Genomic DNA, 46,778 nt, shown 5'->3' on the forward strand with positions numbered 1-46,778 from the left:
AGCTTTGACGACATCTTTCCCGGTCATCAACTTACCATCTGTCTCAACGACTACTTTATCACGTAGATTGTTTAGTACGAGTGTCTGATGTGCCTCAGCCAGACCGAGTTCCCAGGGAAGTCCCGCATGGCGTATACTCGTTTTTGGAGAAGCGCCTGTTCCTCCTTCGTAACCACTAATGAGGATGACGTCTGCTTTTCCTTTTGCGACTCCTGCAGCTATTGTACCTACCCCTGACTTCGCGACCAATTTAACACTGATCCGTGCATTTGGGTTAGCGTGCTTCAGGTCATAAATCAATTGGGACAAGTCCTCAATCGAGTAGATATCATGATGTGGAGGTGGTGAAATCAAACCTACACCAGGCGTCGACTTACGAACTTCGGCAATCCACGGATGGACTTTTTTGCCTGGAAGGTGTCCCCCTTCCCCAGGCTTCGCTCCCTGTGCCATCTTGATTTGGATTTCATCCGCACTTGAGAGATAATGACTGTTTACTCCGAAACGTCCAGATGCAACCTGTTTGATTGCACTCTTTCGGATATCCCCATTCTTATCAGGGATGAACCGGTCAGGGTCTTCGCCACCTTCTCCCGAGTTACTTTTTCCTCCAATGCGGTTCATAGCGACCGCTAAGATTTCATGGGCTTCTTTACTTAGTGAACCATATGACATTGCACCTGTTTTGAAACGTTTGAAAATCGCTTCAGCCGGCTCAACTTGTTCAAGCGGTATCGGTTCACTTTTTGTTTTTATATCCAATAGATCACGCAGGTACGTGATGCTTTCATTAGAAGCCAACTCAGAAAACCGTTCATAAAGCTCTTTATTGTTGGTCCTGCAGGCATGCTGGAGTGTATGGATCGTTTCCGGATTGAAGGAATGATATTCTCCATTCTTTCTCCATTGCATCGCACCGCCTGATTCCAATAGAAAATCTTTTTCAACGAATGCTTTTCTGTGCCGTTTCAAAGATTCTTCCGCAATCGTTTCCAAACCGATGCCGCTTAACTTCGAAGCAGTCCCCGCAAAATACTTGGCGATGACTCCTTCATCGATTCCGATCGCTTCAAAAGTTTGTGCTCCTCGATAACTTTGAATCGTTGAAATCCCCATTTTTGACATCACTTTGACAATTCCAGAAGTAGCAGCTTCTCTGTATCGTTCAACTGCTTCCTCGTAGTCATGATCAGTGATGTGTTCTTGACTGATCAAGTCTTCGATTGTGCGATAAGCAAGGTATGGATAGATCATGTCTGCACCGAATCCAATGAGCATTGAGAATTGATGGACATCTCGGGCTTCTGCTGTTTCTACAATAATGCTTGCTTTCGTACGTAACCCTTTACGGACAAGGAAATGGTGTAACCCACTCACCATGAGCAACGACGGAATCGGAACTTTATTTTCGTTCATGTCTCGATCCGTAAGTACAATCAATGGAGTGCCTTGAGCAATCGTGGCTTCGACTTTTTCGAAGATCTCTTCCAATCGCGACTCTAAGGAAGCTGCTCCTTTGTCTGCGGAGAAACAATAGGAAATTTTCTTCGAAAGGAAATCATTTCGTCCATTATGAATGATTTCTTCGTATTCTTGTTTACGTAGGATTGGTGTATAAAGTCTGATCCGTTTACAATGTTGTGGGCCTTCCTCCAATACATTACTCTTCGGTCCAAGGTAAGATGTAGTTGATGTAACACCTTTTTCCCGGATCGCATCAATCGGTGGATTGGTTACTTGTGCGAATAATTGCTTGAAATAATTGAATAACAGTTGAGGCTTCTCGGACAATACAGCAAGAGGTGTATCATTCCCCATCGAACCGATCGGATCTTTCTGTTCATTGACCATCGGGACGATGTTTTTGGTAATCTCCTCATTCGTAAACCCGTGTGTAATCTGATAGGTTAATAGCTGATCATCTGACAACCCTTCAAAACTCTGGTCATCGATGCGACCATTCAGTTGGACCAATGATTCATTCAGCCATTTTCTGTATGGGTGCTCAGTTGCGATTGAACGTTTTATATCGTCATTCAATAATACTTCATGCTTTTCAAGGTCGATCAGAATCATTTCACCAGGGGCAAGACGCCCTTTCTGAGCAACTCTATCCTGTTCGACATCCAGTACGCCTACTTCTGATGAGAAGATGATCGTATTGTCATCTGTCAAATAATAACGGGCTGGACGTAGGCCATTTCGGTCGATAGAAGCACCGATCTGCCTGCCGTTCGTATAGGCAAGTGCTGTAGGACCATCCCATGGTTCCATGATACAGCTTAAATATTCAAAACAAGCCCGCTCAGGATCTTTCATCTGTTCATTGAAATCCCATGCTTCAGGCACCATCAACATAGCCGTATGGGAAATCGACCTTCCATTCATCACCAGGTACTCGAAAGCCTGGTCGAGCATACCTGAATCGCTGCCCTCAGTTGAAATGACAGGAAGAAGCTCTTTGTGTCTTTCTCCGAACACATTGGATACAGCAGTGCTTTCCCTTGCTTTCATCCAATTCACATTGCCGGTGATGGTATTGATTTCACCGTTATGCATGATCATTCTGTTCGGATGTGCTCTTTCCCACGAAGGAAACGTATTCGTACTATATCTTGAATGGACCATGCCGAACATCGACGTACAAGCTGGGTCATCAAGATCAAGGTAGAATTGATCCAATTGGTAGGATGTGAGCATACCTTTATAAACAATGGTACTTGGTGACAGGCTAGCAATGTAAAATGGGCCCTCTTGTACATCTGTTTCATCAACGACACGTTTTTCAATAATCCTACGAATTAGATATAGACGTTGTTCGAACTTTTGAACCGAGCGGATATCATCTGGTCGTTTAATGAAGATTTGACGAATAAAAGGCATCGTTTGTCTAGAGGTTGACGTAACGATTTCTTCATTTACAGGGACCGTCCTCCAACCGATCAATTGGAGGTTTTCTTCTTCTGCAATTTCTTCAATAAGACTTTCAATCTGGCTCCGTACCTTCTGCTCTTGCGGAAGGAACAACATACCGACAGCATATTCTCCTTGTTTCGGCAGGAAATTGTTCCATTTTTTTCTGAATAGCTGATCTGGTATTTGTACCATGATTCCAGCTCCGTCCCCAGAGTCTGGGTCTGACCCCTGGCCACCTCTATGCTCAAGTCGACAAAGCATTGTAATAGCATCTTTAATTGTTTGATGTGTAGCTACCCCATCAACTTTTGCGACAAATCCGATTCCACAAGCATCACTCTCAAAATCAGGATCATATAATCCTTGTTTTTGTGGAAGACCAGTTCGAATCATAGTATCACCCCATCTGCATTTATTTTAATGTTAGGTATCTATACCCGATAATTCATTGTTTTTCCACTATTCATTTCGAAAATTTCTGACAAAAAGGTTTGTTTTCATATTAGGGGTTTTCTGTTATGCTTTCAATATATAAATTCGATAGAATTGATCTCATTTTGAGATCAAGCGCTTACAAGGGTTGATATGATGGAACTTAGACAAATCAAATATTTTATAAAAGTTGCAGAAATGGAGCATGTCAGCGACGCGGCTGCAGAGTTACACGTTGCACAATCTGCAGTCAGTCGTCAAATTGCGAATCTTGAAGAAGAATTGGGTGTGAAGCTCTTCTTCAGAGAAGGCAGGAACATCCGGTTGACCCCAGTCGGAAGGATCTTTTTGGATCATGTCAAGATAGCTATCGTCGAGTTAGATAAAGCAAAACAAGAGGTCTATGAATTCTTGAATCCAGAAACGGGGACAATCCGGCTCGGTTTTCCGACCAGCCTTGCTGCAAAAACGTTGCCACAGGTCATTTCTGCATTCCGGAAAGAGCATCCACAGATCGGGTTCCAATTACGTCAGGGTACGGTACCAGAATTGACGACTGCGGTCATCCAGGGGCATATCGATCTCGCCTTTGTTTCCCCAGTACCTAAGAAACAAATGGATGTTAAGGGACAAATCTTTTTTACAGAGAAGGTAATGGCTCTACTTCCACTCAATCACCCATTAGCGGATGAGCCCTATCTCCGGTTGGTTCAATTACGACATGATTCCTTCGTACTCTTTCGTCAAGGATACAATTTGAGGGATACTGTAATGCGCGCCTGCCAACAGGTTGGATTCAACCCACGGATTGCTTTTGAAGGTGAGGATGTCGATACGATAAAAGGGCTCGTATCTGCGGGACTTGGTGTCAGCCTGTTACCTGAAATTACACTCCATGGACCGAGGGAACAGGAATGGAAGGCGGTAGAAATCGTGGAACCGAATGTAACAAGGACGGTCGGCATCGTCATTCCACAAAACCGTGAACTTGCACCATCTGAAAAAATCTTTTTCGAGTTCCTTAAACAATTCTATGAAAAACTGAACCGGTTCGGTGAATAATAGGAAAAGAGGCTGATATTTGCTCAGCCTCTTTTAATATGTCTTTTCTTAAAGATTGTTACTTTTGGGCCAATTTTGGTAATGAACCACATTGTGCAAATTGATTGGAGAGTCAGGTGCGAGACTCCTGCGGAATCAGCGTGCCTACTACCTGAATAATCTCCTCGCAAGGCATGCGACGAGGAAGCTCGCTTCGACAGGACATTCTTGTAGACGCAGGAGCACAAATGCTTCCTTGAAAAGGAGACTCCTGAGGTCGCTAAGCGACGAGTGGGCTCACCGCACGCCCCGCGGAAAGCGAGCATCCTGGAGCGGAAATCAACGACTTTCAAGAGCCACAGCGTATGCAAAACAGTCTTTAATAACTATAGTTCTATTCACAATCATTACTCTCTATGGCATTAAACTGAATTGCATCGTCACCCATTCATTACTCTTTTTCGTGTCAATCAGTTGATAGCCATTCGTTATAAAATAATCCACTAGTTTATCCATGCTCCACTCGACGATTCCGGAGATAAGGAAATGATTCACTTTACGATCAAAGAGATCCTGTTTCTCCATGATACGTATCGTTTCATCTGAACCAATATTAATGAAAACCCAATCAATCGACATCGGGGTTTTAAATTTTTCATGGATCAAATCCTTCTGAGCGGGCTGGATTCCTTTTATATTATTTAATCCAGCGTTAAGTCGTACTTCCCGTTCACAAGGTTCGATGTCAAGTGCAATTACTGTCTCTGCACCTTTCATTGCTGCCGCGATACTTAGAACACCTGAACCCGTTCCGACATCAATAATAGTTGTATTTGAAAAATCTTTATCCAGAATGACTTTGAGGCAATCTCTGGTTGTTTCATGCGAGCCTGTTCCGAAGCCTCCCATCGAATCAAGAATGATGGAATATTTGGCAGATGGGTCATTTTCAGGTGAAATGATCTCCCATTCATCATTGATGGAAATGGCGGGAATCGGCTGTTGCCAATCCTGGGGTATGTATTTCTCATATGTAATCGCATCACATTCAATGTTGAACAGCCTGGTTATTACGTCGATCGTTTCACTCGGTGACGTTGATTCACTGATGATATGCAGACGAACATTTTGAGTTTCTTCTATTTGATATTGGTACCCGTTTTCGTTACGTGAAACTGCAATAGGTTGATTGTAATATATATTGAAAAAACCTGCAGCAGCCAGTTTCTCCATTACTTCATCAGCCTTTACGTATGGTATATCAAACATAAATTGGTATTCCATGACACACTCCTTATTCATTTTTTCAGATACCGGTATAGTCGATTGAAGGGGTATGCACTTTAGAAAAATTGGCGATGATGGTAACTAAAAAGGTGATTTCATATGGAATTATATCGTATTTTCTATACCTTTCGCACAAAAGAATTGAATTTCCTAACCATTACCGGGATGGATATGGTACAACACAAGTTATTTTCGGTATTAGTATATTCTCCAAACGATTCGATCGACTTGGATCATCCTTTGTCACCAGACATTCCTTCTTCTTTAAAAACTCTATTACTTGAACGAAAGTATAAGATTGATACGGGGTATTATGATTTAGCATCATGGGAAACAAATGTCATCCATTAATTTATTGGTCCAGATCGAGTGGTAACCTCGACTTCTTTTGTAACTTTTTAATGATATAAGAAATCAGAGCGATGAATACAATGACGACTAAAATAGCGACGATTCGATCCGTATTACCAGTAGCAAGGCTGCTTCCAAAAAAATTCAATAAAAATACACCAGGAATCATCCCACATAAAGTCCCAGCAACGTATGGCCGGAAACCAACATTAGAAAGACCAGAGGCGATACTAACCAAATCATAATTCAAAAATGGGACTACCCTTAAGAATAATACGTAATAGAACCCTCTCTCATCAATGCTTTTCTGAAGCTTTTGTGTTCTGTTCCATTGCTGCGCCTGAAACTGATGCCCGAATGTCCGTACTATGATAAACGTCAATGAAGCACCAATTAATGTTCCAGTAATCGTCAATAATGTCCCGAGCAGAACCCCGAATGCAAGTCCACCGGCTATCGAGAGAATCATCATCGGAAAGAAAATGAACGGACGAAGGGAACACAACACTAGATAAATGACAGGTGAAAAGATTCCGAAAGAGACAATCCAGTCTCTTACGTTTTTCGTGTCATATCCTACATAATTCCGCCCTATCCATACTAAAAGAATGAAAAATAAGATGATCGATCTGTATTTCAGTATTTTCATAATGATAGTCATAAACAAAGCCCTTCCTCCTGAAGAGTCAATATATGTACTCTTTAATAAAAGTGCTACAAGCCTAAACGGGTCACTTCCACTCTTCGTTTGCCCGTGGGAAGAGAGTGAATTTCACGAAAACCAACTAAAAACAGAGCCTGCTTAAGATAAGCTTGCTCTGTAATATATGTCATGTCAACTGATTGTGTACGTTCGAACATGACGTTAATTTACATAATATTTTTATGTTATCCTTCGTCTTTTGATAATTTGACTAAAGATTTGATTTTCTTATGGATTTTCGCTTCACTATATTGTTTTTCAGCATATTTTTTTTCGAATTTATCCATTTCCATGAAGATTTTTTTATCGGGAGAGACAGTAACATCCATTTCAGGGTACTTCTTCTCTACTTTCTTCTTCACTTTTTTCGTAATTTCCTTCAATTGAAAACGATCTACAGTTGTAATCTTGATAGCAATCAATAAATCGTCCTGTGCTTGCATGATTTTAACATCCTCTACCCCTTTCATCTGTTTTATGTTCTTTTCTAATGAGGTTCCTTCCTCAGTCGCCATTTCCTGTGTTGTAATCGTATTTTGTTTTTCTGTCTTCTGTTCAAAATTACATCCTGCCAGAAAAGAAATCAACACAATAACCGTCCAAAGCATCTTCATTCGGAATTGAAATTGTAACATCCTGCTATCTCACCTTTCACCTTATGATAATTTTAAATGTCCAAATTTACGATTTTGTTCAATCAGTTCTGTGAATAAAGTTGGGTAATCGACTGTTTCAATCCTTTGATGATATAGCTGTATTTGTTCCTGTAACTCTTTGGAATAGATTGGGTCATCCAGATTGTTTAAAATTTGATTCTCAACGTTCATTTCAACGTTAATGCAATAGCCTAATCCCCGCTTTTTCAAGTAATTCAAGTTATATTCTTCCTGGCCAGGCAGGCAGTCATTGATAAAAATCGGAATCCTCTTCATAAGGGATTCCGCCAACGTCACACCTCCAGGCTTAGTGATGATGGCATCGCTGTGTTCATACATATCATTCATTTCAACTTTTGAATCAATATATGGATAGGTGGTGATGTATTTATTATCAAGCCCTTTAACCTGGCTCAATAGCCGATAGTTTTTACCGCATAAAACTGTATAATGTAACCTTCCAGAAGGAGGGATTTCTTTTATGAAGTCTAAAATATGCCCAGCCCCTTGATTACCACCTGTAAGCAATACACGATATTGCTTCTTTACCTGATGAGTCTTCCTTGCAACAGGAGTAATATGTCGATTTACTGGAATCCCGCTTGTTAAAATCTTTTGGGGGGCTACCCCGTCTTGGATAAGTTCTTCCCTGAAATCTTCATCTGGGACTAAATGTAAATCAACAGCTGTTCTCCCCCAGAGGTTATTGATGAAGTAATCCGTATATATATTGACGATAGGAATGTTTAATTCTCCGGCAGCTTTTAAATGGTTGACCAGGTATGACGGTAAAGCATGAGTACAGATGATAAGATCAGGTTGTTTCCTTGCAATAATTTCACGTGTACTCTTCAAGAACAGTTTTTGATAAAACTTATGAGAAAAATTATTCTCCTTCTGAGAGTTGGCTAACCTTTTGTATACGTTGCTATAGAACGCCGGCCCGTTTTTGATCCAGCTTAAATAAACCTGCGAAACGGCCAATTCACCTTTCCCATATATAGAGGAAAGGAGCTCTATTTTTTCACAAGCGAATAGATCATCCAATTCAGAACGAATGGTATCGGCTACATGATGATGCCCTGATGAAATTGTTAACAATGGCATGATTAGGACCTTTTTCATGGGATAGAACCTTCTCATTTTTACTCTTAGTGTTTGGAAACAATCCGAAATAATTCCTGTGGTTTTCTAACCTGTTATTTCCATCATTACAATACAAATTTAGGCTAAAAATAATGGGGAGAAAATGTATGTAAGGAGTTTAAGATATGGAATTTATAAGGAGCTCTGCAATTTCCATTTGGAGTATATTAGATCCATTGTATTATTCACTTACCCGATTGACGTATATTGAAAAAGACTCGCCTGCAAAGTGCATTTTCAGAGTCAGACTGACGAAATACAAAGGATATCCTACCTTGTTGGAAGATGGAACACAAATCAATAAGAACGATCTGATGATCAAGATCCATCTTCACAATGTCAGGCTGATCAAAGAGATGCGTAACGCGAAGAATGATTTTCAAAAAGTAATCCAAATATACCGATGCGTCCAACAGTCCATGCCATACTTAGCTGCTTATGTGGAAAAACACGAACAGCTTGGCGAAATTAAAGGGATCATTGGGATCACCCTCATCAATAAAGGAACAAATAAGCTCGGATTTGAATCCTTCGAATTGAAAAGTAAGCTTTACCGAGTATTTAAATTGACCTCACTATTACCGATCTATTTATTGTCGAATCAGAATAAAAATGGCATTTTTGGAACAGAACCGAGGTATTTGATGATGTCCAAAGATAGGCTGATTGGTCGGTATAACTTGAAATAACAACAATTTACATCATTTACCGGTTCCAATCCCCTCTGAATTTCCTATAATTGTATATGGGAGGGGATTGGATGTTTATTTTGTTATCGGCTATTTTGATTTCAGCTTTCGCCATATATAGAGCTTATATCAATACTAAGGATGTAACTTTAAAAAGAATCAAAGTTTTGAGTAATGATAAAGGACCTCAGACGAACTTACGAATCCTGCAAATTTCGGACATGCATTTAGAGAACATTTCGGTTACTCCTGAAGAAATTCATGAGAAACTGAAAAACGAAAAGATTGATTTGATTGCACTTACTGGCGATTATCTTGATCGTAAAAAAACGCTTACGAAGCTCCCTGCTTATCTAGAGGTTTTTCAAAAGCTTGATCCAACCTATGGAATCTATGCTGTTTTCGGCAACCATGATTATGTATTGAATGATAAGTCATTTGATAAACTAGAAAAAATATTGAATATGTATGATTGTAAGACGTTACGTAATGAGCACGAGATGATTACGATAAACGGTCATACTGTCAATCTTATTGGGATCGATGATTTTGGCACAGGAAAGAGTGATCTTGAGAAATCTTATAAAGGGCTGCCAGTATCTGATTATAATCTGGTCCTTACTCATGACCCGAATATTGTATTGGATCTCAATCAACAACACTTCGATTATTTATTATCTGGTCATTTCCATAATGGTCAGATTCATTGGCCGAAGCCATACCACCTTGCGAAAATGGGAAAATTGGCTCGTCAAAAAATTGTCCAGGGACTTCATCATATGTATGAGAAACCATTTTATATCAGTGAAGGGTTAGGACAAACGGGCATCAACATACGTGTAGGTTCACGCCCTGAGATTACAATACATGAAGTAGGAATTACAAAAGCCGAAGCTTCCGGGAATGCCGCTTCATGAAACAAAGCTGATTCAAGTCTAGAACTCATCAGAGATAGGCTTCAATCAGCTTTTTTTAATCGAAAATGGGAAATAAAAACGTTTTTTTATTTCGATGGAATAAAGGATCATATCCTAAGGCCTTTAGTTGATCAGCTATGAGTTTATACCCATACCCATTAGGATGCACGCCATCAATAGAGAGTGCGTTACCCCCATTTGCTTTAAACGGTTCATAGATCCTGGCAACCTTCAGATTTTTACATTCGAACTTCTCCAGTTGCTTGTTGAATGTTTTAATCCATAATTCGCTGAAGGAGAGATAAGGGAACGGATTATACAAACCAACCATTCTTATGATATAGGGTTCTTTCCTTTTTTCTTTAATTTTACGGGTTTCATGAAGCATCATTGAAAGATTTTTCATGCTTTCATTAATGGCAGTTTTAAAAATAGTTGTGTCATTCATAAAAAAGTATTTCTTTGCTGCTTTCCTTAAATCATTACCTCCAGCAGTGATTGTAATCACGTCCGCCTCTGCAATCGCCTGCTTCACATTTTCATTAGTAAGAAACTCCAATACCTGTGCTGTCGTTGCACCGTTTTTTGCAAATACATGACGTTCTACTTTTCGATTGGCAGCAGTTTCGATAGACTCGGTGTACCGTGATACAAATCCTGGAGCAAAGATTGAACCGACACCTACTGTCAAAGAATCCCCTAACGCTGTATATCTGATAATATTCTCGTCCATATACATTCACCTGTTGATATATTTAAAACACTTATAATAAGTTATGTTCCTTGAAAATACGTGATATGGACAACCGTTTAGGTGATGAAAATTGTGCAATAGCACTAAAGGATATGACTTTATTTCTAGATCGATATTTACGGGATTTCCTTATTTATAGAATTTCAGTTATTATGGTAGGAGGCAGAAGTTTTTTAGGAGGTTCAAACAGATGAAACAAGAATCACAACAATTTTTACATGAGTTGCTCTCAACTCCTTCTCCATCAGGGTTTGAAATGAAAATCCAAAGGAAATGGATTGATTATGTTCAATCATTCGCAGATAAAATTGAAACTGATCATATCGGAAATGCCTATGGTGTCATCAATCCAGATGCTCCATTCAAAGTATTGATCGCCGGACATTGTGATGAGATCGGCTTTATGATCAATCGGATTGATGAAAGCGGTTTCTTGCATTTCACTAAACTCGGAGGTATCAGCCACAAACCTGCAATCGGAATGAAGGTCGAGATCCTGGGCAATCAGCAGACCATTACTGGTGTCGTGGGTGTAAATGCTGAACATCACGGTGGAATTAAAGATGAGTATGGCTTTGAAGATCTATACATAGATTGTGGTGCACGAAGTAAAGAAGAAATTGAAAAATTCGTGCAAATTGGTGATTTGGCAATTTATAAACGAGAAACGGAGTTCCTTTTAAATAACAGGATCAGCGGTCGTGGTCTTGATAACCGCACTGGTGCGTTCATCGTAGCAGAAGTTTTGAAGAGACTATCCAAAAAGAAACCTGAAGTCGGTGTCTATGCGGTCAGTACAGTAAATGAAGAAACGAACCTGGGGGGTGCCTATTTTGCAGCATCACAGGTTCTGCCAGACTTTGCCCTTGCTGTTGATGTAACCTTTGCAACTGATTATCCAGGTGTGAACAAGAATAAGCATGGTGACATCCGCCTTGATCATGGCCCTGTTCTTGCTAAGGGAGCGCCTATCCATTACAAATTGAACAGCATGCTTGAGGAAACCGCACGCAAAAACAAAATCGATGTTCAATATGAACTTACACCGCGGGTGACAGGTACAGATGCCGATCGGATGAGATTGACTGGTAAAGGAGTTCCGGTTGCACTCGTCTCCCTCCCCCTCCGTTATATGCATTCGCCAGTTGAAACCGCAAGTCTTCAAGATATTGAAGATGAAATCACATTGATCACAGAAATGATCGCTTCGCTCAGTACAAACGAAAACTTGAACCCGCTTGATTGATAAAGAAAACTTGGGCTTTGCCAAGCCTTAGCCCAGGCCGATCTATAGTTGCCCTTGAAGAAAGTATTTAAATGGAATGAAAAAAAGGAGATATGCCGGTATACGGTACATCTCCTTTTTTTAAATCATTTGTATAATAATTTTCGGATTTTTTCAGAAACCTGTTCATAATACGGTCCGTCATTTGGGACAAAATGGGTCTGGTCTACCGTCATATTCACTGGAACTTTCATACCAGAAGGATCTAATTTATATCCATCAACTTGTAACGATTGACCTTTCCCTGAACAAAACTCGTGGAATGCATTGAATTCGGCCTTTACAATCCCGGACACTTCTTCTTCTTGGAGAGTGAAATCATCTAAGTTCATTAGCTTATCATATAAAAATACGTGTGCAATTTCTTTGTCAATCATCCCTTCAGTAGTAATACATGATTCAATTTCCCCGACTGTTTTCAACTCATCCAGGGTAACGTCTATCCCGATTTCTTCATTTACTTCACGAATGCCGTCTTCGATCGTTTCGTCGGCTAATATATGACCAGCTGCTGTTATATCAAGCAAATTCGGATAATCTTTCTTCTGATTGCTACGTATTTGTAAAAAGATATAATACTGGCTACTGATTAAGCTGGTGATCCAGCAATGGAAGGTTTCATGCCAAAACCCAACCCGATGAACTTCTTCTCTGGTTGCGACACCTAAAGGATTTCTCTGATCATCATATATTTTCAACAGTTCTGATTCCAATACATCCCCTCCACTTCTCTTTCATATAACTTTAAAGGGAACAGCTGAATGATTTTTCGTTCTATATCCATAGTTTGACAAAGTTATCCGATAACCCTCTTTTGTAGAGAATAAACGTTTAAATGGGCTGTAAGAAAGGAATGGTAGTGGTAACAAGCCAAACAAGAGGGGTGATAAAAATGAAAGAACGAAAAACCTACTATGTGTCGCCTAAAGGTGATATTCTCCCGATCAAGACAGATCAAAGTCTTCAACTATTCGAGATAGAAGCTACTGAAAATGAACTGAACCAATTCAAGGTTGCTGTAGAAGAATTCAATGCTTCAGAAGATGTTGAAAAAGAAGATTTTTGGAACCTCACCCATTTTAAAGAGAAGGAAGTAGATGAAGACAGAAATGTAACCTATGGTAAAATACTTGAAGTTTATAAGTGGATCTATACACTTGGAACTTCTAAAACGAAGCTGGAAATTGAAAGGATGAACATACTCCCGTCTTTAGACCAAAAACCTAGCTTTAAATGACAGGAGTTGTGTATTTTAACCCACAGTGGCAAATGAAAAAGGGACAGTCCTAAAGTGCCGAAGCCTCCCCAAACATTGATCCAAAATGTTATGTTAGAGGTGAATGGCACTTTTCTTTTAGGACAGGCCCTTGATCGTTCTTCATAATTTCTCCCATGGTTTCTCTGTTCCGAATTTCATGGCTAGCTGTTTGCTTTCATCTCTCCTCTTTCTTCGTCTTTCCGCACGTTCTGGCGCCCCTTCGAACAACCATTTTTCCTCTTCTGATTCAGGTATGACATTCGCTATTGGCGTTGGATTCCCCTTTTCATCGATTGCAACGAATGTAAGAAAAGATAAAGCACATAGCTTCCTTTCACCCGTCAACAGGTTCTCCGAAATGACTTTCACGAATACTTCCATCGAGGTCCTGTGAGTCCATGAAACGAAAGCTTCAAGACAAACAGAATAACCTTCCTTGATCGGATGTAAAAAATCGACGGAATCGCTTGATGCTGTGACAACGTTTTTTCTTGCATGTCGAGTTGCTGCAATTGCGGCGACATCATCAATATACGCCATCAATTTACCACCGAACAAGGTTCCGTGGGTATTCGTATCTGGAGGAAGCACATGACTACTTTTAACTGTTCTGGATTCGCTGACTTTCTTAGCTTCTACGGTCATAATACATGCTCCTTATGATTTGAATTCATATGACTATCATTTACGCGGTTATCATATCTCATACATGATACACCATGCAACAAAATAAACTATTGCTACTAATTCAAGCCAACCATCATCAAGATACTAGAAATAAACATGAACATATTCCCTCTCAATTTCAGTGTTTATTCTTGTATTCTTTTTCGAGACTCTTTAAGATTTCTTTTATTACTAGCTTTTGATTTTTTTTATTATTAGTACGGTACGTGAAATTTTATTTATATGTCACTTTGATTTTCACACCTTGCAATGATCTTTCCTTAGCTACTTCATTATGTTTCTTTGTTGATGCTGAACGTTCACTGAGTGGTATACTATGTGCTCCATCATAATAATCAGGATCGATGAGCCGTACTTTTTTCCGTACATGTAGACTGTAGTCTTCTCTATCTTCCGAGACGTTTAATACTTGAGCCAGTTTATTCAACTCTTTTTTCACTTCACTATCTCCACTTTTCTTCAAAAAACTTAATAGCTCTTCATCAGTATTGAGAAAATCATCTTTAACTATAATTGCTTTTTCAAGTGCGATTTTTAGAATGTTGGCCATTTGGTGGTTGCCGTAAACATTTAGGGGATGCAGGAAAAAATCGAGGACCTCTTTATAATAGGTCTGGACAAACCACTCACCGGCACGAATCGTTGTCACATGTATTTTTCCCTCTATGACAGCCAAATCATTCAAGAAAGAATCCACTTCCAATTTGTAATCTCACCATATTCGTATAAATCCCGTAACGTATAATCAATACGATCAGCACATAAATGCGGAGCAGACTGTTCTAGGATAGACCAATTCGATTCATCCAAGATCTCTTTCACATCGTATCCATGTTTGGAGAGTACTGCCGGTATGTCAGATTCCTGGATGATCTTATCTTTGATTCGTTCATGATAATCTTCATCTCGTATTTTCAAAACCTGATCAACCACATGTGAAAAAGTGGTATGAGAGACATCATGCAGGAGAGCCGCTAATTGTTCTCCAATACTTCCTCCAAGTTTACGGATAAGCAGCATGACTCCAACCGAATGGTCAAACCGCGTATTGTTCCACTTAGGATTGACCAGATAACTTGCTCCATTTTGATGGATATTTTTTAAGCGCTGTACAGCTTTTGTACAGATCAACTCTTCAAATACCGGTTCTAACGAAAAACTTCCATATAATGGGTCTTCTATGTCCAAACAAAATCCCTCCTTTTACAGCGTATTTACATAAAAAGTGCCAGACCCCTTAAATAGGAGTCAGGACACTTTTTTAGAAATAGTATATTCTTAGAAGCAGATTTGTAAAATCAGATCTCATTCCGATCATATATCATGAAGTAATAGTCATAAGGATTTTTTTCGTCTTTGATTCCTTTTTCTTTTGATTTCAATTTCCACTTTGATTCATCAAGTTCTGGGAAATATGTATCACCCTCAAACTCTTCGTCAATATAGGTTAAATAAATCCTGCTAGCTTTCTCTAACACTTGTTTGAAAATTTCAGCGCCTCCAATGACGATCAATTCTTCGCCATCTTGGCGGAGGGCCTCATCGAGCGAATGGGTTACGACACAACCTTCTGCTTCATAGTTCTTATCGTTCGTGACGATTACGTTTTTCCGATTCGGCAAAGGCTTACCGATCGATTCATAGGTTTTTCTCCCCATTATGATCGTATGTCCACTTGAAACCCGCTTGAACCACTTCAGATCTTCAGGCAAGTGCCACGGTAAATCATTATCTTTACCCATCACCCTGTTCTTTCCCATTGCAAGCAGTAATGAAATCATACAGACACAGCTCCTTTGATATGAGGATGAGGGTCATAGTTTTCCAAAGTGAAATCTTCAATTTTGAAATTAAAGATGGACTTCACTTCAGGATTGATCTTCATAATAGGTAGGTCTCTTGGTTCCCGTGATAATTGCAAATCTACTTGTTCGAGGTGGTTCAAATAGATATGAGCATCACCGAAGGTATGCACGAATTCCCCTGGTTCCAGATCACAAACCTGTGCAATCATCATCGTCAACAAGGCGTAAGAGGCTATGTTGAATGGAACCCCTAGAAATGTGTCAGCTGATCTCTGATAGAGCTGACATGATAGTTTTCCTTCTGAAACATAGAATTGAAAGAGACAGTGGCACGGTGTCAATGCCATTTCATCAAGTTCTCCTGCATTCCAGGCATTGACGACTAACCTTCTTGAATCTGGATTCTTCTTGATTTCCTCAACTACTCGTGAAATCTGATCGACTGTCCCTCCATCCGGCTTTGTCCACGATCGCCACTGTTTACCATACACCGGTCCAAGATCGCCGTTTTCATCTGCCCATTCATTCCAGATCCGAACGCCGTTTTCTTGGAGATACTTCACATTCGTGTCCCCTTTCAAAAACCAGAGCAGTTCATGGATGATTGACTTCAAATGTAATTTTTTCGTCGTGAGCAGCGGAAATCCTTTTTGCAGATCGAATCGCATCTGAAAACCGAATACACTGATTGTTCCAGTCCCTGTCCGATCTTCCTTTTTCACACCATTCTCTAAAATATGACGGCACAGTTCTTTATATTGTTCCATCTTACCCCTCTCTTTCAATCAGGCTGTCTCAATTATAGCAGAAGACAATTTTAAGGGGAAAAAGAAAACTTGGTAAAGCTGAGCCTTTGTTGTTGATTTAAATAAAGTCGTTGATCGCTTCAGGATGCTCGCTTTCCACGGGGCGTGCGGTGAGCCCCCTCATCCCCTTGCGACCTCAGGAGTCTACTTTTCAAGGAAGCATTTGTGCTCCTGCGCCTACGAGAAAGTCCTGTCGAAGCGAGCTTCCTCGTCGCATGCCATACAAGGAGATTATTCAGGTAGTAGGCACGCTGATCCCGCAGGACAAGGAAAGCTTCGGCAACGTTACATCGCACGAAGTAAATGCGATTTTCCTTTTCAAGGAGTCTCGCATCTTGATTTCAATCAATTTGCTTGACTCAAAAGAACACTCTTTTAGAAAAGAACCAAAAGAAAAGAGGCTGGGATATAACTCTAACTGCCAACAGAAGAGACGGACTATAAAATATAATGGATAAAATGAATGACGAAAAGTAAAGGATGTCGAGGAAGCGGAACCTTCATTCATTGCTCATTAAAGAAAACCCGGACAACGTTAAATTGTATGACCATTTGCATTAGAATTTATAACCTTCCAGAATCCCCTGTATGTTTGCAAATCGACCTGCATATTAACTATCAATTTAATATGTGCTTTGTTGTTAAAATACGAAAGTCATCAAGATTTTTAAAGTTAATATGAGGTACGCCAAAATTGTACTTAGATACAAATTTGAAGTCATTCAACAAACGGGCAGCATTGTTGAAGAAGGAATGCAATGACTTAACGGACAGGAGAGCCGTTATTTGTGACAAAATAGCCAATTTCAGTGTGCTAACGGACACCAGAGACGTTATTCGTAAAAAAGTCGATTGTTTTTGTTGATTTTGGAGCAAATAAGGTCTCCTGTGTCCGTTAGATTTTATAAAAACAAGTCGTTCATAAAAATAAGGTCCTCTGTGTCCGTTAGGTGTTAAAATAAGTCATTCTTTCTCGATCGGGGGACTTTAGTTTAATAAGCCCGGAATAAAAATATAGCCGCACATCAATCCGTTGAAGGTTGATGGTACGGCTCATTAATAATCAAATACTTTACGAAACATAGTGCGTTCATCTATGCATTTACATATGCAATTTCTTACGTAAATTAAAAAATCTTTCGGGTTTACTATTGAACTACATTCATTTGTAAAAGTCTCTTATTCGTCGATTAGTTGGTTTTCGGTTGGGTTGTTGCAGGTTCATCTTCAAGCGGGATTTGAATCAGGTTACCTGTTCCTGTCGCTTTAGGCATCTTGCCATCCCACTTCTGGATCCACATATATTGGATCACTTCTGGTGTCATCGATTCATTGATGATATTGTTATATTCAGCTGTAGCTTCAGCTTCTATCTTCTTCTTTTCAGCTTCAGCCTCTGCGATTTTAAGTTCAGTCTGTTTACGTTCAAGCTCTTGTGAAGCTTTCACCCTTGCATCAATCGCTTCTTGCGTAGAATCATCAGGTTTCGGTACACCAATTGTCAAATCATCGATGATGAAACCAAGATCCCCGACGTCTTCTGAAAAGACTTTCTGAACTTCCATACCAGCAGCTGATGACTTTTGACCATAAGTATCAATTACGGAGAAGTTCGCAATAGCTTTACGTCCTGCGTCCCAGAGCCTTGTTCTCAAATAAGTCGATTCAATCTCTTCAACTGGTACCGGACCGAATTTATTGAACAACTCGACGACCTTATCCGGCTGTATGCTGTAGTTGTAAGCGAAGTCCATGGTTATGTTCTTCCCGTCTGATGTCGCTACCTGGATATCCTGATATTCGACCGTCTGCATACGGATCGGGTATTCGGTGATCTTATCAAAAAGTCCGACAATGTGCCAGCCTTGCCCAAGAGTATCTTCCTGAACTCCTCCATTTGGACTGTAAACAACACCGACATATCCATTCGGAATACGTTGGATGAAAAAGGTCGCTATGACGACAACCAGAGCAATCGTTATCCCTACGATCACTCCGCCGATAATTTTCCGGTTATTTTTCTTTTTTTCCGGCATCTGTACTGTTTCCATTCTCTGTCTCCCCCCAAAAGTTCTTATATTTCTTGGCAGCTTTCCCTACCTTTGTATATGTCGGTGACAACAATAGCCATAGACCAATGCATAGTAAAATCACAACAATGACTGATCCAATGAATACCTTCATGTCATCCCCTCCTATCACTAATGATTACGTATCAATTACAAAAAGGTTTCAAAAATGTAACGAAAAAATCATATTCCTTCCCCATGTTATTCGTACAACAAAAAAATAAGCACCCAATGAGGCATGCTTATTTCGAAAGCTGATTTCAACTCATCCAATTTGGAGGGGTATTCCTGTCCCAATAGATGCTTCCTAATTCATGGTGAGAAGCAAAATCATCACGGGCATCATGATAATGGAATGAAAACCAGTGGCCTTTTCCTGGCGGATTCTCCCGGCGGACATGGAGTCTGAAAACATCCATCCCTGTTGCTTCATTTTTAATATGGAAAATCTTCTCGCCTTTCCCTTTGGTAGGACGATCGCTGATCATCAGGTTTCTCATCGTTTCCTCATCCAATTCAGAACTTAAATAGGTGATCGTTTCTTCTATTTTCGGAAGAATCACAGAACGGAATTCTTCCCCCCGTCTTGATTCGATACGCTCACCGAATTTCTGTCTGGTTTGTTCTGTTGCCTGGATGACAGTATACGTTACGAATGCTTCTTGAAGATCCTCTGTTTCTTCATATGTAGCTGCGATTTCCTGCCATGGCATGGTATGGAAATCAGGTTCAGGATCGTTTTCTATTTGCGGACTAGTAATTGTATTTGTTTCTAAGTAATTTTCTGCTGATTCCGTATTTGTACTTTTATCACTATCCGCAAGAAGGTGCGGAGGAGGTGAAACGGTTCCAAGTGTGAATACAGTAATCAAGACGACGAGCGTTTTCCTCAACCAAACAGGCATCTCAACCAACCTCAGTCTCCAGTGATTTTTCGTATCTTCATTCTCTCATAAAATCAGGCATAAAAGACGCTATAACTATGAGAAAATTGTGAATGTATATCCCCTGAATACTTTATTCGATATCGATCATTGACCTCCTGCATTGACTTTTTCATCTTTCCAATAAAATTCAGTGAATACTTCTGCGAAAGCAGATAATGAACGTTGAATCTCATCCAGGTTATTATCTACTCCGCCTACCTCGATCAAAGCTGCTCGATCAGACAGGTCTTGATTGTACACACCGTTCCCCTGGCTTTTGTTTTTCTTAAAGACCCCACGGCTTAGTCCTGGATACTTGTCTTCTAAGAGCTCGTGTAGTTCTCGTGCCAATTGCTCGTTTCTTTCATAATTCGGGTTTGCTTCCCCTATGACAAACATCAGTTTGGCGTAATTCTCCCCATTAATCTTAGCAGTCGTTTTATCTTTCCTGAGTGAATCCCGATGCAAATCAAAAGAAAATGTGATGTCTTGGTTTCCAGTGACTGCTGCCTCTACGATTTCTCTTGAGAGCTTGTATGCGTTGTTCGTATTCCAACCACGGTCATTCAATTTTTGACCGATATTCGTTTTATCCTGCTGGACGCCGATGCCTCGCTGTTCCAGCTCTTTCGCCAGCATTCCGCCAACCCGGATCATATTCGCTTCAGGATTCGAAGTATGTGCGTCATTCGGAACTTTCGCATCCTTCAATAAAGGCAGGAAAGATTCGTAGGAATGGGATTGATAAAGATATACGACTTTCTTTCCATTAGTGGTCAGATCAGGTTCAGGTGTATTCGGCGAGTCTTCCACTTTCAGTTTTTCTTCGGCAACTTCACGTTCTTTCAATAAAACATCCAACGGAGGTGCAGATTCAATAGGAATAGTTGTGTAATCTGTCCCTTCACCGGCAACGATGATTTCTGTATCGAAAATCGCAAACCCTGGAAGTTCCCTGCCTAGTAAAGAGCGGATGTCTCCAGGTTTGATATTCGTTGCCAGTTCAAAGGATAAACTCTGTATGGATGGTGGCTGGTATGAGTTCGGCAGACCTTGTTCGAAATATGGATTGACGGTCCCCATGAATGTAACCAATTGTTCAGTTGAGAAGATGTGTAATGTTCCCTTCAATGAACTGGATTGGAACCTTTTTTCAAAAAAGGAGGAGGCGAGGACTGAAACTGTTAAGAATAAAATGAATACAATGGCAGAAAAAAACAGTGCACGTTTCAAAAACGTTTCATTTTCAGGCTTTTTCCATCTATTTAAAAGGCGGTTGCTCTTCTTCATTTATAATCCGTCCCTTCGATACCGTGTCATATCCTATGAATATGTACAAGCAGCAAAAAATAGAAGTTATTTTTACTGAGACGGACCATTTTTGATAGAACGCAAAAAAACCGTGTCAACATTGGCTGACACGGTTTTTTCTTCTCGTCATTCTTAATTTTTTTCATACTCATTTAATAGATTTTCAAGCGTTTGATAGGATAATTTCGCATAGTCATTATCATCATTCACTAGTTTCGCCATTTGATCCTTAATCGATTTGATCAACGAAAAGTCGTAATCCGGCACTTCATCCTCAAACGGTTTGATACTTGATAACGGGACTAGCGCTTTTTCAGTATGGGCAAGAGCCTTTCTCTCATGAAAAAGCTGTACGTCGACTTGATTCGGCGCATGCAAGTCACCTTGCCTGGGATGAGCTAATACCGCTAAGATTTTCACGACAGCTTTATCCAGTTTCGGCTTGAAATCAATGACTTCACCTACATAACGACCGGTCTTGTAGGATGCTGTAACTTTATCTCCGATTTCTATCGTCATGGTAACCACCTTTCTGATCAGGTTGTAAGATACACGTCCTTACATTCATCTGAACAACAGTTTTGATAACGTTCACGGCATGGTTCACAGGCAATATGAAGTTTATCGCATTCATCGATCGGACAATTGACGAACTGTTCCGAATCTTGACCGCAATGCAGACATTTCCCAACTACTTTTTTATCCTCAGTACGGTTAATGTCAACGGTCATCCGGTCATCGAATACGAAACACTTCCCATAGAAGTTGCTTCCTTTCGTTTCCGTGTCTTGTCCATATTTGATGATTCCGCCGTGTAACTGGTTCACATCCTTAAATCCTTCACGTACTAAATACCCTGAGAATTTTTCACAACGTATGCCACCTGTGCAATAGGTCAAAATCTTCTTATCTTTTTTATCCGCCAGGTTTTTATTGATCCATTCAGGAAGATCACGGAATGCTTTGATGTCAGGGCGTATTGCATTACGGAAATGCCCGATGTCATATTCATAATCATTCCTTGCATCCAGGATGATGACATCTTCATTCTCCATTGTTTCCTGCCAATCTTTCGGTGAAAGATAGGTTCCTGTCACTTCATTCGGGTTAAGGTCATCCTCAAGTTTCAAGGTAACAATTTCGTCCCTCGCTTTTACAGAAATTCGTTTGAATGTGTGGCCTTCTGTCTCTTCTTGCTTGAATTCCATATCTTCAAAACGGGAATCCTTACGGAAAAATTCAATGTAGGCTTCGGTCTGTTCCAACGTACCAGAAACCGTTCCATTGATCCCTTCTTTTGCAACCAGAACTCGTCCCAATACACCAAGTTCCTTGCAAAACTTCAGATGCTTCTTCGCAAAGTACTCCGGGTCATCGATGGGCACATATTTATAAAAAAGCAAAACTTCATACTTGTTTTTTCCTTCTGACATGACACTCACCTTTTATCAATTCGTTTTCCAAACTATATCTTACCAGAAATCGACCTTTTTATGTAATCATACATATTCAGTCCATAATTCTAAAAATCAGTAAGAAAGCATCATAAGGAAATCATTCGAACTGAAAAAAGAGAATGACCCGTAAGTCATTCCCTCCACTCCTTCTATATCTATTTTGCAAAAATATGCTTTCCAATTTGGACGATCTGTTCACGAGACCAGATCCAATCGGAAGTTGCAGTTTTCGGGTTGAAATAGAATGTGGCACCCTTCGATGGATCCCACCCTCTGATGGCACTGTATACTGCTTTATATGCATGAGCATCAGGTGTTGAGTAGTACTGTCCATCTGCTACTGCTGTAAAAGCCAGATCTTCAAAAAGAACTTCTTTTACATCATTCGGGAATTTGGATGAATCGAGACGGTTCATGATTACTGCTGCTACCGCTACTTTCCCTTCAAAAGATTCTCCACGCGCTTCTCCGTGGACCATTTGCGCCATCATTTGAATTTCATCTACAGTGAAAGTTTGATTGTAGAGTTTTGCAAATGTTCCATTTCCAGCAACTCCATCCGCTTTGATACCATTTGCTTTTTGGAAACGGATGACAGCATTTTTCGTGGCAGAACCGAATACACCATCAACTTTACCTTTATAGAAACCTAACTGTTGCAAACGATGCTGTACATCCCACACATATCCTTGTGAATCACCTATTTTTACGGTTTTAGAGTGAGCACTTGCTTCTTGTGTAGGTAATGTTGCTATCGTACCTGCAGCAAATACAACAGCTAATGTAACTTTCAATAGCTTTGTAAACATAATTACACCTCCTTGAAAAGTGTACGCCACTAAGTTTAATAGGGACTTATGACTCACACAATAGGAGGTCAAAGGTATTAGAAGAATTATTTTCCATTATAATATGGATCAGCTGCAAGTAAAAAAGAGCAGCACGACACTGCTCTTTCAATCAGCCAGATTCAATATTTTCGTCAGTTGATCAGGTTCGAATCCTGTAAGTACCTGATCACCGATGACTATTGTCGGTGTAGCCATCGAGTCGTACTTCTCAATCATTTCGTCCCTTGCCTTATCGTCTTCTGCAACGTTATATTCTTCAAAATCTACATTATGATGTGAAAGAAACTCTTTCACGACATGACATGGCGGTCAGGAAGGCTGGGAATATACAATTACTTTTTGTCGAGACATACGAACAACTCCTTAAATTTTTCTTTTAGATTTTAATGTTGTTTCTTCACAAAAAAATATCTGGGCGAAATTCACGACACTCCAGCGGGGAAAAGAGACCCAAGCGAGACCCGAAAGCCATGTTTTTCAGTTAACGGATTTGGACAACTTGGTTTCAGCTAGAGTAGAGCGTGGTTTGCAAATCGCCCGTGGAAAGGGAGTGAATTTCACATGTTCAATCAATAATTTAAATCCTAATTTAAAAATAGCAACTGTGAATGCCAACTGCAAATAGTATGCTTCTAAAAAAGCTCATTCTATTCTGTATAAATAAATTTTAAGAGGAGACTTCTCATTTTCGAACGTTTTTTCGAAAACCAAATCAATCTCCTTATGGTTTTCAATCGGTAATGCTGAAAACACATAATTGCCGCCAAGTTCTTTCAATGCTTCAGTATTGATATCCAGTTGTTCAAGTGTTCTATCGCTTTTTTTCGTAAAGAAGTAGTGTTTGCCTAAATCACTGACATACATATACAACCTGCTTCCCCACGTATCAAAGTAATTTTCCAAAACAGGACTTTCCTCCAATTCCGAAGCGATCACCTCTCGAAATTGGTGTTTATAAAAAAGCGGAAAGCTGACATTATACGTATCTAATGTGTAAAAACCGTTGTATTGAGCGATTGCGGGATGTAGTCCGACACTGACAACACGATACTCAGACTGCTCCTCCCCTATGTACTTCTCAATATCAGCAAACAATGAGGATGAATAGAATTCGTTGAACGTCGGGGTCGCGGTTTTTTCATATTTGAACTCTTCTCCTGTCTGAAAAAGAATCACACTTTGGTAAATGATCAGTATCCCGACGAACACCTTACCCAACTTGACATGCTTCCATATGATCCCCAGGGCAATGCCGAAGCCCAGGTACCAGAATAATGGACTTAGAAAATGGACCCTGGCAAAGTTGAACGTGTTCACCAGCATGAATTGATCCTTCAACACTCGCAGTCCTTCCCAATACCATATTGCATAAAATGCTGACAACAGCACATTCACAACCACTGCCAATATCATATGGTATGGAATGAATTTCTTTGTAAATCCGACTGCTAAAGCGACAAGGACAGTAGGTAGTATGAGTGTCTTGTGAAACGTCCAATCATGCGTATGGGCATTCAAAAAATCATGGATGAACAGTTCATATACACCTTTCAGATCTTTATGCCCCAGATTGAATTCATTGCGATGCGGAATATGCTCCTCATTGAAAAGGACCGAATCGATCAAAAGATAGTTTTTCACCAGGAAGATGGAAGTCATAGCAGCTATTGCTGTAAAGAACAGCCCGTTGAATCGTCTTGTACGATACAAGTCCCACAACCAAAGTAAACCGATTCCGGCAAGGAAAAAGATGAACGTCAAAATGAAGCTAGAGTGAAATGGGATCAGCAATAACAAAACCCAATTGCGCTTCGGCGTTTCTTTTCCAAGCTTACGGATCGTCAAGAAAAGATGGAAGGCTAAAGGTAATCCGGCAATAGACAGAGCACCTGATGGCCAAAATGGCAGCAAAGCAAAACAGAGTGCTACCCCGGAAGAAAGCCATTTCGTACCATTCCCACCTTTTAAAAAATGTGAATTCAATAATTTATACATCCCGTAAAACGCAACAAATCGCATGATCGTCTGATTGATGACATAAGCTGTGAATGGTTTGAACATGATATACAGCCAGACCATCGCGTCCAAACTGGATGGCAACGCGTCTCTCGGCAGTCCGTTGATCACATTCGGGAGTGTCCCATCCAAAGAGAATATCAGATTGCTTTCTGAAAGCAACTTGAACCATACAATGTTCGAATCCATATTATCATGGAGCCTGATATGTGTATCTTGTCCAAGAATATAGTAGGGAGATAGAAAAACGAGCAATATAACACAAGGAATCCAAATGTGTTTATATTTCATAGTAACTGTGAATACGTTCGACCACATGTTCTAAAGCCTCATCTCCCATTCCATAATAAAGAGGTAAGCGCAAAATTTTTTCGCTTTCCGATGTCGTATATTTGTCTTCACCAAAGAACTCGCTGTATGTCTCCCCAGCATTTGTCGGATGTAATGGTACAAAATGCGGTACTGCCATGATCCCTTGATCATCCAAATACTCTCTCAGCCGGTCGCAATCATCACTCTTGTCTGTTTTTATATAGAACATATGGGCGTTATGTCCACAATCTTCCGGGACATGAGGCGTTGAGATCAAGTTCCTAACTGCCAACGGTTGAAGTCCCTCTTTGTAGTGTTCCCAATATCGGAGCCTTTCCTCATTGATCAAATCGGCATTTTCAAGTTGTGCATACAAATAAGCAGCATTCAGATCACTCAATAAATACGAGGAACCGACATCCTGCCAGGTGTACTTATCAACCATTCCTTTTAAAAACTGAGAACGATCTGTTCCTTTTTCCTGTATGATTTCCGCATGTTGAATCGAATTGACACTATTGATGATCAGTGCGCCACCTTCTCCGCACGTGTAATTTTTCGTCTCATGGAAACTGAACGTGCCGAAGTGACCGATCGTACCCAATGGCCTCCCTTTGTACGTGCTTAACAATGCTTGGGCTGCATCTTCTATGACCCAGATATCATAATTGTTTGCAATGTTCATGATTTCTTCCATATCACAGGCAACTCCTGCATAGTGGACGACGACAATCGCCTTCGTTTTCTCAGTAATTGCTTTTTTGATCATCGTAGGATCAATGTTCATCGTATCTGGGGAGATATCAACGAACCTGATGGTCGCTCCTCTAAGCACAAAAGCATTTGCAGTTGAAACGAACGTATAAGAAGGCATGATTACTTCGTCACCTTCCTGGATGTCTGTCAACAGAGCAGTCATCTCTAGAGCATGTGTGCAAGAGGGGGTAAGCAGAGCTTTTTCGCAGCCTAGACGGTTTTCCAGCCACTCTGTGCACTTTTCCCCAAACTCTCCTTTTCCAGATAGCTTTTGATTGCGTATTGCTTGTTGGATATAAGCTTCTTCGTCTCCTGTTACACATGGTTTATTGAATGGAATCATCGTTACCACCTCATAAGGATTGACTAGTTACTATTATTCCGATCACAATCAGAGACAAACCGACCACTTTATGGACTGTGACGGGTTCCTGGAATAAAAATACCGAAAGTAGAAATACAAGAACAAACGATAGACTCATGAAAGGATATGCATAACTGATATTGAACTTTGTCATCGCCGCCATCCAAAAAAGGGAGGCAATGAACGCAGAAATGAATCCCGAAAAGATCAGCGGGTCGAATAATAGCTGTAACAGGAATATCAGCTTATCCTTCCAACCTACAGGCAAAGACCCGAATTTTCCGATTCGCCATTTTAAGACTAGTTGTCCATACACTGTAAAAAAAATCGTCCCGAAAATATAGAAATACCCCATCATTCTTCCTCCGGTGCGGGTCCATTCAATTTATGATAGACATCGAATGTACGGGTCAATTTAAATCCAAGAGATAGGAATAAATTCAAGGATGGAAGGTTCGCCGCCGAGATAGAGGTTTTCAAATGAGAGTAACCTCCAAGTTCGAACTGTGCCTGACAAGCCTTTTGGATCATATATTTGGTCAAACCACGCTGCATGAATTCTTTCTTTAAACCGATCAATAGTATTTTCTCGTCTTCATATGCATAGAATGCGGCCATTTCACCTTCATAAGATAAAAAGAAAACTTGATCTTTATCGTAGAGATCCTTTACCCAATTCGCGTATCTCATGTTTGCCATCTTAGAAGGAATGTGGAAATCCCGATGGAATCTTCCGTATGTGAAAACTTCCTCTGCAATCTTCATGATGACTTCAAGATCTCCTACCCTGGAGACCCGGATATTTTCATGATCATAAGATTTCAGTTTATCCTTGCTGCATACCGGTTCAATCATCGTATCTGTATAGTAGAAGCCATGTCTCACAATCGACTCCTTATTTTCCAGCGGATCGACTTTAAGTGTGAAATGTCCATTTACTTTTTCTGCTTCTTCAAGCGCCTCCTCAGACGAAGCGGTCAGTTCATAGGTATCTATTCCGAAATTCCTTTTATCCCAAGGCGTTTCTTTGATAAATCTGGCCATCCCATCACCTCCTGTCCTTTCCATTATCAAATCCTTCTGTTTTGTTTTGGATGAGATACAACGGACGGCCCTTCGTTTCATTGAATACCTTACCAATATATAAACCGAGAATACCAAAATTGAAAAAAATCAAACCTCCGATGAAATAAAGGGAAACCATCACGCTTGTCCACCCCTGTACGGGCACTGAAAGGAAAAAGTAACGGATGAACAAAAAGAGTCCGTATAAAAAAGAGCCCAATGAAATTAAAAATCCGAATTGGATTGATAGTCTCAGCGGTTTGTTCGATTGCGAGATGATCACATCAGTTGCTAATATGATCAGTTTTTTCAAATTATAAGAGCTCTTTCCTTCTTTACGGCAGTTGTGTTCGATTGCGACAGTTGCCGTCTTGAATCCCATCCACTTGATGAATAGCGGGAATAAACGATTCTGTTCCCTCATCCTTCGGAAACTATCAATAACGTTTTTCGAACTGATGCTGAAATTGGCGATTGTATGATCGGATGATTGATCTGTGAGATAGTCATAGACTTTATAAAACATCTTGGATGAAAGCCTCTTTAAAAACTTGTCTTGACGTACAATTCGTTTTCCAAATACGACCTCATAGCCTTCTTTCGCTTTTCCATAGAGTTCTTTAATGTTCTCTGGACGGTCCTGCAAATCACAATCCATAACGACGACCCAATCCCCTGATGTATGATCAAGCCCGGCTGTGATTGCATGATGTTGACCAAAATTCCTCGATAGATCAATCCCTTTGATTCTTTCATTTTCCTCACTTAGTCTTTTGATTGTATTCCAAGCATCATCTGGACTTCCATCATTGACCATGATGATTTCATATTCTGTGCCAATCTCATCAAGCGTCTTTTTCAAACGTTTGCTTAGCTCGTCCAAGCACATTTCACATCCGTAGACCGGAATGACTACAGATATCAAATCTTCACCTTTTCCCATTTACGGCTGTACCACTCCACAGTAGATCGCAATCCTGAATCCAACGCCATGTTTGGTTTCCACCCAAGGGATTGGCGGATTTTCCGATCATCTACAGAATATCTAAGGTCATGGCCCGGACGATCTTCTACAAACGTAATCAAGTCTTGGAAACTTGTAATGGATGCTTGGTCTAATCCATCAGGTTTCATTTCATTGAGGATCAAACAGATCTTCATCGTCAAATCCAGGTTGGTCCATTCGTTACCGCCACCAATATTGTAACTTTCCCCTGCAGTTCCCTGGTGATAGATAAGGTCAAGGGCTCTGCAATGATCCTCGACATACAACCAATCTCTGATGTTTTGACCATCTCCATAAATCGGAATCGGTTCTAGTGACAATGCTTTTGACAAGATTGTCGGAATCAATTTTTCATTGTGCTGCCGCGGTCCATAATTATTCGAACTGCTGGAAATGACTACATTCATCCCATGGGTATGGCTGAAACTCTTGACAAGCATGTTCGCGCTCGCTTTTGACGCACTGTAAGGGTTTCGTGGATCATAAGGAGTCTCTTCGGTGAACTGGTCTGTTTCGTTCTCGAGAGACCCATAAACTTCGTCCGTCGAAATATGATGGAATCGTCGTTCAGACAATTCCCCTTTTTCTTCCCAGGACTGTTTTGCAGCTTGAAGAAGATTAACAGTCCCTACAACATTCGTAATAACAAAAGGGCTTGCATTTTCAATCGAATTATCGACATGGGATTCCGCCGCAAAGTGGATGACCCCTGTAATATCGTGTTGAGCAAAAACATCACTGACAAGTCGGAAATCCGCAATATCACCTTCAATGAACTGATAATTGGGATTCGTTTCTATCTCGTGAAGGTTAGCAAGAGAGCCAGCATACGTCAGTTTATCAATATTGATAATCTGGTAATCAGGATATTTTTCCGGTATATAATGAATGAAATTCGATCCGATGAATCCAGCGCCCCCCGTTACAAGGAGAGTTTGTTTTCCGTCAGTCATTTTGCACCAACCCCAATATAGGATTTTGATCGATTGAATCCCAATATTGTTGCGTGTGTTTCCTTTGCGCAATTTCCAACAGATATTGACCGTAGTCGGTCTTTTTCATAGCTTCGCCTTTCTCCCACAATTCCTCTTTTGTGATATATCCTAGATAAAAAGCGATCTCCTCAAGGCATGCAAGCTTGAAACCTTGCCGCTGCTGTATGTTTTTCACAAATTCAGAGGCTTCGAACAAAGCGTCATGCGTTCCAGCATCCAGCCATGCAAATCCTCTTCCTAATAATTGGACATGCATCTTGTTTCTCTTCAAATACTCTTTATTGACATCTGTGATTTCCAGCTCACCTCGTTGTGAAAAATTAAGCCTTTTCGCTATATCAACGACTTTATGATCATAGATGTATAATCCCGTCACTGCGAAGTCCGATTTTGGGTCGTCAGGTTTTTCTTCAAGTGAAACGACTTTTTGGTTCGAGTCGAATTCAACGACACCGAATCTTCTTGGATCCTTCACCCTATATCCGAAAATCGTAGCATGTTCATGGTTGTTTATCGCTTGCCTCAATAGATTGGTGAATCCTTGACCGTAAAAAATGTTATCTCCTAGAATCAACGTCACATCATCATTACCGATAAAGTCTTCACCAATGATGAACGCTTCAGGGATTCCGTTCGGTTCAGTTTGTACACGATAGGTAAGAGTGATTCCTAACGATGAACCGTCACCGAGCAACTTTTCAAACCGCGGTTTATCCTCCGGGGTACTGATGATCATCACTTCTTTAATACCCGCCAACATCAAGATCGATAACGGGTAATAGATCATTGGCTTATCGAACACTGCCAGCAGATGTTTATTAATGCTGTCGGTGCTTGGGGACAACCGGGTTCCGCTGCCTCCTGCTAGAATGATTCCTTTCATGTAAACCCCTCCATCCAATCGTCTTATAGATCTTGGTGGAATCTCATGGTGATTTTTTCAAGATATAAATTTGTTTCCTTTCCCGAAATACTTTTAAACCTACCTTTCCGTTAAATTTTGTTTACTTATTGTAATAATTCGTCATCCAATAAAGAAAACTGGGTAAAGCCAAGCTTTGGCGCAGGCTGAGCCTTAGTTGCGCTTATACTGAAGAAAGTATTTTTATACTTTCTTCAGTGCAAAAAAACCCGGATGTGGAATATATAGAAAATTCCATCAACCGAGTTGATTTTTTGTATTGGTTCTTGAAAGCTGGTACCTCACGACCCGCAAGTCTCCCCAGATCCTTGCAGTGGGATTTCGACTGGATTGTTTTGCCCGCACGAGTTTTTAGAAAACGGACTTTGTAAAAATACATGGAAAAAGTAACCTATTTGGGTCAAGCCATTTCTTTCGTTCTGAGCATGAATACTGACCCTGTTATCAGCAGAAAGATGAGAACCGAGGTCACTCCCATTGCCCCTAAAAGTTCTCCAGGGACTGTGCCTGTATTGATTGCATCCATGATATATTCAGACAGCCTGTTCGGACTCCAAACAAGATACCTGGAGAAAATCTTTGTGACGATGCTGGATAAGATAATCGTAATGAACGTCAAAAATGCCACTGCTCCTGAATTCTTTACGAGTGTATTCATGAACATCGAAATGGAAACGACGAATAGTAGCCAGAAGCTATAGAAACCCCATACTTGTAAAAATTGTTGGAATGACAGCGCTCCAAATAAAATATTCGTATAATACCAACTCATCAGCAAGCCACAGGTTAGAGAAACTAGCACAAGAAGGGATGTCGCGGACCACTTCGCAGTGATATATGTACGATATTTGACGGGCTTGACTAAAACAAGCTCTGCAACCCCGCTTCTTCGTTCACGTGCGATCAATCCCATCGTCATCAATACAATGATCAACACACCAAGTTGACTGAACTGGCTAAGGCTGGCCATGATGATATCTTCTGGCCTGTACTGTGGCAGATTCAAACTTGCTCCTTCCGGTAGACCGCCTGTCGCCTCAAGGATCTTCGGTAAGTAATACATACTGATCGGGTCCATTACGCCAAGTAAAATGAAAACGATTGGAACCCAAATCCATTTGAAATTCCGCCAATTCTCTAAATTTTCACGTCGAAAAACCGCCAACCATTGCATCATTTCTGCACCACCTTCATGAACATGTCCTCTAAGGTTGTATGAGCAAGCTCAAACTTCGTGAGCGGTAATCCCTGATTTTTCACAACCTCCAGGATTTCCTTCCGCCCTTCATCTAGGTCCGAAACAAAAACATGCAAGCATTCTTTGTTCATTTCCACTCGTTCAACAGAATCCAACTGTGTGAATGTTTCAGAATAACGCTCCGTAGACTCCGCAAAGCATAAGTCGATTTTATCTACTTGGTGTTTGCTCCTAAGTTCGTGTATACTTCCAGCCTCCAAAATCTCACCATGATGCATGACGAGCAATTCATCACTGATCTCTTCGGCATCATTAAGGATATGAGTCGAAAAAAGGAGAGTCGTATGTTCTTTCAACTTCTCCATCAGGGTCAATACTTCACGCCGGCCGATCGGGTCCAATGCTGATACCGGTTCATCAAGCATAAGCAACTTCGGTTCATGAATGAGCGCTTGAGCAATCCCAAGACGCTGCCTCATACCTCCAGAATATTTTTTTATCCTCTGATCAGCAGCATCCGATATCCCCACAAGTTTTAACATTTCGTCTGCCTTACTGGAGGCCTTAACTTTTGGAAGATAGGCTAGCTGCCCGACGTATATGAGGAATTCCTTCCCTGTCATCCATTCATGGAAGGATGGATATTGCGGCAAATAGCCAATATGACGACGAATATCTTTCGTGTCATCCAATCCCTCGAACATGATCGACCCAGAAGTAGGCCGGATCAGTCCTGAAAGCATCCGGAGTGTTGTCGTTTTTCCGGCACCGTTCGGCCCTAGAAGAGCGACACACATCCCTGGATTAAGTTTAAAATCAACATTTTTCACAACATGTTTGCCATCAAATTGTTTGTTTAAATTACGTACTGTTATCATTGACATATCAGTGCTTCCTTCCAATTAGAAAATAAAGTATTGGACCGAATGGGTTTATTATTAAAATAATGAGTAGCCACATCCATCGAGGACCATTGGTCTCCTTCGTCCGAAACCAATCAAACAACGCAAGTCCAATAAGGATCAGTTCAATGATCAATATCGGTAAAATCAGTTCCCATCTAATGACGTCCACATCAATACCCCCTATTAAATTGTCTCTTATATATACGATTGAAAAAGGATTTGGATTCAAAAAATCGAGGCTGTGAATTTTGTTCTAAAGAATACCCGAACAATTTGTCAATAAATGAGGGCTGCTTCGTCAACATCCTTCGCTTTCCGCGGGCACGGCCACAGCCTCCTCAGAACGCAAAGAACCGCTTTCTTCCAGGATCTTCGACTCTCTGCTGTGCCCGCAGGAGTCTACGGATGTTCCTACGCTTTTCGTCTTTCATTTTATCCAGTGTATTTTATTGTTCGTCTTTTCTATTGGCAGTTTTAGTATTGTTCCAGCTCATCAATTTGAAAAAATTAAGGCTTTTTAGGCATTACCTCCAAATTAAATCTTTAATAAGGTGTATGCGGTCATTATCTCTACGCTACAATTTTATAATCATCTCTACAACTCAGGAATTATTTCAATTACACCTAAAAAAGCACCGCCATTCGTGGCAGTGCTTTGTATCTTATGCTTGTTGTTCAGTTGGTTTTTCATAGCGGTTGCGAGGGTGTTCACGACATTCGTCTGAACATGAACGCATGTGCTTTTCTTCACACTCGTGACATGCTACGTGTTGAAGGTTACACTCCGGGTTCGCACAATTTACGTATCGATCCTCAGGTTTACCGCAATAATAGCATTTTCCGACTACCTTCTCTTCCACGCGGTTGATCGGTACTGAAATACGCTCATCGAAGACGTAGCACTTTCCATCGTATAGTTGTCCTTTTGTTTTCTCGTTTTTGGAATAATTGATAATTCCACCGTGTAACTGGTTTACGTCTTCAAAGCCTTCATTCTTCAAAAAGCCGGAGAACTTCTCACAGCGGATTCCGCCTGTACAGTATGTGAGGATCTTTTTCCCTTCAAAATTCTCACGGTTCAGTTTGATCCAATCAGGAAGCTCGCGGAATGTCGTAATATCTGGTCGGATTGCACCTCTGAAGTGCCCGATGTCATATTCGTAATCGTTACGAGCGTCGATGATGACGACATCGTCACGTTGCATCGCTTCATAAAATTCCTCGGGTTTCAAATGTTTACCTGTTGTGACATTTGGATTGATTTCTTTTAGAAGACCAGAGTTCACAAGTTCAGGTCGATAACGTACGTGCATTTTCTTGAATGCATGTCCATCTGCTTCATCTATTTTAAACTCGATGCCTTCGAACCTTTCATCGTCAAGCAAGGATTGCATATACGCGTCTGTCTGTTCAACAGTTCCGGATACTGTACCGTTGATCCCTTCATCCGCAATAAGGATTCGACCTTTCAAGCCGAGATCTTTACAAAATTGCAGATGCTCATCCTTGTATTGTTCGGCATTTTCTAGTTCAGTGTACTTGTAATAAAGTAATACTCGATATGCTTTTGTCATGGTTGATCACCTATTCCTTTGATATTGTATTGCAGGTACAACACCAGTTACAACGTTATATATTAGCAAAACGAACCAATGTTTGGCAAGTGAATTTTCATGGAATTTGTTGTAACCAATGGAATAAGCCTTTTATTTCACTTTTTCGAACAGGTTTTGAAAGGCGATGAGCGTCTGATCGATGTTTTCATCGGTGATTTGATGATGGGTGGTCAAACGGATTGTCGTCGGACCGAATGGGACGGCAAGGATACCTTTCGCTTCTAATGCTGACAAAATTTCATCCACTGACTTCCCTGTCGCTTCTGTTTCAACAACGACAATGTTGGTTTCTACCTGATTGTTGATTTTCAGATCAGTGATGTTTCGTAATCCATCTGCAAGTCGTCTTGCACGTTCGTGATCTTCCTTCAGCCGGTCTGCCATCTTGGTGAGAGCGATCAATCCTGGTGCTGCAACCACACCGACCTGTCGCAACCCTCCACCTAACCTTTTACGCCATTTGCGGGCACGCCGTATGAAGGGATCGCTACCTGCGATGATCGATCCGATAGGGGCACCAAGACCTTTTGAAAGGCAAATTTGAACAGTAGAAGTATGCTCCGTAAAAGCCTTGACTGGAACAGCAAGTTCAGCTGCCGAATTGAACAATCGGGCTCCGTCCAGATGGACAGGTATGTGGTGCTCCTGAGCGACTTGATGGATCTCCCTCATGTTCTCGATCGGAACTATAGCACCTCCAGCACGGTTATGGGTGTTTTCGAGACAAACCAAACCTGTCTCTGGGAAGTGGACGTCTTCCCCACGGATGGCATCCCGTAAATCATTCGGATTGATCGCACCACGTTTGCCTTTTATCGTCCTGGTCTGAACGCCTCCAAATGCGGAAATAGCTCCGCCTTCATAGTAAAAAATATGAGCATCCTCTTCAAGCAGTACTTCGTTCCCAGGTTGACAGTGAGTAAGGACAGCAATCTGATTTCCCTGTGTACCGCTAGTCACAAATAATGCTGCTTCTTTACCAAGGATTTCTGCTGCTTTTTCTTCTAATAGTTGAACTGTAGGATCTTCACCGTATACATCGTCTCCGACTTCAGCTTCATACATCGCTTTCCGCATTTCTTCCGTCGGCTTCGTAATCGTATCACTTCGTAAATCGATCACTTCGATCCTCTCCTTTTATATGAATGGTTTCAATTTCGGGAATACATTCAGTGCAGTATTATAAAAAACATCCTCATGATGCTTTTTTGGAATGATGCTCTTGATGAACTCGATATATGGCTTGACTGGAACCAGGGGCCAGTCCGTTCCAAACAAGAATTTGCTGTAGTTATCCGTGAATGTCAGTGCATGTAACAAATGATTGAAAAAGCGAGGAGATTCCTTGTAACGTTTGATATCCTCTCCAGTACCGACAACAAGCCCGGATAAATCTGCGAAAACGTTACGGTTTTTATAAACAACCTCTGCTCCATCCAGTGTCCATGGGTCACCGAAATGCGCCATGACTAAATTGATTTCACGGTGCTTGACTGCTACTTCATCCAACGTCAACGGATGGGCGTATTTCAAAAGCCCTCTCTCGGAGTACGTGTCTCCGGTATGGAAAACGATAGGCAGATCGAATTCTTTTGCCAATTCATAGACCGGTTCGTACACTCCATCATAAGCGTAGAAAGGATAATAACCTAAATAGATTTTCAAGCCGACGACTTCTGGCTTCTGGACCTCTGAGCGTAATCTTACCATCGCGTCTTCATCGAGCTGATATGGGTTGATTCCAGCACAGTAGACGATCGGAACTGCCTGGTCAGCAAGATCCAGCCCCATTGGCGTTCGTGCAGATTCATCGGGAAAACCGTTATGTTCCACTTCTGCAAGCCCCATTCCAATGCCAATTCTGACGCCAGCCTCTTCATATTCTTCGAGGATCCCTTCAGAAGAATAATCCACACCAGAAAGGTCTAACGCTGTTTTGTGGAAGCTTTCGATTTTCGATAAGTGCATATGAGCATCAATGATTTTCATCCGACACCTCCAAGAGATATATAATGGGTGAAAAGGAAACCCTCACTCGTGTTGAGCAAGGGTTCTGAATTTTCTATGTTCATTTTATCATAGGAATGACTTGAGCAAGGATTATTTGGCCGAGGAAATTTCCGGCTGAAGTGCAGGTTCAGACATTTGACGGGTCTCGACCCAGCGATAAAGGGACAAATAAACGATCCCGGCGATGATACAGCCGATTCCCAAAATAGTGAACATCAAGTTTCCAAGCTTGTATTCAAGTAAAATTCCACCGAGAAATGGTCCAGCGACTCCGCCTAAAATCCATTGGAGTCCCGCTGCACCCATATAAGTTCCTCGCAGGTGTTCCGGCGCCAGGTTGGCGACAAACGTCATCTGGACCGGTGACATCAGCATTTCACCAAGCGTGTAAATACCGTATATCACCAGGAAGACAACCATTACGATCAGGTAGTTCGTTTCAAGTGCATGAAAAGCCTGTGGCAGCCATCCGACAGACAATAAACCGAAACCGAAAAGAATACAACCATACAACATCACTCTTCCGATCGCCCTGTTCCCAGCCCATCGAGAAATCGGGAACTGGAACAATACGACTAATAAACCGTTGAAAGCCAACATGTACGTATACGGATTTTGAGCATCTGTCAAATTGGGTAGTGTCTGATCGAAGTGCAACGGCAACATCCCTTCTGTTTGAGTAAAGGACATCGAGATCACCACGCCCGTAATGATGAAGACGAACAAAAGCTTATCTCGTAAAATCACCTGGAATGGACTCGGGAGATTTTCCTCTTTTTGTGCTTCTTTCGAATTGTTTTGCGATTTTTCTTTTTTCGGTAAGCTTTCCTTGATCCATATCAGAACAATCGCAGCGTAGAAAAACATGCTTGCTGCTGAAATCATGAAAATGACGGATTTTGAAAAGATGACAACCGATGCTCCGATCAGAGGACCAATGGCGGCACCGATATTATGTCCCATCCGAAGCAGCCCGAATGCTTCTGTCCTTTTTTCAGGTGACGTCACATCGGCTACCATCGCCGATGCAGCGGGATGGAACAACGAATTGAAGAAACCTAGGAACAAAGATAAAATGACGAACGACCAAAAATCATCCAGCCAGACAAAACCAAGCATGACGACAGCGTTACCTGCCATCGAACCGACCATGAGTGGTTTACGTCCATAAATATCAGCAAGACGGCCACCAATCATGGTTCCGATAACCGATGCAAGAGGAGATACCCCCATGACGATCCCGACCTCCCAAACATGGTCGACGCGATCTTTCAAATATAACGCCAAAAATGGCAACAACATCATAAACGCAATTCCATTGATCGACTCCCCGATGAATCGGATCCATACATTGCGATCCATTTCACGATAAGCCCTCCACGTATCTTTCATTTTTCCCCCAACTTTCCTGGTACTTCATTTATTGGTAATTTGATTGCATTAAAAGACTTGGTGTATTGACATGAACTACTGCCTAGCTGCTTCGCTGAAAGTTTTTCATTTGAACACAAAAAAGCCGCAGGATTCCACATCCCACAGCTTTAAACACATAAATCCACAAACCAATCAGTGGTTTAAATAGCGAAGCGGTATCCATCCTGTAAAATGTAAAGTTTTTGCTGTGTCGCTACAAATTGAACGATTACCATGAATACCCACTCCTTTCATATTTTTACGACTCAAAAACAAGTATAGAGAAAACCCTTACAAAAGTAAACAGAATCTTTTGTTGATACATTGCTCGTAGCTCTGGACCAGGAACCGGCTCCGATTCCAGTTTTTTAGCAAAGTACTTTGTAAGTGTACTTGGCTTAGGTCTATTTTACTAAATTGCTCAAGAAGACAATGTTTTTGCTCAAGATTGGACCTATTTTGCTCAAGATCACATCATTTTTGCTCAAGATCACATCAAAATTGATCATGATTACCTTAATTTTGTACAAGTTGCCCACAATTCGCTCGATCACCATCTACTTTGGTGCCTGGCACCGAAAATGAAGCCCGTCAGATCAACGTTCTTGAGAGGTGCCTGGCACCGGTCCAGGAACTTCCCTACACTTCTATGACGCCGTAGTGGAATTTGGAGGTTTTGCGGATTTCAACGTCAAAGCCGAATTGGGTGAAGCGTGGACTTTTCCAGTGATCCTTTAATACGACTCGTTGTTTTGCCACTCTTTTCGCTTCTTCCATCAACACTTCAGTTATTGGCTCATACAAAGCATAATGCTTCAATGGTTTGATTCCGTCTGCCTCCACGATTTTCTCTTCGAACATCGGGTCAAAATACACAACATCGAAACTGTCAGAATCGAGTTCTTTCAGAATTTCATAATGATTCCCTTCACAGACTTCAATAGAGCGTGTGGCAGAAACAATCTCACGCATCTCATGTTCATACACATTTAGCCCCAGTCTCGTCAACATTGCTAACGTAGGACTTCCTTCTATACCGACGACCATCCCCTGTGAACCGACCACGTACTTCGCGACGATACTATCGGAAGCCCATCCGAGGGTGCAGTCCAATAATGACATTCCTTTTACGAGGCGTGCATTCCGAATGAACGGATCCTCTTCTCCCCTTATCAATCTCTTTATCCGGAAGATTGCTGAATTGGGATGAAAAAACACAGGCTCTTTTACATCTGGATCATAATAAAGGATCCGCTCTTTCCGGACGACGATGACACCTTGCTCTTTTATATCCATCAGTGTCTCAATGGATCGATCTCTCCGTTCAACATACTTGATTCCAAGTGTTTCACCTAGATGTTTTGCTCTTCTCATCAACGTTGATCTTGCTTTTCCACCTGTCGTAATAATCATTTCATTCTCCTTCAAACATGGGTTTGTACACAAAAATTCCACTCCTGTACCCGTTGCAGTTGAGGCATTTGTACATATTTTGTAAGTATAGCAGACCAGATATCACCAAATATTGGAGGGGAACACTGTTGGAAAAAATGAAAAAGTATATGCCAAAGAAAAAAGAGATGCATATGGGGGATATGCCTCAATACATGGAATATGATCATCACTGCTATCCAATGCACCATGGACATCATGGACATCATGATTATCACCATGGAGGATATGGGTATGGATACGGTTATGGATGCGGGAATACGTTTGCGATCATCGTCGTATTGTTCATCCTGTTGATCATTGTCGGAGCAGCAGCTTTTCACCACGGAGGTAAAGGCAAAGACTGCTAAAACTGAACAGATACTGTCAAGCTCATTGCCTACATGAAACAACTCAAATACTAGAGTTTGTCTTTTCGTATGTAGTCCGTTTGCAACTATGTACGTCCTCAATCTGGTTGATTCCATTCAATCAGATTTTTTCTTTTCTAAGACACTAAAATCTGCTTTCGATTATTTATTAAAATAGCATTTTTTATCAATCAATGTTAACAATGAGTTCCTATTTTCTATCAAGTATATAATGGTATTATAAACATCGGGGACTTTGGAGGAAACAATGAAAATTCATTCTTACATACTAAAACAGATAGGTGTTTCGATCGCACCGCCATACTGATCGATGCCACTTTGGTCAGCATTGTCCTCGTCCCTTCCCTCATAAAAATGATAAGCCACTGGTACTGGTGGCTACCAGGGTCTAGAAAGCGAAAAGCGGAAGAATAAAAGATTCACATTTCTAAAAGAGGCTTTGCGAGCTTTTTTTCTTTTTGAAAGTATCGATCAACAAGGTTTCAGAATTAGAGGACCTTATTGTGACGAAATATGGTATTTCCATATATTTAGAGGACATGAGAGACCTTATTCCAGTAAAATCCATCAAAAAGAACCCTTACAGACAAGATTAACGGAACAGATGTCCTCTAATTTTTCTAATGCACGCAAAAGCCCTACCACCTTAAAAGCGATAGGGCTGTTTTACTTACTTACAATGTGTTTCAAAAGCGTTGACCAGGTTTGTCACGATATCGGATGGTTCATGATCCTCGATTTCTTCGCGGGGAATGAAGTGTACGACTTCTTGCCCTTTAAGCAGTGCGATCGATGGTGATGATGGTTCGATATCAAGGAAATAGGATCTCATCACGGATGTCGCAACCTTGTCTTGCCCGGCAAAAACAGTTACAAGGTTATCTGGACGATGTTCATGTTCAATTGCTTGGCGTACAGCCGGACGAGCAAGTCCTGCCGCACAACCACAGACAGAATTGATCATGATCAAAGTGGTTCCTTTCACATTTTCCATATATTCATCGACTTCTTCAGGTGTTCTCAATTCGTTGAATCCTGCTTCTGTCAATTCATCTCTCATCGGTTGAACTAACTGTCTCATGTATTCTTCATATGCCATTGACATGGAACATACCTCCATTTTTGTTCATCTCGTTTTTACTTTATCATGTGTGTTCCGAAACATCAACGAGTACTCGATAAGATATTAAGCACTCCATAAGCGGCTATCTTCTTTACGGGATACGGTTCACTTTTTCCCCTGGATCGTATCAGTCATCTGTTTCCAGACAGACCCTTTCGCTTCCTCTCCACCTTCGATCCGTTCGAGAGCCATGTTCACCTGCATCGCTACCTCGAATTCAGGGTCATCCTTCGCCTCTTTCAATGCAGGAATGGCGGATTCATCTCCGACTTCATACAAGAACATCGCAGCACGCCATCGAACAAGTTTATTTTTATCCTTCAATGAATCGATCATGACCGGGATCGCCTCTTTAAAGCCCAGATCCGACATGCAATCACCGGCTGTACGACGAACGGTCACTGTCTTATCCTGTAATGCTTTCGTCAGATGAGGAAGCACTTTCTGCTCTTCAATCATACCGAGATATACAGTAGCGAGACGCCTTATTGACGTTTTTTCATCTTCGAGTGCTTTTGCAAGGACAGGGATATCTTCTTCTGTCGGGTCCATCTGGTCCAATGCTGCATAACGGTCCTTCCAATCTGGCTGTTCAAGCATATCCATCGTCACTTTGTAAGATGATTTCTTTTGGGACTCATCGCTAGCCTTGTTCTGTTCAAACGCCTGCTCCTTCAGTCTGTTCAAACGTTCATCATCATACGCTGCGCTGATTTCTTCAGCCACCTCATTACCGACGGCTTCCATATCTCCATACCGGGCACTCTGTTCGATCCATTGACGTTCCATCACCAGATTATCTGATGCGGATTGCGCTTCCATCGCAATGGTCATGAATCGTTCAGGCAATCCGACTCTTTTTTCAGTCTCCCCTTTAATCAGCTTGATCTGCATCGGAATACCGCGGAACTTTTGGATGAACACCTTCACTTCATCAAAGTCTTCATCATGCTCATTCTGTTCATTTTCAACAACTGTTTCCGCCTCTTCCCCAAAAACATGACGAGCCTTGGGCAGAATCACTTTCCAATCATGTTTCGGATTCCGTTCAAGAGCAATGAAATCAGCAACATAATACAAACCCTTGACCCCTTCGATGGCAAGTAATTGGTTGAGAGGTTCAGGCGCTTCTTCCTTTTGATCAGATTTGAAATTCATGTTTGTTCCACTCGGCAAAGCTTTATCTACAATCAGTTTCATCGTATTGGGACTTGGTGTTGGTTCGATACCGCGCAGTTTCATAGTTTGAATAACTCCCTTCCATACGTTCTCTACTATAAAAAATATAACACAGAATACCATTGCTTTTGTAATATTTGGGTTCTCTCTTATTGCCCTGAAAATATTTTTAGAAATTTCTAAATTTTTAACTAAAAAGTGTTCATTCTAATATAAAATCGGGTATATAGCATATAGCAATCATTTTTCCCTAAAATTGAAAGGAGAGTGGAATTCCATGAAAAAGCTCCCAGTAGAAGGCAGAATCATCAGTATCACACATGATCGTATCGTTGCTGTAGAAGGTGGACAAATGTTTACGTATAACCGGGACTATTACGAAATCATCCCTCAAACCTTTCACGATCAAACCGCTTAAAGAAAAACTTGGCAAAGTCAAGCCTTAGGCGTACGCTGAGCCATTAGTTGAACTTATACTTAAGAAAGTATTTTTATGCTTTCTTTAAGTGTAAAAAGAAAATGCAAAAGGGCTGGATCATCCATCGTCCGCCCCTTTTGCATGCTACCTCATCTAAATTTTCCGTTCTCTTAGTTCATCCATGACCTCAACGATTCTTTCATGAACCCTTTCGATGAACATTTTGTTCTCGATGATCCTGCTTTCCCTTTTAGTATGAAGGGTAAGGATTGATTCCTGACTCTCATCTATCCTCGCGGTCAATTCCGTAAGTGGTTCTTCAATCAATTTTGCCCGTGCATCTGGAAGGGACTTGTCACCAGCTTCTTCACCAGTACTCAATTCATCCAAAATGAAATACATCGTCGCGCACACACTATGTTTGCAGATTGCTGCTTCGTCTGGACATGAACATGTCACGTCATACTCCGGTAAAAGAGGGATCCCATCGACTAGCTGAAAATAGCCATCGACTTCATAATCACCCTGGGCCCCTTCTACCACACATTCGAAGTGATTCGGAAACACTTGGAAATCACGTATTTGCTGAGCATTGTACAAAACCATCCCACGTTGGAATCTCTGATAATCGACTTGATCGGTAAACTGATTCAGCCAATTTTGCAGCTTCGGATTTGTCTTGTTCTTTTGCTTTGTCATGAGTTCAACACCTTCTCCCGCAATTGGATCAGTTCGATGAATTCGTTGTCGCTCATTTCTGTGACCCATTGGTCTTCGTGATTTACAATTTGAGAGGTGAGTTCCGACTTCCGATCGATCAACCTGTCGATTCCTTCTTCAAGGGTCCCTTGTGTGATCATTTTATAAACCTGGACGTTCTGTTCCTGGCCGATCCGGTAAGCTCGGTCGGTTGCCTGGTTCTCAACTGCGGGGTTCCACCAGCGGTCAAGATGGATGACGTGGTTCGCCTCTGTCAGGTTCAGCCCGACACCTCCAGCTTTGATTGATAATATGAACACACACTTTTTGCGGTTTTCTCTGAATTTTTTCAAAAGCTGCTCTCTCTTTTGTGAGGGAATTCCTCCATGTAAAAAGAACACTTTTATATCCGGCTCTTCATTTACGAGCAACTTCTCAAGCATTTCCCCCATCTTCACATACTGTGTGAACACCAGTGCCTTTTCTTCGGCTTTTACATCTTCCCTTAAAATATCCAGGAACTTCGTGATCTTTCCGGAATGCGCAGCGTGCGGCTCTTCCCATGTCAATAGAGCGGGATGATTGCACACCTGCTTGAGTCTCGTGATGCCGCCAAGGATCGTACCCCTCCGTTCCATCCCTGTCGCTTTAAGCAATTTTTCACGGATTTGATCAACGACCATTTGATAGAGCGATGCTTGTTCTTTTGTCAATTGACAATGAATTTTCGTTTCAGTCTTCTCAGGCAGCTCTTCCACGATCGAGGTTTGCATTTTCGATCTTCTCAATAAAAATGGCTGGATCAGACGTTTCAGCACCTCGACCCGTTCGGTATTCCCTTCTTTCTCAATCGGGCGGATGAATTGCTGGCTGAAGGATGTGCGGTTCCCCAGGTATCCAGGGTTCAGGAAATCACAAATCGACCATAGTTCTTCCAAACGGTTTTCCATAGGTGTTCCGGTCAGTGCAATTCTGTGGACAGCCTTCAAAGAACGTACGATTTTACTTTGCTTTGTCGTCGGATTTTTGATCATTTGCGCTTCATCCAGAATCATCGTGTTCCAATGGTAATCTTTGAAGAGATCATGGTCCCTCAAAACGAGGGCATAACTTGTGATGATGACATCCTGCCCATGTAAAAACTGTTGGAATGTCAGTTCATCTTGTGCACGGTCTGCTCCGTGATGGATCGAAACATTCAATGAAGGTGCAAACCGTTCAAATTCACGTTTCCAATTTCCTAGCACTGACGTCGGGCTGACGATCAGATGCGGGCCGTCTTCCTGCCCACTGTCCAGCAGATAGGAAATCGCCTGGATGGTCTTCCCAAGTCCCATGTCATCAGCAAGACAGACACCGATCCGTCTGTCCCGATGAGAACGGAGCCACTGGAATCCTTTTTTCTGATATGGCCGGAGAATCCCGTTGAATGTCTCGGGGATTTCATATTTTTCCTCTGTCGGTGCCAGAAAGTTTTCCAGATAATCGTGGACTTCCCGGTCGATCTGGAATTCGATGTCCGAGTCAAAATCATTGTTATTCGACGCCACGCCGACGAGGGTAGCAAACGAGCTTTTATTGCGGACAAGAGGCTCCAACTCACTGATTTCATCATAAATCTGATCGATTTTCGCTTGCGGCAGCATGATCCACGTATCATCACGTTGGATAATGTAAGCCTGTGAACGGACAAGCCTTTTGAAGTCCTCTACCGACATTTCGATATCACCGATGGCAATCTGCCAATCAAAATCAAGGAGACTGCTCAAGCCGATGCCCTGATCACCGTTGTTTTTCACATTCAGCGTGACCTTGACGTCTTTATTCTCAAGCGAGCGGAACGACCAGCCTGCCGGGAACGTCAAGTTGATTTCCATCGATTTTAAGACACTCAAGTTTCCATGCAGTGCCCGCAGTGTATCCAGGGTGATTTCGGTGGAACCGAATTCCCTTAACTGACGCTGTGATTTATATAGAAGGTCATCCATCTGGACCAGATAATTCAAGCGGTCATCGACCCAGCCTTTAATATGGGAACGCATGACTTTCGGATCATCCAACGGTACGCGTAGTTTTTCCTCTTTTTCCGTCCCTTTGACATAAATCTGAATCGCCCAGGACGACATGCTTTCATCTGATAACGGAAAGCAGTCGATTTCCAAAGAGGTTGCATTGAATCCAGTTTGGATGAATTGCTGCTTGAAATGAAGCAGGCCTTTTTCAAGCGTCCTGTATGAATCGGAACTTAATGGTGAATGCCACTTTCTAACTTCACGGATCAATACATGAAGCTTTTGGATTTCATCCTTTTTCTCGACGATATGAAAAAAGCTGGCGTTCGGGTCCAAAAGGGCTTTTTCCCAAATGTTCATAATATCGGAATTGCCTACATCAAGGTCGATTTCAGGACCAGAAGTAAGAAATAGCTTCAAAATTTGATCCGTCCAGATATCGAGCATCAAATTCTGCCATTCGCGAATCGGGAATGTCGATAAGTGCTCAAATGAGAAAATGAGTGGTGAAGCTGTTTTCAGCCAATTGGACATAGCGCCGCCTTCAAGAACCTTTCGAGACAACATCCATTGTGCATACACATAGTGGCGCTTTTCTTTCGAGATTTCATAGATCGTCGGGAAGTATTGTCCCCTCCGGATCAGCGTTTCGATGCTTCGGGCTACAGATTCCCAGTAGACGAAGCTCTCACCGAAATAAAACGACCCTTCTGTCCGGTGTGCGACTGGCTTCTGTAAATACAAATAGACCCGCCACATATCGACGAGCATACCCTCAACTTCATAAAACTCCTCGTCCCATTCGACCATGAGCGTTTTGCATTCTTCTTGTTCACTTGTAAAAACATGAGAGAGACCTGACTCGCCTAGTAACCATTGCAAGCGAGATTTGCTGATGGAGATCGGCTCTCCATTCGGCCTGGTCACCCAGATCAAGAACTTCCCTCTTTCATCGAGGGATGGTATGAATGTCATTTGCAAGTGATAATATGTAATCATCGACTAACTCCCATTGGAATCCAGTTTCCTCAAATTTTGTCCATAACGTCTATTTTACCATATTTCTTGAAATGTATAAATTGCGTCATTGCTTCCCTTGTTTAAAAGCCTGTGGGAAATTCACAAAAACTATATTTCCACCGAATTCACCCCCTTCGTGGCTAAAGAATGGGATTCCAAACTTTTAAAGGTTAACGGACATAGGAGACCTTATTTTGCGGTAAATGCCACTTTTATTTAAGTTAACGGACACCACAGACCTTATTTAATGCAAACTCATAGAAATCAATCGTTTAACAGACAGATAGCGTCTCTCATGTCCGTTAAGTCTCTTAAAACCCTCTATAGTTCTCAAATAACGGCCCTCATGTCCGTTAACTTGCATCCTTCATTACATGTGGTCTTGCCTGGCTCTTTCCTTACTACTGTAGTTTCTTAATTCAACCCAAAACAAAAACCCATCATGCTTTTCTTGAACTGTACCCTTAAAAATAGACAGTTTAATAAAAGGACCTAAGCAGCTAAGAGGTGACCCCGGAATTGTTCTGGGGTCATTCTTTTTAATCCCCATTGATACCTAAAGGAATTGTAGTATTCCAC

At 41.3% G+C, this 46,778-nt stretch carries 45 protein-coding genes and 2 pseudogenes (1 of these 47 only partly in view); 8 read left to right on the plus strand and 39 right to left on the minus strand.

Going from position 1 to position 46,778, the window contains the following annotated elements; all coding sequences use genetic code 11:
• Positions 1-3,309: the 5' portion of a glutamate synthase large subunit gene (gene gltB / locus N8M93_RS18330; RefSeq protein WP_261134091.1), read on the minus strand. The gene continues 1,209 nt to the left of window position 1, outside the view; 3,309 of the gene's 4,518 nt are visible here — the first part of the coding sequence; it begins with the start codon at positions 3,307-3,309; its stop codon lies beyond the left edge, outside the window.
• A 195-nt stretch (positions 3,310-3,504) separates the two neighbouring features.
• On the opposite strand from gltB, the gene N8M93_RS18335 reads away from it, so the two are divergent.
• Positions 3,505-4,410, plus strand: coding sequence for a LysR family transcriptional regulator (locus tag N8M93_RS18335; protein WP_261134093.1), 906 nt, complete (start codon positions 3,505-3,507; stop codon positions 4,408-4,410).
• Positions 4,411-4,803: 393 nt separating this feature from the next.
• On the opposite strand, the gene N8M93_RS18340 is transcribed toward N8M93_RS18335, so the two are convergent.
• Entirely contained in the window at positions 4,804-5,673 is an 870-nt protein-coding gene (locus tag N8M93_RS18340; protein ID WP_261134095.1) for a 50S ribosomal protein L11 methyltransferase, read from the minus strand.
• Positions 5,674-5,775: 102 nt separating this feature from the next.
• Between N8M93_RS18340 and N8M93_RS18345 the strand changes: the two genes are divergently transcribed.
• Complete coding sequence (locus tag N8M93_RS18345) at positions 5,776-6,027, plus strand: hypothetical protein (RefSeq protein WP_261134096.1); 252 nt, start codon at positions 5,776-5,778, stop codon at positions 6,025-6,027.
• Between the two features lies 1 nt (position 6,028).
• Here N8M93_RS18345 and N8M93_RS18350 read toward each other — a convergent pair whose 3' ends face one another.
• The 3 genes from N8M93_RS18350 to N8M93_RS18360 all read right to left on the minus strand — a co-directional run bounded on the left by N8M93_RS18350 (position 6,029) and on the right by N8M93_RS18360 (position 8,511).
• A complete protein-coding gene (locus N8M93_RS18350) occupies positions 6,029-6,688 on the minus strand; it encodes a TVP38/TMEM64 family protein (protein WP_261134097.1) in 660 nt (219 codons plus the stop codon).
• A 227-nt stretch (positions 6,689-6,915) separates the two neighbouring features.
• Positions 6,916-7,365 carry a YhcN/YlaJ family sporulation lipoprotein gene (locus tag N8M93_RS18355; RefSeq protein WP_261134098.1) on the minus strand — a complete coding sequence of 150 codons (450 nt, stop codon included), beginning with the start codon at positions 7,363-7,365 and terminating at the stop codon, positions 6,916-6,918.
• 21 nt (positions 7,366-7,386) lie between these two features.
• On the minus strand, positions 7,387-8,511 hold the full coding sequence (locus tag N8M93_RS18360; protein WP_261134099.1) for an MGDG synthase family glycosyltransferase: 1,125 nt from the start codon (positions 8,509-8,511) through the stop codon (positions 7,387-7,389).
• Between the two features lie 146 nt (positions 8,512-8,657).
• Here N8M93_RS18360 and N8M93_RS18365 point away from each other — a divergent pair, with 146 nt between their 5' ends.
• Together N8M93_RS18365 and N8M93_RS18370 are read left to right on the plus strand one after the other, a co-directional pair.
• Positions 8,658-9,221, plus strand: coding sequence for a YkoP family protein (locus N8M93_RS18365; protein ID WP_261134100.1), 564 nt, complete (start codon positions 8,658-8,660; stop codon positions 9,219-9,221).
• Positions 9,222-9,292: 71 nt separating this feature from the next.
• Positions 9,293-10,138: a metallophosphoesterase gene (locus N8M93_RS18370; RefSeq protein ID WP_261134101.1), complete on the plus strand. Its 846-nt coding sequence runs from the start codon at positions 9,293-9,295 to the stop codon at positions 10,136-10,138.
• A gap of 55 nt (positions 10,139-10,193) precedes the next feature.
• On the opposite strand, the gene N8M93_RS18375 is transcribed toward N8M93_RS18370, so the two are convergent.
• Positions 10,194-10,871: a GDSL-type esterase/lipase family protein gene (locus N8M93_RS18375; RefSeq protein ID WP_261134102.1), complete on the minus strand. Its 678-nt coding sequence runs from the start codon at positions 10,869-10,871 to the stop codon at positions 10,194-10,196.
• Between the two features lie 211 nt (positions 10,872-11,082).
• Here N8M93_RS18375 and N8M93_RS18380 point away from each other — a divergent pair, with 211 nt between their 5' ends.
• On the plus strand, positions 11,083-12,138 hold the full coding sequence (locus N8M93_RS18380) for a M20/M25/M40 family metallo-hydrolase (protein ID WP_261134103.1): 1,056 nt from the start codon (positions 11,083-11,085) through the stop codon (positions 12,136-12,138).
• A 125-nt stretch (positions 12,139-12,263) separates the two neighbouring features.
• On the opposite strand, the gene N8M93_RS18385 is transcribed toward N8M93_RS18380, so the two are convergent.
• Positions 12,264-12,890 (minus strand): NUDIX domain-containing protein, encoded by a 627-nt coding sequence (locus N8M93_RS18385; protein WP_261134104.1) that lies wholly within the window; start codon positions 12,888-12,890, stop codon positions 12,264-12,266.
• A 179-nt stretch (positions 12,891-13,069) separates the two neighbouring features.
• Here N8M93_RS18385 and N8M93_RS18390 point away from each other — a divergent pair, with 179 nt between their 5' ends.
• Positions 13,070-13,414, plus strand: coding sequence for a hypothetical protein (locus tag N8M93_RS18390; protein WP_261134105.1), 345 nt, complete (start codon positions 13,070-13,072; stop codon positions 13,412-13,414).
• 141 nt (positions 13,415-13,555) lie between these two features.
• Here N8M93_RS18390 and N8M93_RS18395 read toward each other — a convergent pair whose 3' ends face one another.
• From N8M93_RS18395 to N8M93_RS18525, 27 genes and pseudogenes are all read right to left on the minus strand, one after another.
• Positions 13,556-14,080, minus strand: a complete 525-nt coding sequence (locus tag N8M93_RS18395; protein ID WP_261134107.1) for an acyl-CoA thioesterase — start codon at positions 14,078-14,080, stop codon at positions 13,556-13,558.
• 256 nt (positions 14,081-14,336) lie between these two features.
• Positions 14,337-15,310: pseudogene (locus N8M93_RS18400) on the minus strand (HD domain-containing protein).
• A 110-nt stretch (positions 15,311-15,420) separates the two neighbouring features.
• Positions 15,421-15,903 carry a dihydrofolate reductase gene (locus N8M93_RS18405; protein ID WP_261134109.1) on the minus strand — a complete coding sequence of 161 codons (483 nt, stop codon included), beginning with the start codon at positions 15,901-15,903 and terminating at the stop codon, positions 15,421-15,423.
• Positions 15,900-16,694: a thymidylate synthase gene (locus N8M93_RS18410; protein ID WP_261134110.1), complete on the minus strand. Its 795-nt coding sequence runs from the start codon at positions 16,692-16,694 to the stop codon at positions 15,900-15,902. The genes N8M93_RS18405 and N8M93_RS18410 overlap by 4 nt, the downstream gene beginning before the upstream one ends.
• Positions 16,695-17,923: 1,229 nt before the next feature.
• Complete coding sequence (locus N8M93_RS18415) at positions 17,924-18,784, minus strand: prohibitin family protein (RefSeq protein ID WP_396125696.1); 861 nt, start codon at positions 18,782-18,784, stop codon at positions 17,924-17,926.
• Positions 18,747-18,917, minus strand: a complete 171-nt coding sequence (locus N8M93_RS18420) for a hypothetical protein (protein ID WP_261134111.1) — start codon at positions 18,915-18,917, stop codon at positions 18,747-18,749. The genes N8M93_RS18415 and N8M93_RS18420 overlap by 38 nt, the downstream gene beginning before the upstream one ends.
• 145 nt (positions 18,918-19,062) lie before the next feature.
• Positions 19,063-19,707 carry a YpjP family protein gene (locus N8M93_RS18425; RefSeq protein WP_261134112.1) on the minus strand — a complete coding sequence of 215 codons (645 nt, stop codon included), beginning with the start codon at positions 19,705-19,707 and terminating at the stop codon, positions 19,063-19,065.
• 126 nt (positions 19,708-19,833) lie between these two features.
• Positions 19,834-21,018 (minus strand): stage II sporulation protein P, encoded by a 1,185-nt coding sequence (gene spoIIP / locus N8M93_RS18430; protein ID WP_261134114.1) that lies wholly within the window; start codon positions 21,016-21,018, stop codon positions 19,834-19,836.
• Between the two features lie 153 nt (positions 21,019-21,171).
• Positions 21,172-21,558, minus strand: coding sequence for a kinase-associated lipoprotein B (locus N8M93_RS18435; RefSeq protein ID WP_261134116.1), 387 nt, complete (start codon positions 21,556-21,558; stop codon positions 21,172-21,174).
• Between the two features lie 17 nt (positions 21,559-21,575).
• Entirely contained in the window at positions 21,576-22,472 is an 897-nt protein-coding gene (locus N8M93_RS18440; RefSeq protein WP_261134117.1) for a rhodanese-related sulfurtransferase, read from the minus strand.
• A 179-nt stretch (positions 22,473-22,651) separates the two neighbouring features.
• The gene (sleB, locus tag N8M93_RS18445) at positions 22,652-23,305 is read right to left on the minus strand and encodes a spore cortex-lytic enzyme (protein ID WP_261134118.1); all 654 of its coding nucleotides are present in this window, start codon (positions 23,303-23,305) and stop codon (positions 22,652-22,654) included.
• 147 nt (positions 23,306-23,452) lie between these two features.
• A pseudogene (locus N8M93_RS18450) lies at positions 23,453-23,644 on the minus strand (glutaredoxin family protein); the annotation flags it as partial.
• Between the two features lie 345 nt (positions 23,645-23,989).
• The gene (locus tag N8M93_RS18455; protein WP_261134120.1) at positions 23,990-25,681 is read right to left on the minus strand and encodes a DUF6044 family protein; all 1,692 of its coding nucleotides are present in this window, start codon (positions 25,679-25,681) and stop codon (positions 23,990-23,992) included.
• Positions 25,644-26,774 carry a dTDP-4-amino-4,6-dideoxygalactose transaminase gene (gene rffA / locus N8M93_RS18460; RefSeq protein ID WP_261134121.1) on the minus strand — a complete coding sequence of 377 codons (1,131 nt, stop codon included), beginning with the start codon at positions 26,772-26,774 and terminating at the stop codon, positions 25,644-25,646. Before rffA ends, N8M93_RS18455 begins: the two co-directional genes overlap by 38 nt.
• 10 nt (positions 26,775-26,784) lie before the next feature.
• Entirely contained in the window at positions 26,785-27,150 is a 366-nt protein-coding gene (locus tag N8M93_RS18465) for an EamA family transporter (protein WP_261134122.1), read from the minus strand.
• Entirely contained in the window at positions 27,150-27,839 is a 690-nt protein-coding gene (locus tag N8M93_RS18470) for an N-acetyltransferase (RefSeq protein ID WP_261134123.1), read from the minus strand. Before N8M93_RS18470 ends, N8M93_RS18465 begins: the two co-directional genes overlap by 1 nt.
• Positions 27,840-27,843: 4 nt before the next feature.
• Complete coding sequence (locus tag N8M93_RS18475) at positions 27,844-28,803, minus strand: glycosyltransferase family 2 protein (protein ID WP_261134124.1); 960 nt, start codon at positions 28,801-28,803, stop codon at positions 27,844-27,846.
• The gene (gene rfbB, locus N8M93_RS18480; protein WP_261134125.1) at positions 28,782-29,819 is read right to left on the minus strand and encodes a dTDP-glucose 4,6-dehydratase; all 1,038 of its coding nucleotides are present in this window, start codon (positions 29,817-29,819) and stop codon (positions 28,782-28,784) included. Before rfbB ends, N8M93_RS18475 begins: the two co-directional genes overlap by 22 nt.
• The gene (gene rfbA / locus N8M93_RS18485; protein ID WP_261134126.1) at positions 29,812-30,744 is read right to left on the minus strand and encodes a glucose-1-phosphate thymidylyltransferase RfbA; all 933 of its coding nucleotides are present in this window, start codon (positions 30,742-30,744) and stop codon (positions 29,812-29,814) included. Before rfbA ends, rfbB begins: the two co-directional genes overlap by 8 nt.
• Positions 30,745-31,183: 439 nt before the next feature.
• Complete coding sequence (locus tag N8M93_RS18490) at positions 31,184-31,960, minus strand: ABC transporter permease (protein WP_261134127.1); 777 nt, start codon at positions 31,958-31,960, stop codon at positions 31,184-31,186.
• Positions 31,957-32,865: an ABC transporter ATP-binding protein gene (locus N8M93_RS18495; protein WP_261134128.1), complete on the minus strand. Its 909-nt coding sequence runs from the start codon at positions 32,863-32,865 to the stop codon at positions 31,957-31,959. Before N8M93_RS18495 ends, N8M93_RS18490 begins: the two co-directional genes overlap by 4 nt.
• 1 nt (position 32,866) lies before the next feature.
• The gene (locus N8M93_RS18500) at positions 32,867-33,055 is read right to left on the minus strand and encodes a PLD nuclease N-terminal domain-containing protein (RefSeq protein ID WP_314728308.1); all 189 of its coding nucleotides are present in this window, start codon (positions 33,053-33,055) and stop codon (positions 32,867-32,869) included.
• A gap of 493 nt (positions 33,056-33,548) precedes the next feature.
• Positions 33,549-34,460: a rhodanese-related sulfurtransferase gene (locus tag N8M93_RS18505; RefSeq protein WP_261134129.1), complete on the minus strand. Its 912-nt coding sequence runs from the start codon at positions 34,458-34,460 to the stop codon at positions 33,549-33,551.
• A gap of 132 nt (positions 34,461-34,592) precedes the next feature.
• Positions 34,593-35,624, minus strand: a complete 1,032-nt coding sequence (locus N8M93_RS18510) for a low specificity L-threonine aldolase (RefSeq protein WP_261134130.1) — start codon at positions 35,622-35,624, stop codon at positions 34,593-34,595.
• Between the two features lie 15 nt (positions 35,625-35,639).
• Entirely contained in the window at positions 35,640-36,491 is an 852-nt protein-coding gene (locus N8M93_RS18515; protein ID WP_261134131.1) for an amidohydrolase family protein, read from the minus strand.
• Positions 36,492-36,602: 111 nt separating this feature from the next.
• On the minus strand, positions 36,603-37,904 hold the full coding sequence (locus N8M93_RS18520; RefSeq protein ID WP_261134132.1) for an MFS transporter: 1,302 nt from the start codon (positions 37,902-37,904) through the stop codon (positions 36,603-36,605).
• 660 nt (positions 37,905-38,564) lie between these two features.
• Positions 38,565-39,338, minus strand: coding sequence for a class I SAM-dependent methyltransferase (locus N8M93_RS18525; RefSeq protein ID WP_261134133.1), 774 nt, complete (start codon positions 39,336-39,338; stop codon positions 38,565-38,567).
• Positions 39,339-39,559: 221 nt separating this feature from the next.
• On the opposite strand from N8M93_RS18525, the gene N8M93_RS18530 reads away from it, so the two are divergent.
• Positions 39,560-39,727 (plus strand): YjcZ family sporulation protein, encoded by a 168-nt coding sequence (locus tag N8M93_RS18530; protein ID WP_261134143.1) that lies wholly within the window; start codon positions 39,560-39,562, stop codon positions 39,725-39,727.
• Positions 39,728-40,418: 691 nt separating this feature from the next.
• On the opposite strand, the gene N8M93_RS18535 is transcribed toward N8M93_RS18530, so the two are convergent.
• Positions 40,419-40,853 (minus strand): BrxA/BrxB family bacilliredoxin, encoded by a 435-nt coding sequence (locus N8M93_RS18535; RefSeq protein ID WP_261134134.1) that lies wholly within the window; start codon positions 40,851-40,853, stop codon positions 40,419-40,421.
• 123 nt (positions 40,854-40,976) lie between these two features.
• A complete protein-coding gene (locus N8M93_RS18540; protein ID WP_261134135.1) occupies positions 40,977-42,113 on the minus strand; it encodes a conserved virulence factor C family protein in 1,137 nt (378 codons plus the stop codon).
• 214 nt (positions 42,114-42,327) lie between these two features.
• Here N8M93_RS18540 and N8M93_RS18545 point away from each other — a divergent pair, with 214 nt between their 5' ends.
• Entirely contained in the window at positions 42,328-42,468 is a 141-nt protein-coding gene (locus N8M93_RS18545; protein WP_261134136.1) for a hypothetical protein, read from the plus strand.
• Between the two features lie 153 nt (positions 42,469-42,621).
• Here the strand turns inward: N8M93_RS18545 and N8M93_RS18550 are convergent, their stop codons facing one another.
• The 3 genes from N8M93_RS18550 to N8M93_RS22920 form a co-directional block, all read right to left on the minus strand.
• Positions 42,622-43,167, minus strand: a complete 546-nt coding sequence (locus tag N8M93_RS18550) for an SWIM zinc finger domain-containing protein (protein ID WP_261134137.1) — start codon at positions 43,165-43,167, stop codon at positions 42,622-42,624.
• Positions 43,164-46,178 (minus strand): DEAD/DEAH box helicase, encoded by a 3,015-nt coding sequence (locus tag N8M93_RS18555; RefSeq protein WP_261134138.1) that lies wholly within the window; start codon positions 46,176-46,178, stop codon positions 43,164-43,166. Before N8M93_RS18555 ends, N8M93_RS18550 begins: the two co-directional genes overlap by 4 nt.
• Before the next feature lie 513 nt (positions 46,179-46,691).
• Positions 46,692-46,778, minus strand: coding sequence for an IS3 family transposase (locus N8M93_RS22920; RefSeq protein ID WP_396125556.1), 87 nt, complete (start codon positions 46,776-46,778; stop codon positions 46,692-46,694).

Origin of the sequence: Bacillus sp. Marseille-Q3570, assembly GCF_946151055.1 — a bacterium.
Classification (GTDB): Bacteria; Bacillota; Bacilli; order Bacillales; family Fictibacillaceae; genus Pseudalkalibacillus.

What these genes read in the sequence shown, in the direction of transcription:
- rffA (WP_261134121.1), bottom strand. Translation starts at nt 26,774, where the DNA reads ATGATTCCATTCAATAAACCATGTGTAACAGGAGACGAAGAAGCTTAT.
- N8M93_RS18555 (WP_261134138.1), bottom strand. Translation starts at nt 46,178, where the DNA reads ATGATTACATATTATCACTTGCAAATGACATTCATACCATCCCTCGAT.
- rfbA (WP_261134126.1), bottom strand. Translation starts at nt 30,744, where the DNA reads ATGAAAGGAATCATTCTAGCAGGAGGCAGCGGAACCCGGTTGTCCCCA.
- N8M93_RS18440 (WP_261134117.1), bottom strand. Translation starts at nt 22,472, where the DNA reads ATGTCAGAAGGAAAAAACAAGTATGAAGTTTTGCTTTTTTATAAATAT.
- N8M93_RS18375 (WP_261134102.1), bottom strand. Translation starts at nt 10,871, where the DNA reads ATGGACGAGAATATTATCAGATATACAGCGTTAGGGGATTCTTTGACA.
- N8M93_RS18410 (WP_261134110.1), bottom strand. Translation starts at nt 16,694, where the DNA reads ATGGAACAATATAAAGAACTGTGCCGTCATATTTTAGAGAATGGTGTG.
- N8M93_RS18495 (WP_261134128.1), bottom strand. Translation starts at nt 32,865, where the DNA reads ATGTCAATGATAACAGTACGTAATTTAAACAAACAATTTGATGGCAAA.
- N8M93_RS18415 (WP_396125696.1), bottom strand. Translation starts at nt 18,784, where the DNA reads ATGGAAACAGTACAGATGCCGGAAAAAAAGAAAAATAACCGGAAAATT.
- N8M93_RS18550 (WP_261134137.1), bottom strand. Translation starts at nt 43,167, where the DNA reads ATGACAAAGCAAAAGAACAAGACAAATCCGAAGCTGCAAAATTGGCTG.
- N8M93_RS18465 (WP_261134122.1), bottom strand. Translation starts at nt 27,150, where the DNA reads ATGGGGTATTTCTATATTTTCGGGACGATTTTTTTTACAGTGTATGGA.
- N8M93_RS18515 (WP_261134131.1), bottom strand. Translation starts at nt 36,491, where the DNA reads ATGAAAATCATTGATGCTCATATGCACTTATCGAAAATCGAAAGCTTC.
- N8M93_RS18525 (WP_261134133.1), bottom strand. Translation starts at nt 39,338, where the DNA reads ATGATTATTACGACAGGTGGAAAAGCAAGATCAACGTTGATGAGAAGA.
- N8M93_RS18355 (WP_261134098.1), bottom strand. Translation starts at nt 7,365, where the DNA reads ATGTTACAATTTCAATTCCGAATGAAGATGCTTTGGACGGTTATTGTG.
- N8M93_RS18365 (WP_261134100.1), top strand. Translation starts at nt 8,658, where the DNA reads ATGGAATTTATAAGGAGCTCTGCAATTTCCATTTGGAGTATATTAGAT.
- rfbB (WP_261134125.1), bottom strand. Translation starts at nt 29,819, where the DNA reads ATGACTGACGGAAAACAAACTCTCCTTGTAACGGGGGGCGCTGGATTC.
- N8M93_RS18345 (WP_261134096.1), top strand. Translation starts at nt 5,776, where the DNA reads ATGGAATTATATCGTATTTTCTATACCTTTCGCACAAAAGAATTGAAT.
- N8M93_RS18335 (WP_261134093.1), top strand. Translation starts at nt 3,505, where the DNA reads ATGGAACTTAGACAAATCAAATATTTTATAAAAGTTGCAGAAATGGAG.
- N8M93_RS18425 (WP_261134112.1), bottom strand. Translation starts at nt 19,707, where the DNA reads ATGCCTGTTTGGTTGAGGAAAACGCTCGTCGTCTTGATTACTGTATTC.
- N8M93_RS18395 (WP_261134107.1), bottom strand. Translation starts at nt 14,080, where the DNA reads ATGACCGTAGAAGCTAAGAAAGTCAGCGAATCCAGAACAGTTAAAAGT.
- sleB (WP_261134118.1), bottom strand. Translation starts at nt 23,305, where the DNA reads ATGTTTACAAAGCTATTGAAAGTTACATTAGCTGTTGTATTTGCTGCA.
- N8M93_RS18545 (WP_261134136.1), top strand. Translation starts at nt 42,328, where the DNA reads ATGAAAAAGCTCCCAGTAGAAGGCAGAATCATCAGTATCACACATGAT.
- spoIIP (WP_261134114.1), bottom strand. Translation starts at nt 21,018, where the DNA reads ATGAAGAAGAGCAACCGCCTTTTAAATAGATGGAAAAAGCCTGAAAAT.
- N8M93_RS18530 (WP_261134143.1), top strand. Translation starts at nt 39,560, where the DNA reads ATGCACCATGGACATCATGGACATCATGATTATCACCATGGAGGATAT.
- N8M93_RS18405 (WP_261134109.1), bottom strand. Translation starts at nt 15,903, where the DNA reads ATGATTTCATTACTGCTTGCAATGGGAAAGAACAGGGTGATGGGTAAA.
- N8M93_RS18350 (WP_261134097.1), bottom strand. Translation starts at nt 6,688, where the DNA reads ATGACTATCATTATGAAAATACTGAAATACAGATCGATCATCTTATTT.
- N8M93_RS18505 (WP_261134129.1), bottom strand. Translation starts at nt 34,460, where the DNA reads ATGACAAAAGCATATCGAGTATTACTTTATTACAAGTACACTGAACTA.
- N8M93_RS18360 (WP_261134099.1), bottom strand. Translation starts at nt 8,511, where the DNA reads ATGAAAAAGGTCCTAATCATGCCATTGTTAACAATTTCATCAGGGCAT.
- N8M93_RS18420 (WP_261134111.1), bottom strand. Translation starts at nt 18,917, where the DNA reads ATGAAGGTATTCATTGGATCAGTCATTGTTGTGATTTTACTATGCATT.
- N8M93_RS18475 (WP_261134124.1), bottom strand. Translation starts at nt 28,803, where the DNA reads ATGGGAAAAGGTGAAGATTTGATATCTGTAGTCATTCCGGTCTACGGA.
- N8M93_RS18520 (WP_261134132.1), bottom strand. Translation starts at nt 37,904, where the DNA reads ATGAAAGATACGTGGAGGGCTTATCGTGAAATGGATCGCAATGTATGG.
- N8M93_RS18455 (WP_261134120.1), bottom strand. Translation starts at nt 25,681, where the DNA reads ATGTGGTCGAACGTATTCACAGTTACTATGAAATATAAACACATTTGG.
- N8M93_RS18540 (WP_261134135.1), bottom strand. Translation starts at nt 42,113, where the DNA reads ATGAAACTGCGCGGTATCGAACCAACACCAAGTCCCAATACGATGAAA.
- N8M93_RS18470 (WP_261134123.1), bottom strand. Translation starts at nt 27,839, where the DNA reads ATGGCCAGATTTATCAAAGAAACGCCTTGGGATAAAAGGAATTTCGGA.
- N8M93_RS18390 (WP_261134105.1), top strand. Translation starts at nt 13,070, where the DNA reads ATGAAAGAACGAAAAACCTACTATGTGTCGCCTAAAGGTGATATTCTC.
- N8M93_RS18490 (WP_261134127.1), bottom strand. Translation starts at nt 31,960, where the DNA reads ATGATGCAATGGTTGGCGGTTTTTCGACGTGAAAATTTAGAGAATTGG.
- N8M93_RS18535 (WP_261134134.1), bottom strand. Translation starts at nt 40,853, where the DNA reads ATGTCAATGGCATATGAAGAATACATGAGACAGTTAGTTCAACCGATG.
- N8M93_RS18380 (WP_261134103.1), top strand. Translation starts at nt 11,083, where the DNA reads ATGAAACAAGAATCACAACAATTTTTACATGAGTTGCTCTCAACTCCT.
- N8M93_RS18370 (WP_261134101.1), top strand. Translation starts at nt 9,293, where the DNA reads ATGTTTATTTTGTTATCGGCTATTTTGATTTCAGCTTTCGCCATATAT.
- N8M93_RS18340 (WP_261134095.1), bottom strand. Translation starts at nt 5,673, where the DNA reads ATGGAATACCAATTTATGTTTGATATACCATACGTAAAGGCTGATGAA.
- N8M93_RS18435 (WP_261134116.1), bottom strand. Translation starts at nt 21,558, where the DNA reads ATGACGATAGAAATCGGAGATAAAGTTACAGCATCCTACAAGACCGGT.